This window comes from Paenarthrobacter sp. A20 (genome assembly GCF_024168825.1).
Classification (GTDB): domain Bacteria; phylum Actinomycetota; class Actinomycetes; order Actinomycetales; family Micrococcaceae; genus Arthrobacter.
On record NZ_JALJWH010000001.1, the window covers coordinates 1075555 to 1133225 of the forward strand.

At 62.1% G+C, this 57671-nt stretch carries 48 protein-coding genes, 6 rRNA genes and 1 pseudogene; 40 read left to right on the forward strand and 15 right to left on the reverse strand.

Translation table 11 applies throughout. The annotated features are described in order from the left end of the window. Positions 1–6: 6 nt before the first annotated feature. From J3D46_RS05160 to J3D46_RS05170, 3 genes and pseudogenes are all read left to right on the forward strand, one after another. Complete coding sequence (locus J3D46_RS05160; protein ID WP_253465485.1) at positions 7–348, forward strand: hypothetical protein; 342 nt, start codon at positions 7–9, stop codon at positions 346–348. Beyond that, on the forward strand, positions 324–725 hold the full coding sequence (locus J3D46_RS05165; RefSeq protein ID WP_256492032.1) for a phage holin family protein: 402 nt from the start codon (positions 324–326) through the stop codon (positions 723–725). Before J3D46_RS05160 ends, J3D46_RS05165 begins: the two co-directional genes overlap by 25 nt. Before the next feature lie 9 nt (positions 726–734). Further along, positions 735–1309: pseudogene (locus J3D46_RS05170) on the forward strand (DUF3618 domain-containing protein). Between the two features lie 70 nt (positions 1310–1379). Here the strand turns inward: J3D46_RS05170 and J3D46_RS05175 are convergent. The 7 genes from J3D46_RS05175 to J3D46_RS05205 all read right to left on the reverse strand — a co-directional run bounded on the left by J3D46_RS05175 (position 1380) and on the right by J3D46_RS05205 (position 6273). Further along, the gene (locus J3D46_RS05175) at positions 1380–1850 is read right to left on the reverse strand and encodes a phage tail protein (RefSeq protein ID WP_231341162.1); all 471 of its coding nucleotides are present in this window, start codon (positions 1848–1850) and stop codon (positions 1380–1382) included. A 39-nt stretch (positions 1851–1889) separates the two neighbouring features. Beyond that, positions 1890–2489, reverse strand: a complete 600-nt coding sequence (locus J3D46_RS05180; protein WP_231341161.1) for a hypothetical protein — start codon at positions 2487–2489, stop codon at positions 1890–1892. A gap of 71 nt (positions 2490–2560) precedes the next feature. Then, entirely contained in the window at positions 2561–3196 is a 636-nt protein-coding gene (locus J3D46_RS05185) for a hypothetical protein (RefSeq protein WP_253465491.1), read from the reverse strand. After that, positions 3183–3818, reverse strand: a complete 636-nt coding sequence (locus tag J3D46_RS05190) for an RDD family protein (RefSeq protein WP_253465494.1) — start codon at positions 3816–3818, stop codon at positions 3183–3185. Before J3D46_RS05190 ends, J3D46_RS05185 begins: the two co-directional genes overlap by 14 nt. Positions 3819–3865: 47 nt before the next feature. Beyond that, complete coding sequence (locus J3D46_RS05195) at positions 3866–4642, reverse strand: hypothetical protein (RefSeq protein ID WP_253465497.1); 777 nt, start codon at positions 4640–4642, stop codon at positions 3866–3868. Continuing rightward, complete coding sequence (locus J3D46_RS05200; RefSeq protein WP_231341157.1) at positions 4639–5619, reverse strand: hypothetical protein; 981 nt, start codon at positions 5617–5619, stop codon at positions 4639–4641. Before J3D46_RS05200 ends, J3D46_RS05195 begins: the two co-directional genes overlap by 4 nt. 165 nt (positions 5620–5784) lie before the next feature. After that, on the reverse strand, positions 5785–6273 hold the full coding sequence (locus J3D46_RS05205; RefSeq protein WP_024818962.1) for an inorganic diphosphatase: 489 nt from the start codon (positions 6271–6273) through the stop codon (positions 5785–5787). A gap of 208 nt (positions 6274–6481) precedes the next feature. Between J3D46_RS05205 and dacB the strand changes: the two genes are divergently transcribed. The 19 genes from dacB to rrf (J3D46_RS05300) all read left to right on the forward strand — a co-directional run bounded on the left by dacB (position 6482) and on the right by rrf (J3D46_RS05300) (position 28891). Continuing rightward, a complete protein-coding gene (gene dacB, locus J3D46_RS05210) occupies positions 6482–7927 on the forward strand; it encodes a D-alanyl-D-alanine carboxypeptidase/D-alanyl-D-alanine-endopeptidase (RefSeq protein ID WP_253465500.1) in 1446 nt (481 codons plus the stop codon). A gap of 61 nt (positions 7928–7988) precedes the next feature. Next, entirely contained in the window at positions 7989–9110 is a 1122-nt protein-coding gene (locus J3D46_RS05215; RefSeq protein WP_231341186.1) for a zinc-dependent metalloprotease, read from the forward strand. Positions 9111–9226: 116 nt separating this feature from the next. Beyond that, positions 9227–10297, forward strand: coding sequence for a tRNA lysidine(34) synthetase TilS (gene tilS / locus J3D46_RS05220; RefSeq protein ID WP_253469153.1), 1071 nt, complete (start codon positions 9227–9229; stop codon positions 10295–10297). 31 nt (positions 10298–10328) lie between these two features. Then, on the forward strand, positions 10329–10880 hold the full coding sequence (gene hpt, locus J3D46_RS05225) for a hypoxanthine phosphoribosyltransferase (protein ID WP_026540856.1): 552 nt from the start codon (positions 10329–10331) through the stop codon (positions 10878–10880). A gap of 196 nt (positions 10881–11076) precedes the next feature. After that, positions 11077–11895: a hypothetical protein gene (locus J3D46_RS05230; RefSeq protein ID WP_253465502.1), complete on the forward strand. Its 819-nt coding sequence runs from the start codon at positions 11077–11079 to the stop codon at positions 11893–11895. A gap of 197 nt (positions 11896–12092) precedes the next feature. Beyond that, positions 12093–14162 (forward strand): ATP-dependent zinc metalloprotease FtsH, encoded by a 2070-nt coding sequence (gene ftsH / locus J3D46_RS05235; RefSeq protein ID WP_231341154.1) that lies wholly within the window; start codon positions 12093–12095, stop codon positions 14160–14162. Positions 14163–14172: 10 nt separating this feature from the next. After that, positions 14173–14805 (forward strand): GTP cyclohydrolase I FolE, encoded by a 633-nt coding sequence (folE, locus tag J3D46_RS05240; protein WP_253465505.1) that lies wholly within the window; start codon positions 14173–14175, stop codon positions 14803–14805. Positions 14806–14810: 5 nt separating this feature from the next. Further along, positions 14811–15716 carry a dihydropteroate synthase gene (folP, locus tag J3D46_RS05245; RefSeq protein WP_253465508.1) on the forward strand — a complete coding sequence of 302 codons (906 nt, stop codon included), beginning with the start codon at positions 14811–14813 and terminating at the stop codon, positions 15714–15716. A gap of 12 nt (positions 15717–15728) precedes the next feature. Further along, a complete protein-coding gene (folB, locus tag J3D46_RS05250) occupies positions 15729–16088 on the forward strand; it encodes a dihydroneopterin aldolase (RefSeq protein ID WP_253465511.1) in 360 nt (119 codons plus the stop codon). Next, positions 16085–16630: a 2-amino-4-hydroxy-6-hydroxymethyldihydropteridine diphosphokinase gene (gene folK, locus J3D46_RS05255; protein WP_253465514.1), complete on the forward strand. Its 546-nt coding sequence runs from the start codon at positions 16085–16087 to the stop codon at positions 16628–16630. Before folB ends, folK begins: the two co-directional genes overlap by 4 nt. Beyond that, positions 16627–17148, forward strand: a complete 522-nt coding sequence (locus J3D46_RS05260; protein WP_231341150.1) for a DUF3180 domain-containing protein — start codon at positions 16627–16629, stop codon at positions 17146–17148. The genes folK and J3D46_RS05260 overlap by 4 nt, the downstream gene beginning before the upstream one ends. Next, positions 17129–17641 carry a PH domain-containing protein gene (locus tag J3D46_RS05265; RefSeq protein ID WP_231341149.1) on the forward strand — a complete coding sequence of 171 codons (513 nt, stop codon included), beginning with the start codon at positions 17129–17131 and terminating at the stop codon, positions 17639–17641. Before J3D46_RS05260 ends, J3D46_RS05265 begins: the two co-directional genes overlap by 20 nt. A 20-nt stretch (positions 17642–17661) precedes the next feature. Then, positions 17662–19239 (forward strand): PH domain-containing protein, encoded by a 1578-nt coding sequence (locus J3D46_RS05270; RefSeq protein WP_253465517.1) that lies wholly within the window; start codon positions 17662–17664, stop codon positions 19237–19239. Continuing rightward, positions 19232–20140, forward strand: coding sequence for a Rossmann-like and DUF2520 domain-containing protein (locus J3D46_RS05275; RefSeq protein WP_231341147.1), 909 nt, complete (start codon positions 19232–19234; stop codon positions 20138–20140). The genes J3D46_RS05270 and J3D46_RS05275 overlap by 8 nt, the downstream gene beginning before the upstream one ends. 5 nt (positions 20141–20145) lie before the next feature. After that, positions 20146–21048, forward strand: a complete 903-nt coding sequence (gene panC, locus J3D46_RS05280) for a pantoate--beta-alanine ligase (RefSeq protein WP_231341146.1) — start codon at positions 20146–20148, stop codon at positions 21046–21048. A gap of 105 nt (positions 21049–21153) precedes the next feature. After that, positions 21154–22647, forward strand: a complete 1494-nt coding sequence (locus J3D46_RS05285) for a DHA2 family efflux MFS transporter permease subunit (RefSeq protein ID WP_253465519.1) — start codon at positions 21154–21156, stop codon at positions 22645–22647. 767 nt (positions 22648–23414) lie between these two features. Next, positions 23415–24934: ribosomal RNA gene (locus tag J3D46_RS05290) — 16S ribosomal RNA — on the forward strand. 550 nt (positions 24935–25484) lie between these two features. Then, positions 25485–28629 (forward strand): 23S ribosomal RNA (locus tag J3D46_RS05295). A gap of 145 nt (positions 28630–28774) precedes the next feature. Then, a 5S ribosomal RNA gene (gene rrf, locus J3D46_RS05300) occupies positions 28775–28891 on the forward strand. The 16S, 23S and 5S rRNA genes sit together here, the layout of an rRNA operon. 392 nt (positions 28892–29283) lie before the next feature. Here the strand turns inward: rrf (J3D46_RS05300) and J3D46_RS05305 are convergent. Together J3D46_RS05305 and J3D46_RS05310 are read right to left on the reverse strand one after the other, a co-directional pair. Next, entirely contained in the window at positions 29284–30672 is a 1389-nt protein-coding gene (locus tag J3D46_RS05305) for an HNH endonuclease (RefSeq protein ID WP_374110764.1), read from the reverse strand. A gap of 189 nt (positions 30673–30861) precedes the next feature. Then, a complete protein-coding gene (locus J3D46_RS05310) occupies positions 30862–31446 on the reverse strand; it encodes an HhH-GPD-type base excision DNA repair protein (RefSeq protein ID WP_253465522.1) in 585 nt (194 codons plus the stop codon). A gap of 526 nt (positions 31447–31972) precedes the next feature. Here J3D46_RS05310 and J3D46_RS05315 point away from each other — a divergent pair. The 3 genes from J3D46_RS05315 to rrf (J3D46_RS05325) all read left to right on the forward strand — a co-directional run bounded on the left by J3D46_RS05315 (position 31973) and on the right by rrf (J3D46_RS05325) (position 37447). Continuing rightward, a 16S ribosomal RNA gene (locus J3D46_RS05315) occupies positions 31973–33492 on the forward strand. Positions 33493–34042: 550 nt separating this feature from the next. Further along, positions 34043–37187: ribosomal RNA gene (locus tag J3D46_RS05320) — 23S ribosomal RNA — on the forward strand. 143 nt (positions 37188–37330) lie between these two features. Then, positions 37331–37447: ribosomal RNA gene (gene rrf, locus J3D46_RS05325) — 5S ribosomal RNA — on the forward strand. Between the two features lie 46 nt (positions 37448–37493). Here rrf (J3D46_RS05325) and J3D46_RS05330 read toward each other — a convergent pair. Then, the gene (locus tag J3D46_RS05330) at positions 37494–38357 is read right to left on the reverse strand and encodes a LysR substrate-binding domain-containing protein (RefSeq protein ID WP_231339713.1); all 864 of its coding nucleotides are present in this window, start codon (positions 38355–38357) and stop codon (positions 37494–37496) included. A 71-nt stretch (positions 38358–38428) separates the two neighbouring features. On the opposite strand from J3D46_RS05330, the gene J3D46_RS05335 reads away from it, so the two are divergent. Together J3D46_RS05335 and J3D46_RS05340 are read left to right on the forward strand one after the other, a co-directional pair. Further along, positions 38429–39313 (forward strand): alkaline phosphatase family protein, encoded by an 885-nt coding sequence (locus J3D46_RS05335; protein WP_253465525.1) that lies wholly within the window; start codon positions 38429–38431, stop codon positions 39311–39313. Further along, a complete protein-coding gene (locus J3D46_RS05340) occupies positions 39310–40161 on the forward strand; it encodes an EamA family transporter (protein ID WP_253465529.1) in 852 nt (283 codons plus the stop codon). The genes J3D46_RS05335 and J3D46_RS05340 overlap by 4 nt, the downstream gene beginning before the upstream one ends. On the opposite strand, the gene J3D46_RS05345 is transcribed toward J3D46_RS05340, so the two are convergent. From J3D46_RS05345 to J3D46_RS05355, 3 genes are all read right to left on the reverse strand, one after another. Further along, on the reverse strand, positions 40158–40991 hold the full coding sequence (locus J3D46_RS05345) for an alpha/beta fold hydrolase (protein ID WP_231339710.1): 834 nt from the start codon (positions 40989–40991) through the stop codon (positions 40158–40160). The two genes, J3D46_RS05340 and J3D46_RS05345, sit on opposite strands and share 4 nt — an antisense overlap. Positions 40992–41053: 62 nt before the next feature. Continuing rightward, positions 41054–41908 (reverse strand): alpha/beta fold hydrolase, encoded by an 855-nt coding sequence (locus tag J3D46_RS05350; protein ID WP_231339709.1) that lies wholly within the window; start codon positions 41906–41908, stop codon positions 41054–41056. A gap of 9 nt (positions 41909–41917) precedes the next feature. Continuing rightward, complete coding sequence (locus J3D46_RS05355) at positions 41918–42814, reverse strand: alpha/beta fold hydrolase (protein ID WP_231339708.1); 897 nt, start codon at positions 42812–42814, stop codon at positions 41918–41920. Positions 42815–42890: 76 nt separating this feature from the next. Here J3D46_RS05355 and lysS point away from each other — a divergent pair, with 76 nt between their 5' ends. The 4 genes from lysS (at position 42891) to J3D46_RS05375 (ending at position 47906) form a co-directional block, all read left to right on the forward strand. Next, positions 42891–44420: a lysine--tRNA ligase gene (lysS, locus tag J3D46_RS05360; RefSeq protein ID WP_253465532.1), complete on the forward strand. Its 1530-nt coding sequence runs from the start codon at positions 42891–42893 to the stop codon at positions 44418–44420. A 2-nt stretch (positions 44421–44422) separates the two neighbouring features. Next, positions 44423–44596 carry a hypothetical protein gene (locus tag J3D46_RS05365; RefSeq protein ID WP_200846829.1) on the forward strand — a complete coding sequence of 58 codons (174 nt, stop codon included), beginning with the start codon at positions 44423–44425 and terminating at the stop codon, positions 44594–44596. A 129-nt stretch (positions 44597–44725) separates the two neighbouring features. After that, positions 44726–45052, forward strand: coding sequence for an Lsr2 family protein (locus J3D46_RS05370; RefSeq protein ID WP_211711044.1), 327 nt, complete (start codon positions 44726–44728; stop codon positions 45050–45052). Between the two features lie 361 nt (positions 45053–45413). Further along, complete coding sequence (locus tag J3D46_RS05375) at positions 45414–47906, forward strand: ATP-dependent Clp protease ATP-binding subunit (protein ID WP_231339706.1); 2493 nt, start codon at positions 45414–45416, stop codon at positions 47904–47906. An 88-nt stretch (positions 47907–47994) separates the two neighbouring features. Here the strand turns inward: J3D46_RS05375 and J3D46_RS05380 are convergent, their stop codons facing one another. Next, positions 47995–48681: a TetR/AcrR family transcriptional regulator gene (locus J3D46_RS05380; protein ID WP_253465535.1), complete on the reverse strand. Its 687-nt coding sequence runs from the start codon at positions 48679–48681 to the stop codon at positions 47995–47997. A 109-nt stretch (positions 48682–48790) separates the two neighbouring features. Here J3D46_RS05380 and J3D46_RS05385 point away from each other — a divergent pair, with 109 nt between their 5' ends. Next, positions 48791–50008 carry a glycosyltransferase gene (locus J3D46_RS05385; protein ID WP_253465539.1) on the forward strand — a complete coding sequence of 406 codons (1218 nt, stop codon included), beginning with the start codon at positions 48791–48793 and terminating at the stop codon, positions 50006–50008. A gap of 132 nt (positions 50009–50140) precedes the next feature. Further along, a complete protein-coding gene (locus tag J3D46_RS05390) occupies positions 50141–52243 on the forward strand; it encodes an alpha/beta fold hydrolase (RefSeq protein WP_253465542.1) in 2103 nt (700 codons plus the stop codon). A gap of 10 nt (positions 52244–52253) precedes the next feature. Here the strand turns inward: J3D46_RS05390 and J3D46_RS05395 are convergent, their stop codons facing one another. After that, on the reverse strand, positions 52254–52406 hold the full coding sequence (locus J3D46_RS05395; protein ID WP_231339702.1) for a hypothetical protein: 153 nt from the start codon (positions 52404–52406) through the stop codon (positions 52254–52256). A gap of 143 nt (positions 52407–52549) precedes the next feature. On the opposite strand from J3D46_RS05395, the gene J3D46_RS05400 reads away from it, so the two are divergent. The 7 genes from J3D46_RS05400 (at position 52550) to J3D46_RS05430 (ending at position 57634) form a co-directional block, all read left to right on the forward strand. Then, positions 52550–53059 (forward strand): amino-acid N-acetyltransferase, encoded by a 510-nt coding sequence (locus J3D46_RS05400; protein ID WP_231339701.1) that lies wholly within the window; start codon positions 52550–52552, stop codon positions 53057–53059. A gap of 170 nt (positions 53060–53229) precedes the next feature. Then, on the forward strand, positions 53230–54678 hold the full coding sequence (locus J3D46_RS05405; protein ID WP_253465545.1) for an FAD-binding oxidoreductase: 1449 nt from the start codon (positions 53230–53232) through the stop codon (positions 54676–54678). A gap of 24 nt (positions 54679–54702) precedes the next feature. After that, on the forward strand, positions 54703–54879 hold the full coding sequence (locus tag J3D46_RS05410; protein WP_253465548.1) for a hypothetical protein: 177 nt from the start codon (positions 54703–54705) through the stop codon (positions 54877–54879). Positions 54880–55033: 154 nt separating this feature from the next. Beyond that, on the forward strand, positions 55034–56035 hold the full coding sequence (dhaK, locus tag J3D46_RS05415; RefSeq protein WP_231339698.1) for a dihydroxyacetone kinase subunit DhaK: 1002 nt from the start codon (positions 55034–55036) through the stop codon (positions 56033–56035). Between the two features lie 2 nt (positions 56036–56037). Further along, the gene (gene dhaL, locus J3D46_RS05420) at positions 56038–56694 is read left to right on the forward strand and encodes a dihydroxyacetone kinase subunit DhaL (RefSeq protein WP_231339697.1); all 657 of its coding nucleotides are present in this window, start codon (positions 56038–56040) and stop codon (positions 56692–56694) included. Next, entirely contained in the window at positions 56691–57368 is a 678-nt protein-coding gene (dhaM, locus tag J3D46_RS05425) for a dihydroxyacetone kinase phosphoryl donor subunit DhaM (RefSeq protein ID WP_253465551.1), read from the forward strand. Before dhaL ends, dhaM begins: the two co-directional genes overlap by 4 nt. Positions 57369–57457: 89 nt before the next feature. Continuing rightward, positions 57458–57634: a CsbD family protein gene (locus J3D46_RS05430; RefSeq protein WP_144653226.1), complete on the forward strand. Its 177-nt coding sequence runs from the start codon at positions 57458–57460 to the stop codon at positions 57632–57634. The last annotated feature ends 37 nt before the right edge of the window (positions 57635–57671 follow it).

Sequence of the window (57671 nt, forward strand, 5' to 3'; positions counted from 1 at the left end):
GCGACAATGGCTGAGAGCCAATCTCCGCAGGACGGAAGCTTCGCAGCGCCAAGGGGTGGGGCCCACGCCGGGACCCGGCCCTTCACCGGAAGCTACCTGGACTCGCCGGACGTTGAAACTGGTCATGTGGCCCACGAGGTCAAGGTGAACGCCCGCCAGCTGCTCACTCAAACCAAAGGCGAGCTGTCCGAGCAAGCCCAAGCCCAGCAGCAAAGGGTTGCCGAGGGCTTGCGGTCAATCTCTGATGAGCTGTCCACCATGGCCAATTCAACGGAGGACGGCGGCGTCGCAACGGACTTGGTCCAGCAGGCAGTCACGCCAATCTGCCACCCACAGAGGCCCATGTGAAGGCGGAAACCCTTCCCCTCGGCGAGCTGTTGGGCGACCTGACGCGGGACGTTTCAACGTTGATGCGCCAGGAAGTGGAGCTGGCCAAGGTCGAACTCAAGGAGTCTGCCACCAAAGCAGGCAAAGGCGCGGGAATGCTGGGCGGAGCGGCCTATGCGGGCCACATCACCGTGCTGTTCCTGTCCATCGCCCTTTGGTGGGCCTTGGGCCAGCTCGTTGGCCTTGGGTGGTCCGCCGTCATTGTTGGGGTCATCTGGGGAATCATCGCTGCGGTCCTGGCCACGCTGGGCCGCAAGGAACTGAACACCATCAAGGGCATGCCCCGGACCGCCCAGACGGTCAAGGAAATACCCCCGGCATTGAAAACCGAACATTGAGGAGTCACGGTGACGCAGAACCCCGACGCCCTGCGCGCCGACATCGAAGAAACACGCCGGCGGCTGAGCACCAACGTTGATGCGGTGGCTGACAAGGTCACGCCGTCGCACATCGTCAACCGCCGTGTGGACAAGGTCAAGACTGCAGTCTTCGGCGCTCGCGATGACGTGCAGGACAGGGCCGGCGACGCCGCGCGCCAAGCACATGATGCCGTTTCCGGGGTTGTTTCCGACATTGGCGACGCACCGCAGGCAATCACCCGCAAGGCACAAGGCAGCCCGATCGCAGCTGGCCTGATCGCGTTCGGAGCGGGCTTGTTGGTGGCCTCCCTGTTCCCGGCCTCAGAGAAGGAACGCGAAGCTGCCCAAGCAGTTAAGGACGCTGCCCAGCCGCTGACCGATGAGCTGAGCCACGCTGCCCAGGAAGTTGCCGAGCACCTGCGCGAGCCCGCGCAGGATGCGACGCAGAACGTCAAAGACAGCGCCACGGACGCCGCAGCCACGTCAAGGACGAGGGCCAGGCAGCAGCCGCCGACGTCCAGGACCGCGCGCAGACGGCTAGGGACAACGTCAGCAACCAGTAGAGTGTCCCGCTGACCCAGCTGAGTCGCAGCAGATGCCCTTTTGAGCCCTTAAAGCGGCATTAACTGCGACTCAGTTGGGCGGGTACTCGCCCTTGATCAGGAAGAAGGAGCCGCGGATAACCCCGGCCAGCTTGGATTTCTGTCGGGCAAACTTGAACTTGGCTTCCAACTCGGCCGGGATGTCCATCCCCTCGGCCAACTTCAGACCAACGGCCCGCTTCCCGTCGTCGAGGCTGTACATCACGTTGATCGACAGCCCTGATTCGTAGAACACGTAAGCCATGTGCAGGTCTTCGACCTGGAAAGCGGTGGCTTCCAGCGGACGGGACTCAATGACGATGTCGCGCTCTTCCCGAAGGATCCGGCTTACGCGCTCCACCACCGCGGGGACTTCCTCCGCGGGGCTTACCGTGAAGATGTGCTTGTACTTGGTCCGGAAATAGCGGGCTTCGTTGGCGCGCAGTCCTGCGGCGGTCTCCGCCACAGGGGACGATTCCAAACCGACGGTCGAAACTGCCTCGAAGTCAACGGTGTACGGCATAAGCCCTCCTGGTGGGGTGCGGTCAGGCACGGAAATGATTCAGCGTACTTCGAGGATCAGCTGCAGGAGGCGCGCTGCGGCCGGACGGGCGGCGTGTTCTTCCGCCCACTGAGCCCGTGCCAGCGCCTTGCTGACGGCCTGGGTGGTGATGCCGAGCTCCTGCGCCACCGTCTTTTGCTGGCCCCGGACCCCGGGTGTGAGCAGGTCGAGGACCCGCCATTCCGCCGCGCTGCGGTGTTGGACAATGTGTCCCAGGAGCCGCAGTACAGCCTCGGCTTCCGAAGCCAACGCGGACAACGGCCCGTCCACGGCAACGGGGATCCGCTCTTTGCCGTTGCGCAGCCTGTCGACGGCCCGGCGCGCGTACACCAAGCCGTGGCCCGAGGCATCCTTGACCAGGTTGGGCAGCGGCTCATTGATGGGTCCCACGCCGATTCCCACGTACCACTGGCTGGACCTGAGGGCGATCAACGCAGTCTCCACGGCCTGGTGGCCGGACTCTACGATTCCCTGCACCTCATCCTCAACGGAGCGGTCAAAGTCGAGCCGGGCAGGAATATGCCGCAGGTCCTTGAGCAGCTGCGGCACAAGATCGCCGTCGCGGCGACTGTCGCGTTGGTTGATGGTGAGAGTGAACATAGTGGATCACATGCTACCGGCTGGTAGACGGTCTGCAAGGGCCAAATTTGCCCTTTGCCGGGCAAAGCTGGTCAGTCGAGCGTCATTCGCCCGGTCAGTACGACGGCGGGCAGCGCACCTGCCGCTGCCTGCGCGGCGCCCGGTGTTCCGGCGTCGTTCATGGCCCCGTGGATGGCTGTGACCAAAGGGGCGGGATCCTGGTTTGACGCGAATATCCAGAAAGTGTCGCGGGCCTGGAAAACCACTGCGTAACTGCCTCCGGCACCCAAGGAAACTTTTCGACGTGCCACCAGCCGGCGCTCGGGATCGGTGCCGTCGGCAGTGGTCACGGCTTTGAGGGTCCCGGGGACAATCTCGGCCCAGAGGATTACCAAACGGGTGTGTTTCTGCGAGTACTTGGCCACGATTCCGCCATCGAGGACCAAGAGTTTCCGGAAGCTGCCCAGGAAGGTCATTGCCCACAGTACGAGGCCCGTCAGCAGGCTGGTGATCACAAAGAAAGCGGGATCGTTGAAGTGTCCGGCTTCCCTGGTGGAACGGATGGGGCTGACAAACTCTGCAATGGCCCCGAAGGCGAAGCCGATTAGCAAGCAGGGGGCCAGGACGTTCCAATAGATGCGCCGGGAAAATGCTACATAGCGGAGCTGCCCCAGCTGGGGACCCAACTCGCGCTCAACGCGGCGAACCAGCCAATTACGGCCGCGCATCCGGACGCCGGCCATAGAGGTTGGGCAGGTCCTGACGCTCCCCGGCCGCGGCGTTTTCAGCTGCCACAACTTTGGGATCGGGAACCGGCTGCTGGCCGCGGGCAATGCCTGAACGACGATCAATGGCAGCAAACTTCGGGTCCCAGGTGTCGCCGCCCCCACCGCTGAGCGCTGAGGCGATGACCATCACCACGAAGAACGGGAAGAAGGACCAGCAGATGGCGCGCCATCCGCCCAACCAGGCTCCCGCCGTCGTGCCGTCCTTGATCCGCACGGAGCGCATGCCCGCGGCCGCGTCTCCAACGCTGCCGGCGGTGCCCCAGATCATGCCGTAGACCAACAGGCCCGCAAACCACAGGACAATGTAGAGGGTCAGCCAGAAACCGTCGTTGTATCCCAGCAGGGATCCGTTGGTCATCATCGACTCACGCACCACTGCGGCGATCGCAGCCAGGATGACGTAGCCCACCAGGAACACCACTGCATCCAATACGCGGCCCCAGAAGTGGGCGGTTCCGGATGCCTTGACGAAGTACGCGCCGGTGTCGGTGTGGCGGCGAACAGCGCGTCCGGTGACTGGATCGACCAAGCCGGTGGAGGTTGTGGATTTAGGAGTGCTCATGAGTGGCTTTCAGCTCGACGGCGATGGGGGGGCTTTGCGAGCGGACGTCAGCCCAGTCCGGCCAACCCGCCCAGGATCCGGGCCAAGGAAGCTGCGGAGGTTTCCTGGAGCTCAAACGACACGGAATCGCCGGCTACCTGAGGCGTCAGCACGCTAACGCCGGACGGGCCGGTGTAAACGGTGACCGTCGGGAATTCATCGGTGTCGGAGTTGAAAGCCACCACGTTGCTGGCGGCCTGGGTGTCGGCAAGTGCTGTGGCGGCGTGTGCCTCGAATTGGGCCTCTGTGTAGAGTGCGGGGTCGGTGTCCTTGGCGGCAGCCTTCTCAGGATCTACGAAGTCGGCCAGGCGGGGAACCAGCTGATCCCGGGTGACCACGGTGAAGCCGTGCAGGCCGCCTTCGTCCACTTCCTCCAAAAGAACACCGTCGTCGTGGACGTAGCCGTAGAGCCAGCGCTTGCCAGTGGAGACTGTGCGTTCCACGGAAACAACGCTGCTTCCGCTGCGGCGCAGGGTGAGCGCACCGGTTATTTCTTCGGTGGCGTGCAGACGGGAAGGTTCGGTTTCACCCTCGAAAACCACCGGATACACCAGCTCTTTGGCGAGTAGTCCGCGCAAGGCGACGGCGCACATCAGTTCCTTGCTTCCGTCCTGGGCCGAAAGCCAAGGCAGGGCCACCAACTGTTCGTGCTGGACGCCGTCCAGCGCCACCACTTCTTCATCAGTCAGCGTGGGCAGCGCGGCCCCTGTTGCGCTGGCTGATGCCAGGACCTTGGCCGCGGCCTCGATGTCCCGCTGGGTCCATTTCATGGTGCTGGTGGTCATCCGAATATCCCTCCGACAAAGTTTCCGACTGACTTGGCGGCGTCACTGACCCCGTCTGCCACCTTACTGCCTACGTCCTTGGCGAAGCCCGCCACCTCCTTGGCGCCATCGGCGATGTAGCTGCCCGGGTTGCGGGCGAAGTTGCTGATGGAGTCCCAGTTATCGGCCACGAGGTTGCCCAAGGCCCAAGCCCCGGCAACCAGTCCGGCGCCGATGACGATCGGCGCCCCAATGGGTCCAAGCAGCGCGGCGCCACCGGCTGTCATGAGCATGATGCTGCCCACGCCACCCACCACGGACAACCCACCGGCAACGCGGTCGCCGGTGCCGCGCCAGCCGTCGTGCTCGGGGTTGATCATGTCGCTGATGCCACCAACAATGTTCAAGGGAGCGGCCACGGCTCCGGCAATGCGCAGTCCCTTGGAGAATTTGCTGGCATCCTGGAATGCCTGGCTGTAGGGGATATTGGCCTTGAGGTCTGTGATGACGTCGGTGACCTTCTCGCCGTTGCGGAGCGCGGTCAGGGCATCGCGGACCACGGTGCCGCCGGCGCGCCAGTTGGTGAGCACCTCACGGGTCTTGACCCATTCCGCATGGCCGAGCTTGCCGTACTTGTAAGCGGTCCATAGCTGGGCGCCGAGTTCCTTGACGCCCATTCCGGTGTCGTAGACGTCCTTCAGGACGCCCACCGACGTCCCCGAGCCGTCATTGTGGCTGGCGAACTCCTGCTGGTTGGCGTGCTTCTTCAGTTGGCTCGCGTTTTCGCGCAACATGTTGGCGGCCTTCACCAGGCTTTGCCGGTGCTGTGAATTCCAATCGCCCTTGAACACAGTGGCGTCCCTGCCCTGCCACGCCGTCGTCGAATTAATGGCGTTGGACAGCTGCGAACTCTCCAGATTGATGGCATCGGCAGCCTTGCCCATCACGCCGGCCAGACTGCGAAGCTGCGCGATGTCTGCGCCGTAGAACCCAGCCATGTGGAACCCCCTGTGTACAAGCGTCGAAAAGTCTCGTCCCAGCCTAGGCCGACCTGCAAGCTGCCGCGATGGGGAGACATGCCCATGTGCACAAAATCAGGACGTTAAAGCACGACGGCGGCTGGTGCGGTTCGCAGTGAACCGCACCAGCCGCCGTCGGGCGGACTAGTGTGCTGCCGGAACGTAGCGCTTGATGGAAGCTTCCAGCTCTGCTTCGGCGGCGGCGCGGTCGCCCCAGCCTTCGGCCTTGACCCACTTGCCGGGCTCCAGGTCCTTGTAGCGAGTGAAGAAGTGCTCGATTTCCTTGATCAGGAATTCGCTGACGTCGCTGACTTCCTGGATGTGGTCGAAGCGGGCGTCAACGGGGACGCAGAGGACCTTGGCATCCCCGCCGCCGTCGTCGGTCATGTTGAAGACGCCGATGGGGCGGGATTCAACAATGACGCCCGGGTGGAGGTCGAAATCCTGCAGGAGCACCAGTGCGTCCAGCGGGTCGCCGTCCTCGCCCAGGGTGTTCTCGAAGAAACCGTAGTGCGTGGGGTACTGCATGGAGGTGAACAGGACGCGGTCCAGGCGGACACGGCCGGTTTCGTGGTCAACTTCGTACTTGACGCGCGATCCCTTGGGGATCTCGATGGTCACGTCGTGCTTCATGGAATGCTCCTTGACGGGTGTGGGTGGGGCGTCGCCCCGCCGAAGCGGCCGTCACGGGTGACGGTGCCTCAGGCAGGCTGCTAAACCCGGGGCTGGCGGCAGGCAAAAGGACAGCCGGTGCCGCCGACTACTATTGAGGATATAGCGAGAGGCCCGGGTTTCTTGAACCGGCGGGGACATTTCAGGACTGACAGGACCAAGCAACTGCATGAAGGGCGTTAAAAACGGGGGTGCCCGCTGGGTATCTTCGGCGTGGGGGCGCTTGAAATGGCCGGTGCTGTTGGCCACGGTCCTGCTGTGCCTCGGTGCGGTGGCGGTGGTTGGCATGGTGCCGGGCCTGCTCGCCGCGCCCAAGCCGTCACCTTCGGTCCCATCATGGCAGCAGGAGCCTGACCGCCTGGCCGACGCCAGCGGTGTGCTTCCCTTGAACGCTGACGCCCCTGTTCCGGTGCCCGCTGAAGTTGCCCGCTTGCTGGACGCCACGCTGAAACCCGCTGGCGGCGGCAGCATCAGCGGTGTGGTGATGGACGCCTCCACCGGCCAGGTCCTTTTCGACCGCGACGCCGACGCCAACCGGATTCCGGCCTCCAACATGAAGTTGCTGACCGCCGTCGCTGCTTTGAAGGCGCTCGGTCCGGAATCCCGCTTCACCACGCGCGTGCTCGCCGGTGAGGATCCCTCAACAGTGGTGCTGACCGGGGGAGGGGACGTCCTGCTGGGTGCCTCCGCGTCCGATCCGTCTGCAGTCATGGGCCGCGCCGGCTTGGCTTCCCTGGCCGCCGATACCGCCGCTGCCTTGGCTGAAGCCGGAGTCAAGGGCCCTGTTACTGTCCAGATGGACGACTCCCTCTTCACCGGTGCGCCCCTCAACCCGGCCTGGAGCCTGGATGACGTGGCCGCCGGCGAGACCGCTCCGTTGTTCTCCCTTGCGTTGAACTCGGGGCGCTACTCGGCCGATGTCCTGACGGGGCCGAGGCCCCAGGATTCCACCGCCACTACGGCCCAGGCCTTCGCCGAGCAGTTGGCGGCGGCCGGCGTGGCGGTAAGTCCCGGCGTCGAACGCGGCAAAGGCATCCCCGCCAAGGTGCTGGCGGCCGCGGAATCGGCCACAGTCAGCGAGCAGGTGGACCTCATGCTTGAGTCCTCGGACAACTTCCTGGCCGAGGCATTGGGACGGATGACTGCCTTGGCCTCCGGTCAAAAGGCCACGTACGACGGCGCCACCGCAGCCGTGCGGCAACGGCTGGGGGAGTTGGGGATCACCACGGATTCGATGCAGTTGGCCGATGTTTCCGGGCTTGCCTTGGAAAACCAGGTCAGCGCCCGCCAGTTTGCCGAGGTCGTCCGAGCCATCACCAGCGGACCGGACCTGGCGCTTCGGACGGCGCTCGATGGCTTCCCGGTAGCCGGGCTGACCGGCACCTTGGATGACAGGTACGTGGACGCCAGCACCGCCGAGGGAGCCGGACTGGTCCGGGCCAAGACCGGAACGCTGAATACGGTGATCGCATTGAGTGGCTACGTTGTGGACGCCGACGGACGGCTGTTGGTGTTCTCCTTCATCGGCAACGGCCTTGAACCCGGTGCGGCCGCAAACAAGGTGGCAATGGACCGTTCAGCGTCGGTGCTGGCATCATGCGGATGCCAGGGCTAGGTGCTCCGCGTGGAGCGAACTTAAGAGCCCACTGTCAGTCTGGTGTGGTGTGATGGTCCGTATGGTGTCATCTGCCCGCGATTCGTCAGCAGGGGCCCCGTCCCTGATCAATTGGGACCTGGCCGCCTCTACGGCTGCCCGGCTTGCCCCTCCCGGTCCGGAGCTTAGTGCCGGGGAGATCGGCAAGGCGGTGGAGAACCTGCGCTTCAACGCGGATATCTCCGTCCCGCACGTCCACGACATCACCGGCCTGGACGCTGCCCGGGACCTGCGGGATTCGCACGTCCTGGTGGTGGACCGTGCCTCGTGGTCCAAGGCAAATACGCAGAGCTTCTCGGTGATGCTCCAACCCGCGCTGAAGAAGATGCTGGAGAGCCGCAGCGGCGTGGCCATGACCCCTGCCGCGGCCGCCGCCAGCGGTGCCATCACGGGGACGCAGCTCGGCGCTGTTCTCGCGTTCCTTTCCAGCAAAGTCCTTGGCCAGTACGACCCCTTTGCTGCCCTGGCCCCAGACTCCAACGTTCCACCGGGCGGCAGGCTGCTGCTCGTGGCCCCCAACATCATGTCCGTGGAGCGCGAACTCAACGTCCACCCGGACGACTTCCGCCTCTGGGTCTGCCTGCACGAGCAAACGCACCGGGTGCAGTTCGCCGCCGCGCCATGGCTCAGGCACCACATGCTGGATGAAATCGAGAAGCTCAGCGGCAACCTCCTGGGCAATATGGATTCCTTGGTGGAACGCGCCGGCGCGGTGGCCAAGTCCCTGCGCGACCGCAACCCCTCCGAGAAAGCCCCAGGCCGCGGCGCCATCCTGGATCTCCTGCAGAACCCCGAAGAAAAGGCATCGCTGTCCCACATCACAGCGGTCATGAGCCTCCTTGAGGGCCACGCCAACGTGGTCATGGACGCCGTGGATGCCAGCATCGTCCCTTCGGTAAGGACCATCCGCCAGCGCTTCAACGAGCGCGGCAAGGACCGCGGCGTGGTGGAGAAGTTCATCCGCAACCTCCTGGGCCTCGATGCCAAGATGCGCCAGTACACCGATGGCGCCAAATTCGTGCGCGAAGTGGTTGCCGTAGCGGGCATGGAGGGCTTCAACAAGGTTTGGGAGGCCGCCGAATACCTCCCCACCGAAGAAGAGATCCACAACTCCAAGCTGTGGCTTGAGCGGATGGGGCTTTGAGCGTTCCCTCGGGTTCCGCTGCCGGGTCCGGCGTCGGTTCCGCTGCCGGTCCCGACGGTAAGGGTCGACGGCGGCCCGGGCGTTTGGCTCCTGTCGTAGGCAAGGCGCGGAAGCAGTTGCAGAACGCATTGGCCGCCGCGGGCTACCCGCAGCGTGTGCTTGTCGCCTGCAGTGGAGGGCCGGATTCCTTGGCGCTCGCAGCCATTGCAGCTTACTTTGGCAGGCGCGGGCACGTTGATGGACATCCAGTAACCGTTGCCGCCGTGGTGGTGGATCACCAGCTGCAGCCCGGCTCCGCGGAGGTCGCAGCCAGGACTGCCGCCGTTCTGCGTGAGCTGGGACTGTCGCCGGTGCAAGTGCGCGCCGTGGAGGTTGCGGCCACAGGGTTTGGCCCCGAAGCCGCTGCAAGGGACGCCCGCCATTCCGCGTTGGAGTCCGCTGCAGATGACCTCGACTGTGAGGCGATCCTGCTGGGACACACGTTGGACGATCAGGCCGAACAGGTCCTCCTCGGCCTGGCCCGCGGCTCCGGAACACGGTCCTTGGCTGGAATGAGGCCTGCCCGCGGACGCCTGCTCCGCCCTTTCCTGGGCCTGCGCCGCGACGAGACCCACGAAATCTGCGAGGTTGAGGAACTGGATCCTTGGCACGACCCGAGTAACGCCGATCCTGCTTTCGCGAGATCCCGGACCCGTGTGGAAGTCATGCCCGTCCTGGAAGAAAAGCTCGGCCCGGGTGTCGCTGAATCCCTCGCCCGGACCGCCGCAATCCTGCAGCAGGACGCCGATTTCCTTGAGGACTTGGCCAACGAGACCTATCTCTCACTTGTCCAGCGGGAAGACGGCGATGCGTGGCTTCCTGAAGATGCCGTCCGTGAGTTGCCCGCAGCGCTCAGGTTTCGCGTGATCGCCAAGGCAGCGGCCGACGTCGGGGGTCAACAACCCGGCTACGGCCGCCTCCAAGCCGCGGAAGCGTTGCTCCGGCGCCAGGGTTCGGCGGGACCCGTGGAGCTTCCCGGTCACGTCAGTGTGTACCGTTTGTCCCTCAGCGATTTGGAGCAGGAACGGGCTGCTCTCACGCATGCTTCGACCACCGGTGCGGCGGGTGACCCTGCCGACGCCGGTCCCCGCGAAGCCGCGCGCTGTGGGAAGCTAGTATTCCGGCATCAGAAACCGTCCCAACAGTAGCCGCACCCGAGCATCAAAACAGGAGCCATTGGTGGATTCAAACGACGTCCAGGCAGATCTCAAGCACGTTCTTTACACCAAAGAGCAGATCCAAACGCGTATCGCAGAACTCGCGGCGCAGATCGACAAGGACTACGAGGGCCGCGATATCTTGGTCGTCGGCGTCCTCAAGGGCGCCGTCATGGTCATGGCGGACCTTGCCCGTGCGCTGCACAGCCACGTGAGCATGGACTGGATGGCCGTCTCGTCCTATGGCTCGGGTACCCAGTCCTCCGGCGTTGTCCGGATCCTCAAGGACCTCGATACCGACCTCATGGGCAAAGACGTGCTCATTGTTGAGGACATCATCGATTCCGGGCTGACCCTTTCCTGGCTTAAGTCCAACCTCGAGTCCCGCGGCACGGCCAGCGTCGAGATCTGCACGGCCTTCCGCAAGCCGACCGCTGCCAAGGTGGAAATCGACGTCAAGTACGTCGGCTATGACATCCCCAACGAATTCGTGGTTGGCTATGGCCTCGACTACGCCGAGAAGTACCGCAACCTGGACTTCGTGGGCACCCTTGCCCCGCACGTCTACGAGTAAGCGCCCTTCTTAACTCCACGCCGCCGCGCCCTTTTCCGCCGTTCGCGCCCGTAACCTCAGGTGCGTGTGGCGGGTGTGGGTGCGGCGTTTGTGTATAACGCGGTGTTGGTGCTTAAGGGGTGCGATGGGCGGTCGTGGGTGCAGATATCGGGCCCTGAACCTGCCGCCGCGCCAAACCCTCGCGCTAAACTGGACCATGACCGGTGCTCCTGCCCGTCTTCTGGCGTGGCTCGCCGTTATGGCGACCCTTCTCACGGCCTGCACTCCTGCGGTCGATCCCACTGAGCCCGGTTCCGGTCAACCAATGGCGTCCGCATCTGCTGCGCCAGCGACGGGTGACCTTGAAGCGGTTCCGTCCCCGAACGCCACGCATGCTCCCGTGCCACCGCAGCCCGCACCTCTGCCCGCTGTGCGTCAGGCTTTCGCCCTGAACCTCTACCAAGACGGGGACTTCGTCCCCCAGTACACCTTTGACTGGTGTGTGGCCGCGAGCATCCAAATGGCACACAACCTCATCGATGACACCGGAGGCGGAACCTGGGCATCCTCCGCACAGCAAAGCGAGCTGTGGGAGATGGCCCGTGCGCGGTCATCGAATTCATTCAACGGTGCCAACCCCCGGGGCTGGGCGCAGGTGCTGACCGAGGTTGGAATGGGCCCATACGCGGTAGTCAGCGTCGCAAACTACGAGGACACGCTGCAGACGGCGGCGCGTGCCATCGCCGAGACCGGCCGGCCGGTGGGGTTGGTTATGTGGAGCGGACGACATGCCTGGGTCATGAGCGGCTTTGAATCCGTGGGTGATCCCGCCCAGTTCCAGGAGTTCCAGGTAACGGGGGTTCGCGTTCTGGATCCGCTCTATCCTCACGGCAGCGGGCAGTGGGGTCCCTCGCCGGAGCCCAACAGCCTGCTTACTCCCGAGCAGTTGGCCACGCAGTTCGTGGTCCGTGAGCCCCGGCGTTGGAGCACGGACCTGCCCACCGGTTACTTGCTGGTGCTCCCGGTCGCGGCCTGACGCACCGCAAGAGCAATAAACCCTGTTCCAGCGCTCCCGACGCGAGTATCCTGTGTACGCCCAGAGGGAACTTTTGGACTTTCCGATGCGTGAATTACTGGGAACGGTGTATAGCTTGAAACTGAAGCAGCACCACTCGCGCGCAGAAGTTGCGCCTTGCAGCACTACCAGGAGGGACGGGGCAAAACCCCGATCAGATGAAAGCTAAGAGTTTCTTCAAGGGCCCGGGCATCTGGATTGTTGTCGTCGTTGGCTTGCTCCTGGTGGCATTCGCAACACTGGCTCCGGGCGGTTCAACGCGCATTGACACCAAGGATGGCCTCGAACTCCTTTCCCAGAGCGGGAAGGTTGAGCAGGCCAAGATTTTCGACGCCGAGAATCGCGTTGACCTGGTGCTCAAGGACAACCTGAACCTGGACGGCCAGGACAAAGGCAAGAACGTTCAGTTCTTCTACGTCACGGACCGCGGTCCGGATGTAGTTAAGGCTGTCACCAACGCCAACCCGGACAAGGGCTTCACTGACCAGCCGGTCGAGAACAACTGGTTCTCCGGCCTGTTCTCGCTGCTTATCCCGGTACTGCTCCTCGGTGTCCTGTTCTGGTTCCTGCTTTCCCGCATGCAGGGCGGCGGTTCCAAGGTGATGCAGTTCGGCAAGTCCAAGGCCAAGCTGGTCAACAAGGACATGCCGCAGGTGACCTTCTCCGATGTCGCCGGTGCGGACGAAGCTGTGGAAGAGCTCCAGGAAATCAAGGAATTCCTCCAGGAACCCGCAAAGTTCCAGGCCGTCGGTGCCAAGATCCCCAAGGGCGTGCTGCTTTACGGCCCTCCAGGTACCGGTAAGACGCTGCTTGCCCGTGCTGTTGCCGGTGAAGCCGGCGTCCCCTTCTTCTCCATCTCCGGCTCGGACTTCGTTGAAATGTTCGTCGGTGTTGGTGCTTCCCGTGTCCGCGACCTTTTCGAACAGGCCAAGGCAAGTTCCCCGGCCATCATTTTCGTGGATGAAATCGACGCCGTGGGCCGTCACCGTGGCGCCGGCATCGGCGGCGGTAATGACGAGCGCGAGCAGACTTTGAACCAGCTCCTCGTGGAGATGGACGGCTTCGACGTCAAGACCAACGTCATCCTGATCGCCGCAACCAACCGCCCGGACGTCCTGGATCCCGCCCTGCTGCGCCCGGGACGTTTCGACCGCCAGATCACCGTGGAAGCCCCGGACATGATCGGCCGCGAACAGATCCTGAACGTCCACGCCAAAGGCAAGCCGATGGCCCAGGGCATCGACCTCAAGGCCGTGGCCAAGAAGACGCCAGGTTACACGGGTGCCGACCTGGCAAACGTCCTGAACGAAGCCGCGCTGCTGACCGCTCGTTCCAACGCCAACCTCATTGACGACCGTGCTCTGGACGAGGCAATCGACCGTGTCATGGCCGGCCCGCAGAAGCGCAGCCGTGTCATGAAGGAACTTGAGCGCAAAATCACCGCGTACCACGAAGGCGGCCACGCATTGGTTGCCGCTGCCCTACGCAACTCGGCACCGGTCACCAAGATCACCATCCTGCCCCGCGGCCGTGCCCTCGGCTACACCATGGTGATTCCCGAGGACGACAAGTACTCGGTCACCCGCAACGAACTGCTGGACCAGATGGCCTACGCCATGGGCGGCCGCGTGGCGGAGGAAATCGTGTTCCACGACCCCTCCACCGGCGCTTCCAATGACATCGAGAAGGCCACCTCCACGGCCCGCAAGATGGTCACGCAGTACGGCATGAGCGAACGCGTCGGCGCTGTGAAGCTGGGCCAGGGTGGCGGCGAGCCGTTCCTCGGCCGCGACGCCGCGCAGGAGCGCAACTTCTCTGACCAGATTGCTTACGTCGTGGACGAGGAAGTACGCCGCCTGATCGATCAGGCACATGACGAGGCCTACGCCATCCTTACGGAAAACCGCGACGTCCTGGATCGACTGGCGCTGGAACTGCTGGAACGGGAAACCCTGAACCAGGCCGAGATCGCCGAGATTTTCCATGACATCCGGAAGCGCGATTTCCGCGAGATCTGGCTGTCCAAGGAATCGCGTCCGGTCCAGTCGATTCCGCCTGTGGAGAGCCGCGCCGAAAAGGCTGAGCGCCAGGCCCAGGAAGAGGCCAAGAAGGCCCGTTTGGACGAGCCGCTGGACGTCGTAGCCCCGCATGCCCAAGGAGTAAGCAGCCAGGATTCGTTCCAGGCCCCGCGACCTGACGGCGGCAACGACCACCCGCATCACGGCTAAGCTATCTGCCGTGACTCATTTCGACGACGACGACCTCGCCGCCGCCCACGGTTCCGCCGCGGGCTCCAAGCACGGCCATAAAGTGGATCGCCCGCGTATTGAAGCGGCCGTCCGTGAGATCCTCCTGGCTATCGGTGAGGACCCTGACCGTGGCGGCCTCCTGGACACGCCCAAGCGCGTGGCCAAGGCCTACGCCGAGGTTTTTGCGGGACTTCACCAGCACCCGGCAGACGTCCTGTCCACTACGTTCGACCTCGACCATGAAGAGCTTGTCCTCGTGAAGGACATCCCCTTCTACTCAACGTGCGAACACCATTTGGTGCCGTTCCACGGCGTCGCGCATGTCGGTTACATTCCGTCACATGACGGCAAGGTGACCGGGCTCAGCAAGCTGGCCAGGTTGGTGGATATCTATGCGCGGCGGCCCCAGGTGCAGGAACGCCTCACCACCCAGATCGTGGAGGCGCTCGTGAAGCACCTCAACCCGCGTGGGGCGATTGTCGTCGTCGAATGTGAACACATGTGTATGTCCATGCGTGGCATCCGCAAGCCCGGCGCGAAGACCGTCACCAGTGCGGTGCGCGGTCAACTCCATGACCCGGCCACCCGCGCCGAGGCCATGAGCCTCATACTCGGAAGGTAAGCATTATGGACTCCCTCGCTGCAGCACCCGGAACCGGCCCGGCCACAAGCCCGCTGCCGGTTCTCCGCAAGCCGCGGCCCGCGGCCAGGTTCGAGGACCTGCCAACGGACCGCACGCTGGTCATGGGAATCCTCAACGTCACCCCGGATTCCTTCAGCGACGGCGGCACCCACCGTACGCCGGACACAGCAATCGCGCTTGGCCTGCGTATGTTCTACGCCGGCGCGGACATCATCGACGTCGGAGGCGAATCCACGCGCTCAGGTGCCGAACCGGTTTCCCCCGAGGAAGAACAGCGCCGGGTCATTCCGGTGATCCAGGCACTGGTCAAAGCCGGTGCGCTGGTCAGCATCGACACTATGCACACGTCCACAGCCGCCGCAGCGGTAGAGACCGGGGCAGCCATCATCAACGATGTGTCCGGCCTGACCATCGAGCCGGACATGCCCGAGCTCGTAGCCCGCACCAAGGTCCCGTACATCCTCACGCACCGCCGCGGGGACGCCCTGACCATGGACAGCCTCACGGACTACACGAATGTCACTGAGGACGTCGTGGCTGAGCTCAGCGGAGTCCGCGACAAGCTCTACGCAGCGGGCGTGGCTCCTGAGCAGATCATCATCGATCCCGGCGTGGGGTTCTCCAAGAACGAGGACCAGAACTGGGAGATCCTCAAGAACCTGGACCAGCTCTTCACGCTGGGCCACAAGGTGATGGTGGCTGCTTCCCGCAAGAGGTTCCTCGGCTCGCTCCTGACCGTGTCCGGGAAGTCGGCCGCGCCTTTGGAACGCGATGCCGCTACTGCAGCCATCACCGCTTTGAGCGCCACCAAGGGCGCCTGGGCTGTTCGCGTCCACGACGTCGGACCCAGCCTTGACGCCGTCAAGGTCGCCGCCCGTATCGCCCGCTGATAGGAAAACGCTGTGGACAGGATCACGCTGACCGGCGTCACCGCCGTCGGTTATCACGGAGTGTTCGATTTCGAGCGCCGTGACGGCCAGCCTTTTGTGGTGGACGCCGTGCTGCACACGGATTTCACCAAGGCTGCCGAGACCGATGACCTGCAGTACACAGCGCATTACGGCGAAGTCGCTGAACTGATCACCAAGCACATCGAGGGTGAGCCCTTGAACCTCATCGAGGCCCTGGCTGTCAGGATTGCCGAGGGCATCCTGGCGAACTACGGCGTTGCCGCCGTCGATGTCACCATCCACAAGCCCAAGGCTCCTATCGAGGTACCGTTCGGCGACGTCACGGTCAGCGTCCACCGGGAGCGATCATGACGTCCGGCTATACCAAAGCCATCCTGGCGCTTGGCAGCAACCTGGGCGAACGCAACGACACACTTTCCACGGCCGTGGCCGCCCTGGTGGACCCTCCCGAGGTTCGGCTCCTGGGCGTCTCGCCTGTGGTGCAAACGAAGGCAGTCGGCGGTCCGGAAGGACAGCCGGACTTCCTGAACATGGTCATGGCCATCGAAACCACGTTGTCGCCGTTGGAGCTCTTGAAGCATTGCCACGAGGTTGAACAGCAACACCACCGCACCCGTGAGGTGCGCTGGGGGCCCAGGACTCTGGACGTTGACGTTATTGTGTTTGGCGACACCGTCAGTGACGATCCCATCCTCACCATTCCGCACCCCCGGGCTGCTGAGCGGGCTTTTGTGCTTTACCCGTGGTCCCTGCTGGAACCGCACGCGCAGTTGAACGGGCAGAGCGTTGCCGATCTGGCTGCCGTCGCCGCTGATATGCCGGACATCCGGCGTTTCGACGGCTACGGCGACGTCGCCGGAGTGCCCGCGACAGGGGCAGTGGAGCAACCATGAAAGCAATGCGCCCCGTGGTTCTGGTGCTCATCGCAGTCATCGCTGCCATCATCGGTTGGTTGGCCACTGCCACCACCAACCGCTTCAGTATGCCGACGCCTGTTTTGCCGGTGTCTGCGCTGGTGACCATGGGCGTCATCGTCGGGCTCACACTCGTCATGGGCGTGCGCGTCCTGCGCTGGCGCAATGGCAAGAAGAAGAACATGCTCAACCCCATCCTGGCGGCAAGGACCCTGATCCTGGCCCAGGCCTGCGCCTACGCAGGGACACTGCTCCTTGGCTGGCATGCCGGAATCTCGGTTGACCTCCTCCGCATCGGCAGCTTGCGGAGCGGCGAAGGAATCCTGTGGAACGCCCTGCTGATGGGCGGCGGTGGCGTGGTGATGGTGGTCGTCGGGCTCGTGGTTGAGCGCTTCTGCCGTATCCCACCCGAAGATCTTGAAGGTGGCACCGCCGGACCGGAAACCCGCCGCGGCGAAACTAAAGGTGAAGGCGAATATGCGTACCGAGGCGATTGATCCTCCCGGCGTTCAGTGGCTGCGGGTTTCCCCGAAATACGTCACGGTCCGCTTGGTGGAGTGGGCAATCGGCAACGTCTTGATGCTGGTGGTCCTGAGTTTGCCGCTCATTTTCGTGCTTCTGGGTTGGTGGCGTTGGCCGCCGTTGTGGCTTGCCATCACCGTTCCCGCAGTGATGTTCGTCCTTGCACTATGGCGGCTGGTGCTGATCCCGCGGCAGGTACGCGCCATCGGATACGCAGAACGCGACGACGACCTCCTCATCCGCCGCGGCATCTTCTTCCAGCGCACCATGGTGGTTCCGTACGGCCGCATGCAGTACGTGGACGTTGCCGTTGGGCCCGTAGAACGTGGCCTGGGACTTTGCACCTTGAAACTGCACACGGCGTCCGCCGGAACCAACGCGCACCTCCCAGGACTTCCCGCCGAGGAAGGCGCACGGTTGCGCGAACAACTGTCGGCCCGTGGAGAAGCCAGGCTGGCCGGGCTGTGAGCCCGGCGGATAGTGCTGCGGTGAGCCTGCCGGACAAACCCGAAGCATCGGTGGACAGCGAATGGAAGCGTGTCCATCCAGCGACACCGTTCGTTCGCGGCTGGGTGGCGCTTGCCGCCGTCGGATTCTTCTTTGGCCGCGACGCTTTCGAGCGGATGCTGCAGGGCCGGGATTTCCTGGACGCAAACCTCAACGGCAGGGTGCTGTGGCTTTTGGCCGGCGGTGCCGTGGTGCTGCTTCTGACCGTCGGCGGGTTCATCCTCAGCTGGTACTTCACGCGCTACCAAGTTGCTGAGGGGTATGTCCGCGTCAACACCGGATTCCTGTTCAAGCAGCAACGGCAGGCACGTTTGGACCGCGTTCAGGCCATCGACATTGTGCAGCCGCTGTTGGCCCGGATTTTCGGGCTTGCTGAACTCAAGTTTGAAGTGGCCGACGCCGGAGAGTCGGCAGTGCGGTTGGCTTACCTTCCGCTCGGCCAAGCCAAGCAGCTGCGGGCCACCATCCTGGCGCGGGCGGCCGGGGTGGTCAGCGAGTCCGGGACGACAGAAGATATTCCAGAGGCTCCGGAGCATGTGGTGCTGTCCGTGCCCCCGGCGCGGCTCATCGGTTCGCTGCTGCTGAGCGAGCAAACCATCGGAATTCTGATCGGTGCTGCAGTAGTTGTCGCCACCTCCGTCATCTTCGAAAACAATGCGATCTTCCTGGCCCTGATCCCCGGCATCCTGGGTATTGGCGCCGCTTATTGGAGTTCGTTCAACAAGGGCTACAACTTCACCGCTGCCATCTCCCCGGATGGCATCCGCCTTCGCTATGGCCTTCTGGATACCCAGGCCCAGACGGTGCCGCCGGGACGTATCCAGGCCCTCATGGTCACCCAGCCGCCCCTGTGGAGGATCTTCGGTTGGTACCGGATGCACGTCAATGTCGCAGGCTACGGTGTTTCTGCGAGCTCTGAGGGTGCTGCCCGCACCATGCTTCTTCCCGTTGGGTTGAAATCGGATGTCATGCGGATGATGTCATTGGTACTGCCCGATCCGGGAACTGAGGATCCGGAGCGGGTATTCACGGCGGGGCTGGACGGGTTGGCGCCGGCCGGGCCTGAATCCGCCCCGGACGATGGCTTCATCACCACTCCCCGCCGCGCACGGCTGCTGGCGCCGCTTGGCCGGAGGCGCAACGGATTCTTCGCCACCCGCACTGCTTTGCTGATCCGATCAGGCCGGTGGTGGCACACGCTGGTCCTCGTTCCGCACCAGCGGACGCAATCCATGGCCCTCCACCAGGGTCCGTTGGCCAGGCGTTTCGGCGTGGCTGATCTGGTCCTCCACACCACGGCCGGACCGGTTTCGCCCCGGGTGTTCCAAGCGGGAGTGGAGCAGGCAGTGGAGCTCTTCGACCAGCAGGCAGCCCGTGCCCGGGAAGCAAGGAAGAGGCAAACCAGCGAGCAATGGCTGGCACAGGTAGCCCCGCAGGCTCCGGAACCCGCGGCCGGGGCCAGCCCGGAAGAAGCAACTCCGGCGGTAGGACCAACCCCGCCGGAACGGCCGGAACAACCCCAAACTTCACCACAACAGGAGGACCGCCACGATGGCTAGGCCAGGACGACTCGGAGTCGGGATCATCGGCGCCGGCAAGGTGGGTGCCGTGCTGGGTGCCGCATTGCGTGCGGCCGAGCACGCCGTCGTCGGGGTTTCTGCTGTGTCCGAGGCCAGCCGTGAGCGGGCCGGGACCCTGCTGCCCGGTGTTCCCATCCTTGAAATCCAGGACATCGTGGAGCGCTCGGAATTGGTGCTGTTGGCAGTTCCCGACGACGCCCTTGGCGAGCTCGTTGCGGGACTAGCCAAGCTGGGAGCCTGGCAGCCCGGCCAATTGGTGGCGCATACGTCAGGCCGGTTCGGCGTCGGAATCCTCAATCCGGTCCGCGCGGCTGGGGCGATCCCGCTGGCACTGCACCCGGCCATGACCTTCACCGGCATGAGCCTGGACCTGACCCGGCTCATGGACTGCACGTTCGGGGTCACAGCCGATGCTGCGATGCTGCCGATCGCCCAAGCGTTGGTGGTGGAGATGGGCGCCGAACCGGTGGCTATTGCCGAAGCCGACCGCACGCTTTATCACGCTTCCCTCGCGCACAGCTCGAACCACATGGTGACCTTGGTGGCGCAGGCGTCGCAGATGCTGCGGGAGATCGGCGTCGAAACCCCGGAGTCCATGCTCGGTCCGCTGCTGCGCGCAACGCTTGAAAACGCCCTCGCCTCCGGCGAATCGGCGTTGACGGGTCCCGTGGCGCGCGGGGATGTAGGCACCGTTTCTGCCCACGCCCAGGCGCTGGCGGAATACGACGGCGGTGCGGGCGGCGATGTCCTCGCGGCCTACCGGGCCATGGCGCAGGCAACTGCCCGCCGGGCGGTAAACCGCGGACTGCTGCGCCCGGAACAACTGAACGAGATTGACGAGGCTTTGGGCGCCGAGCCCAAGGCGCCGGAAGGAAACTGAACAGCATGGCCATCAAACTCGTGACCACTGCGGCGGACCTGCGCGCCGAAAGCGCCCGGCTCCTGGCCATGAAAGGCGGACACTCCCAAGGCTTGGTGCCCACCATGGGCGCGCTGCACTCGGGCCACGCCGCACTGGCCCGGACTGCCGTGGCCGGGAACGACGTCGTTGTGGCCACCATCTTCGTGAACCCGCTGCAGTTCGGCGATGCTGTGGACCTCGACCGCTACCCACGCACGCTCGACGCGGACATGGCCTTGCTTGATGCCGAAGGCGTCGACCTGGTTTTCGCCCCGTCCGTGGAAGAGGTATATCCCGGCGGCCAGCCCTTGGTGCGGGTGACATCCGGCGCGCTTGGCGAGAAGTGGGAAGGCGCCTCGCGCCCTGGCCACTTCGATGGCGCCCTCACCGTAGTGGCCAAGCTGTTGCACTACGGACTCCCCGGAGGTGCTGCAGCGGACGGCACGACCGCAACCTACCGTGCTTACTTCGGCCAGAAAGATGCGCAGCAGTTGGCCTTGGTGAAGCGGATGGTCTCGGACCTGAACTTCCCCGTGGAGATTGTTCCAGTGACCACCGTCCGCAGTGAGGACGGCCTGGCACTCTCGAGCCGCAACCGCTTCCTTTCCGATGAGGAACGCGAAGCGGCGTTGGTGCTGTCGCGGGCTTTGCGCCTTATTGAGTCCCGCGCAAACGCGAACGAACCGCTCGACCTTGATTCCGCCGTCGCGCTTGTCGAATCCCAGCCGCTGGTGGAGCTGGACTATTTCGACGTCGTGGATCCCGCCACGCTGGAGCCGCTGGCGGAGAACTGCAAGGAGACGCCGTTCCGGGGCGAAGGGCTGGCGATCATCGCGGCCAAGGTGGGGCCGGTGCGCCTCATCGACAACGTTCCGTTGTTCTCCTAACGTTTGGAATTTTTCTGCTGACGGGAATTGGATGGGCGTTTAGACTGTTTTAGTCTTCACCGGCACAGCTCGCCGGACACCAAATCCAAACCTTGGGGAACCCTCATGTCTACCGACGTCACGTCCGACGCCAACGGCAAGCCCGAATCCGGCGCTTCCGGCACTGCCGCCTCCACAGAGGCGTCACCGCGGGTGCACCAGACGCCTGTGTCCGGGAAGATGTCACGTGAATCCGTGACTGTCATTGTCACGTTGCTGGTGGCCACGTTCGTGGTGATCCTGAACGAAACCATCATGAACGTCGCCCTGCAGCGGCTCATGACGGATCTTCAGGTGAGTGCTTCCACTGTGCAGTGGCTGGCCACTGGATTCATGTTGACCATGGCTGTCGTCATCCCTACCACCGGTTTCATCCTGCAGAGGATGAGCACGCGCGGGGCCTTCATGCTTGCGATGGGACTCTTCAGCGGCGGAACGTTGCTGGCCGCACTGGCGCCAGGGTTCCTGGTGCTGCTGCTGGCACGAATCGTCCAAGCTGGTGGTACCGCCATCATGCTGCCGCTGCTGATGACCACCATCCTTACGCTGGTGCCGATGTCCAAGCGCGGGGCCGTCATGGGCAACGTCAGCATTGCAATTTCCGTTGCACCTGCCATGGGACCCACCGTTTCCGGCATCATCCTTGACAACTTCTCGTGGCGCTTCATGTTCGTGTTCGTCCTGCCGGTAGCCTTGGCAGCCTTCGCGATTGGTGCGAAGTACCTGACCAACGTGGGGGAGCGCGAGAAGACTACCCTTGATGTCGCATCCGTGATCCTCACGGTGCCCGCCTTCGGTGGCCTGGTATACGGCCTGAGCCAGATTGGTGGCGCCGACGCCGGAGTTGTTCCAGTGATCGCCCTGGTTGTTGGTCTCGTCAGCCTGGCATTATTCGTTTTCCGGCAGCTGAAGCTCCAGAAATCCGACTCCCCGTTGCTGGACCTGCGTGCCTTCAAGTTCCGCATGTTCACGGTGTCCACGCTGCTGATGGTCGTCGCCATGATGGCCCTGTTCGGTGGCGTGATCCTGTTGCCTCTGTACCTGCAGAACACCCTGCACCTGCAGCCGCTGGAAACCGGGTTGGCGTTGTTGCCCGGTGGTTTGGCCATGGGTTTGTTGGGTCCGGTTATCGGCAGGATCTTCGACAAGGTGGGTCCCCTGCCGCTGACCGTGTCCGGCTCGGTGCTCATGGTCCTGACCCTCTGGCAGTTCTCACGGCTTGACGAGGCCAGTGCGCTTGGATGGGTGATCGCGCTTCACGTCACCCTGAGCCTCGGCTTGGCGCTGTTGTTCACCCCCGCCTTCACCACGGGCCTGAACCCGCTGCCGCCGCACCTCTACTCACATGGCTCGGCGATCATCAGCACCGCGCAGCAGGTTTCAGGTGCAGCCGGCACAGCGCTGCTCGTGTCCATTTACGCGGTGGTCTCTGCCTCGTCCGGCCTGGTGGCCGGTATGCAGGCTGCGTTCCTGGCTGCGACTGTCATTGCGGTTGCCGCGGTTGTCCTCGGCGCCATGATGCGCAAGACCGACGGCGCCGGAGGCCACGGAGGTCACTGAGCTTCTGTTGGTTGGCTTTAGTCACCCGCCTCCTCCTTCCGACGCTCTCTCACCTTTTCGCCGTTTTCAAGCACCGTTCTCTCACCTATCCGCTGGATATGAACAACGCTCTCTCACTTTGCTGGGGGAGCGTTGTTGTTTAACGGCTGAGTGCCGGCTGCCTAGTTCGGTTGAGGGCCCGACGGCGGTGGTTGGCGTTTGGGGTTGGGCTTGGATTGGGGGCTGCTGGCCGGGATTCGCAGGTGTGACGGGCTTCACCTGGTCGGTTTTTGGGCTGGTTGGCGTCTTTTTGGGGTTGTTTTCCTTGTGTTTGCGGGGTTTTTGGGTGGTGTTGGGGTGGATTTGGTGTGGGGGTGGGGCGCGTGTAAAGTTATTCGAGTCGCCGCCGCTGTTGCGGATTGATGGTGACAATCTCCCTTCAAATTGCCGGTTTCGGTGGTGCTTTGGTGCGCTGCTGGTTGGTGTGGGAGGCCCGGGTTCTGGTTTGCTTTGTGCGGCTGGTTCGGGTAAGTTTGAAAAGTTGCTCCGGAGCGATCCTGGACCCTGTGGGGTGTGGGTGGTGCCGGTTGTGTCTGTTGTTTGAGAACTCAATAGTGTGCCAAGTTTGTTGATACCGATTGTTTTATTGATTGGTTGAAATTTATGCCAGTTCTGTCATGCACCCCCGTGTGTGGTGGGCTGGTTTTCAGCTGGTTTCGAATTTTGTGCAGCCGCGTTCTACCGTTATTTCCGGTGGGTGTGGTTGTGTCTGTTTGATTTGTTTTACTTCAACGGAGAGTTTGATCCTGGCTCAGGATGAACGCTGGCGGCGTGCTTAACACATGCAAGTCGAACGATGATCCCAGCTTGCTGGGGGATTAGTGGCGAACGGGTGAGTAACACGTGAGTAACCTGCCCTTGACTCTGGGATAAGCCTGGGAAACTGGGTCTAATACCGGATATGACTCCTCATCGCATGGTGGGGGGTGGAAAGCTTTTGTGGTTTTGGATGGACTCGCGGCCTATCAGCTTGTTGGTGGGGTAATGGCCTACCAAGGCGACGACGGGTAGCCGGCCTGAGAGGGTGACCGGCCACACTGGGACTGAGACACGGCCCAGACTCCTACGGGAGGCAGCAGTGGGGAATATTGCACAATGGGCGCAAGCCTGATGCAGCGACGCCGCGTGAGGGATGACGGCCTTCGGGTTGTAAACCTCTTTCAGTAGGGAAGAAGCGAAAGTGACGGTACCTGCAGAAGAAGCGCCGGCTAACTACGTGCCAGCAGCCGCGGTAATACGTAGGGCGCAAGCGTTATCCGGAATTATTGGGCGTAAAGAGCTCGTAGGCGGTTTGTCGCGTCTGCTGTGAAAGACCGGGGCTCAACTCCGGTTCTGCAGTGGGTACGGGCAGACTAGAGTGATGTAGGGGAGACTGGAATTCCTGGTGTAGCGGTGAAATGCGCAGATATCAGGAGGAACACCGATGGCGAAGGCAGGTCTCTGGGCATTAACTGACGCTGAGGAGCGAAAGCATGGGGAGCGAACAGGATTAGATACCCTGGTAGTCCATGCCGTAAACGTTGGGCACTAGGTGTGGGGGACATTCCACGTTTTCCGCGCCGTAGCTAACGCATTAAGTGCCCCGCCTGGGGAGTACGGCCGCAAGGCTAAAACTCAAAGGAATTGACGGGGGCCCGCACAAGCGGCGGAGCATGCGGATTAATTCGATGCAACGCGAAGAACCTTACCAAGGCTTGACATGAACCGGTAATACCTGGAAACAGGTGCCCCGCTTGCGGTCGGTTTACAGGTGGTGCATGGTTGTCGTCAGCTCGTGTCGTGAGATGTTGGGTTAAGTCCCGCAACGAGCGCAACCCTCGTTCTATGTTGCCAGCGCGTTATGGCGGGGACTCATAGGAGACTGCCGGGGTCAACTCGGAGGAAGGTGGGGACGACGTCAAATCATCATGCCCCTTATGTCTTGGGCTTCACGCATGCTACAATGGCCGGTACAAAGGGTTGCGATACTGTGAGGTGGAGCTAATCCCAAAAAGCCGGTCTCAGTTCGGATTGGGGTCTGCAACTCGACCCCATGAAGTCGGAGTCGCTAGTAATCGCAGATCAGCAACGCTGCGGTGAATACGTTCCCGGGCCTTGTACACACCGCCCGTCAAGTCACGAAAGTTGGTAACACCCGAAGCCGGTGGCCTAACCCTTGTGGGGGGAGCCGTCGAAGGTGGGACCGGCGATTGGGACTAAGTCGTAACAAGGTAGCCGTACCGGAAGGTGCGGCTGGATCACCTCCTTTCTAAGGAGCTGCTAGCAACTGGTTGCTGCGCCTGCATGGGTGTGGTGGTGGTTGTCAGTGTTGCCCATTGCGCAGGCGTCTGTTCTGCGGTGGGTGCTCATGGGTGGAATATCAACGAATCAAACTTGTTTGGCATGGCCTTTACCGGTTGTGTCCTGGTGCCAGTACGGCGACCTGTGCCTCTTTGGGGTGTGGTGTTGTTTGGAACGTGGCCGGGGCGTGCGGTTTGTGGGGGTTGTGTTTGGCGCACTGTTGGGTCCTGAGGCAACAGGACCTTTTTGCAGCAATGCAGGGGGGCACTTCTGGTGTTTCTTTTGTTCCTGCTTCCGGTACTGCTGGTCACTGTTTTCAGCCCTGTGTGGGTTGTGGTGGGTGGTGGTCTGGTTGATGGGGTTGTTGTTTGAGAACTACATAGTGGACGCGAGCATCTAGAGCACGCACGTGGCTGATCCTTTTGGGGGTTGGTGTGTGTGTTCTTACAGCAATTTCTTATGAATGAACCTGGCCCTTGTGGTCGTGGTTCTCTCGAGTAAGTTTTTGATCTTTGTGTGGTCAAGTTTTTAAGGGCACACGGTGGATGCCTTGGCATTAGGAGCCGAAGAAGGACGTAGGAATCTGCGATAAGCCTGGGGGAGTTGATAACCGAGCGTTGATCCCAGGATGTCCGAATGGGGAAACCCCGCACAACGCTGTCATGGTGATTGTGTGACCCGCATCTGAACACATAGGGTGCGTGGGGGGAACGCGGGGAAGTGAAACATCTCAGTACCCGCAGGAAGAGAAAACAAGAGTGATTCCGTTAGTAGTGGCGAGCGAACGCGGATGAGGCTAAACCGTTCCATGTGTGATAGCCGGCGGGCGTTGCATGGGCGGGGTTGTGGGACTTTCCGTTTTGGTTCTGCCGGACCAATGGGGTGAGAGCATGAGCATAGGTGAACGGTCTTGAAAGGCCGGCCAGAGAGGGTGTGAGCCCCGTAACCGTAATGTTGTGTGCCGCCTGGAGAGGATCCCAAGTAGCACGGGGCCCGAGAAATCCCGTGCGAATCTGTCAGGACCACCTGATAAGCCTAAATACTTCCTAATGACCGATAGCGGACCAGTACCGTGAGGGAAAGGTGAAAAGTACCCCGGGAGGGGAGTGAAACAGTACCTGAAACCGTGTGCTTACAATCCGTCGGAGCCAGTCTGATTCTGGTGACGGCGTGCCTTTTGAAGAATGAGCCTGCGAGTTAGTGTTACGTCGCGAGGTTAACCCGTGTGGGGTAGCCGTAGCGAAAGCGAGTCTGAATAGGGCGAGTGTAGTGGCGTGATCTAGACCCGAAGCGGAGTGATCTACCCATGGCCAGGTTGAAGCGACGGTAAGACGTCGTGGAGGACCGAACCCACTTCAGTTGAAAATGGAGGGGATGAGCTGTGGGTAGGGGTGAAAGGCCAATCAAACTCCGTGATAGCTGGTTCTCCCCGAAATGCATTTAGGTGCAGCGTTGCGTGTTTCTTGCCGGAGGTAGAGCTACTGGATGGCCGATGGGCCCTACAAGGTTACTGACGTCAGCCAAACTCCGAATGCCGGTAAGTGAGAGCGCAGCAGTGAGACTGTGGGGGATAAGCTTCATAGTCGAGAGGGAAACAGCCCAGACCACCAACTAAGGCCCCTAAGCGTGTGCTAAGTGGGAAAGGATGTGGAGTTGCGAAGACAACCAGGAGGTTGGCTTAGAAGCAGCCATCCTTGAAAGAGTGCGTAATAGCTCACTGGTCAAGTGATTCCGCGCCGACAATGTAGCGGGGCTCAAGTACACCGCCGAAGTTGTGGATTTCACACATTGCCCTAGCCTTCGTGGTTCAGGGGTGTGGAGTGGTAGGGGAGCGTCGTGTGGGCAGTGAAGTCGCGGTGGAAACCAGCGGTGGAGCCTACACGAGTGAGAATGCAGGCATGAGTAGCGAAAGACGGGTGAGAAACCCGTCCGCCGAATGATCAAGGGTTCCAGGGTCAAGCTAATCTGCCCTGGGTAAGTCGGGACCTAAGGCGAGGCCGACAGGCGTAGTCGATGGACAACGGGTTGATATTCCCGTACCGGCGAAAAACCGCCCATGCCAAGCGGGGGATACTAACCGCCCGGAGCCTGCCCGCTCACCCTTGTGGTGTTGTGGGTTTTGGCCGAGCGCGGGACCTGATCCCGGGAGGTAAGCGTATTAACAGGTGTGACGCAGGAAGGTAGCCGGGCCGGGCGATGGTTGCCCCGGTCTAAGGATGTAGGGTCAGGGATAGGCAAATCCGTTCCTGTGTGTTTCGAGCACAATCCTGAGATCTGATGGGACTCCCGTTTGGGGGGATCCGGTGATCCTATGCTGCCAAGAAAAGCATCGACGCGAGGTTTTAGCCGCCCGTACCCCAAACCGACACAGGTGATCAGGTAGAGAATACCAAGGCGATCGAGAGAATTATGGTTAAGGAACTCGGCAAAATGCCCCCGTAACTTCGGGAGAAGGGGGGCCTGCCCCGTGATGGAGACTTGCTCTCCGTGAGCGGGTGTGGGCCGCAGAGACCAGGGGGAAGCGACTGTTTACTAAAAACACAGGTCCGTGCGAAGTCGCAAGACGATGTATACGGACTGACTCCTGCCCGGTGCTGGAAGGTTAAGAGGACCGGTTAGCCACTTGTGGCGAAGCTGAGAATTTAAGCCCCAGTAAACGGCGGTGGTAACTATAACCATCCTAAGGTAGCGAAATTCCTTGTCGGGTAAGTTCCGACCTGCACGAATGGAGTAACGACTTCCCCGCTGTCTCAACCATAAACTCGGCGAAATTGCAGTACGAGTAAAGATGCTCGTTACGCGCAGCAGGACGGAAAGACCCCGAGACCTTTACTATAGTTTGGTATTGGTGTTCGGAGTGGCTTGTGTAGGATAGGTGGGAGACGTTGAAACCCGGACGCCAGTTCGGGTGGAGTCATCGTTGAAATACCACTCTGGTCACTTTGGACATCTAACTTCGGCCCGTGATCCGGGTCAGGGACAGTGCCTGATGGGTAGTTTAACTGGGGCGGTTGCCTCCTAAAAAGTAACGGAGGCGCCCAAAGGTTCCCTCAGCCTGGTTGGCAATCAGGTGTCGAGTGTAAGTGCACAAGGGAGCTTGACTGTGAGAGAGACATCTCAAGCAGGGACGAAAGTCGGGACTAGTGATCCGGCGGTACATTGTGGAATGGCCGTCGCTCAACGGATAAAAGGTACCTCGGGGATAACAGGCTGATCTTGCCCAAGAGTCCATATCGACGGCATGGTTTGGCACCTCGATGTCGGCTCGTCGCATCCTGGGGCTGGAGTAGGTCCCAAGGGTTGGGCTGTTCGCCCATTAAAGCGGTACGCGAGCTGGGTTTAGAACGTCGTGAGACAGTTCGGTCCCTATCCGCTGCGCGCGCAGGAAATTTGAGAAGGGCTGTCCTTAGTACGAGAGGACCGGGACGGACGAACCTCTGGTGTGTCAGTTGTACTGCCAAGTGCATCGCTGATTAGCTACGTTCGGATGGGATAACCGCTGAAAGCATCTAAGCGGGAAGCTCGCTTCAAGATGAGATTTCCATACACATTTATGTGTGAGAGGCCCCCAGCCAGACCACTGGGTTGATAGGCCGGATGTGGAAGCGAGGACTAAAGACTCGTGAAGCTGACCGGTACTAATAGGCCAACAACTTACACCACACAACACACTGCACGCGTCCACTATGTGGTTCCCGAACAACAACCCGCTTGTTCCAGGAACAAAAACACAACAAAATAACAACACCACAGTTGTAACCACGCTTCCCACCCACCCCACCACCGGGGCGCGGACGGGTAACAAAGTTACGGCGGTCATAGCGTGGGGGAAACGCCCGGTCCCATTCCGAACCCGGAAGCTAAGACCCACAGCGCCGATGGTACTGCACCCGGGAGGGTGTGGGAGAGTAGGACACCGCCGGACAACCATTAAGAAGAGCCCCGACCACGACGGTCGGGGCTCTTCACATTTAACCACCCACACACCCCGTTGGCAGCGATAGTGCTTCCGTGCAGGTGTCTGTCTATCCGACGTCGGCATTTCGTCGCCAGCAAAGGGCCTTCACTAAGTGGAGGCCCTTTTGTCGTTAACCGCGAATTCTGGTCAACCGCGAACGGCGCCTGGCGCCCTGTCCAGCGGAACCCGTGGCTGCCCAAGTATCCCTCCGCGGCATTACCATTTCGCTCGTCGCCGGAACCTTCGTCTGGTGCGTACCAGCGGGTTGGGCCGCCTCGGGGTCCCGGGAAGGGCACGCTCACGGTTTCCGCCGGAGGTTCCGGAGGGGATGGTGCCAACAGGGCCGGTATAGCTATCTATCAGCCCGGCAGAACAGGGGCTTTGGAGCGGTAGGCGTGTCCCGTAGGCGTGCGTATTTCCAGGGTGTGTCTTTCCCCGGGCCTGGTGTTGGCGCTCCAGCCCGGGTTTTCTTTGGTGTGGTTGCAGGCTTCGCAGAGTCCGGCCCCGTTGGCCAGGGTGGTGGTGCCTCCGGCGTGCCAGGGCACGATGTGGTCGATGTGCCGGATGGGCGCGTCGCAGTAGGGTGTGCGGCAGGTGTCATCGCGGGTTTCAATGAAGCGTCTGAGCCGCGGTGGAAAGAGCCTGGCTTTGGAATCCGTTGTCAGGAGATCTCCTGTGGCCGGTGCAGTGTAGAGCCGGCGGACCCAGACGTGGAGCTCGGGATCCCGCGGAGGACCGGAGTCGCTGCCAGCCGAGGGATCCTGGACGACTGGAATCTCCCTGCCTGCACCGCCTGCACCGACCAGTTTCCGGGCCCACCCTGCTGGGACGATTCCGTAGCCCTTCACGCGTGCGGGTTCGGCATCGCCCTGGAAGAGGGTCCGGTCGGTCATGACGAGGTCCAGGTTGATCCCTGAGATCCCGCACGGCGTACCGGTGACCCGCTCAACGAGGGTGTCGGCCATGACCTGGCCCCGGTTCCGGGGATCACCGGCCGAACGGGCAGAATCAGCATGCCGGGTCAGTGCCGCATAGACAGCCACTCCCTGAGCGACCGGCAGCAGCGCGGTCAGGTACGTCATGGTGTCCGGCGCCGGACGCAGGCTCACGGTCCGTTCGGTGGCGGCGTGGCTGGCACGCTTCACCACCGACCGCGGATCGCGCCGGTACGCGGCCGCTTTCGCTGCGGCAATGATCGCTTGATCTCCGGCGCCGTCGAAGGTTCCGGTATCCGCTGCGAGTTCCTCGTCCACGGCACACCTGTCCTCCACGGACAAGCACGCTGTTTCCTTCACCAGCAGCGTCGCACGCCACTCATTCAACTGGCCCGTGTTCAACGCGGCCAAGGTTCGTGGCATCTCCATGACCAAGGCTTTGGCCATCCCCAACAACCGGGACCCACGGTTCGGGGACTCCCGCCGAGCCAACGCCACCTGCGCCCCAACACCCTTACCCCGCTCGGACACGGGCACACCAGCCTCGGCCTGCTCCTGCCGCTGTGCCAGATCCAACGCCACCGCGATCCTCGCCTGCAAAGCAACGATCGCCGACTTTAGGTCTTCCAGATCACGTAACTGGTCAATCAGCCCGTTGCTGTCCCAGGCGGGCTGGAGGGAGGTCACGGCGGTTTTGAGATCCTTCACCAAGCCACCGCGGGGCTGTGGGCGGCGACCGGATGCGACACGTGTAGCAGCGGTGGGCGCGGCTGTGACCGCACTGTTCCCGCGCCTTTCCCGAATCCGCTCCATGAACCTACTCTTCCCCTCAGGCTGCGGAGCCCATAAGGCCCCAACCTCCGTATGTGGAAACCAGGCTCTATGTGGAAATCAGGCAAGCTTCGGCAAGCGGTCGCCTTCTGCCAGGTTCGCCCTTTGGCATGAGGAGGTCACCCGCTCTACGTACCGCGAGGGCACTCGGGAATGAAGCGCTTGGCGGAACTAGGCGCTTGGCGACTTTGCAGCTTTGGCGGCCGCCTTGGCCGCCTGCTTGCTGGCGCGTACCTTGACCAGGGAATCCGCGTCCACAATATCGGCGACAGATAGGTAGGAGCCCTCAACGCCGTAATGCCCGGCGGCTTCCCGCCATCCCTGCGCTTGCAGGTTGCACTGTTTCCCCAAGAGGGCCAGGAAGATCTTGGCTTTCTGTTCGCCGAAGCCAGGCAGGGACTTGAGCCGACGCAGCACCTCTGGGCCGTCGGGGGTTCCATTGGTCCAGATGGCAGCAGCGTCTCCATCCCAATCATTGTGGACCGTCTCCGCGAGGGCTTGGACTCTACCGGCCATGGAACCCGGGAATCGGTGGACCGCCGGCCGCTCCTTGAAGACTTCCACGAAGCTGGCGGGATCTTGTTCTGCGATCATGCCCGGATCCAGGGAACCAAGACGGGTGCGGATCTTCTCCGGACCGGCAAAGGCCGACTCCATGGTGACTTGTTGGTCGAGCAGCATGCCCGTCAACAACGCAAAGGCGTCGTCGCTGAGCAGCTGGTCCGCGGCGGCATCTCCTGTGATGTGCAGTTCCATGAGTCCAATCCTCCCACCCTGCCGCTCCCTCGTCATTCGGTAACGCCCCCGGCCACTTCATTCAGTACCTGCTGTGCTGGCTTCACGATCACGTACGACGGCGTGCTGTCGCTTGGTTTTGGGGTGGGGTGTGGGTGGTGTGGGGTGGGGGTTTGGGGTGGATTTGCGTTGGGGGTTGGGGGCGTGTATTGTTTTCTGAGTCGCCGGGTGCGAAACGGAAAGCCGGAAGGTGTGTACGGTTCGGTAGGCGGCCAAAAATAACTCTTCTTTTCCAATGGCCTTTGTTGGTGTGCTGCTTTTGTGGTGTGCTGCGGGGTGATGTTTTGGGGGGTCTGTTGTTTGAGAACTCAATAGTGTGCCAAGTTTGTTGATACCGATTGTTTTATTGATTGGTTGAAATTTATGCCAGTTCTGTCATGCACCCCCGTGTGTGGTGGGCTGGTTTTCAGCTGGTTTCGAATTTTGTGCAGCCGTGTTCGCCGTTATTTCCGGTGGGTGTGGTTGTGTCTGTTTGATTTGTTTTACTTCAACGGAGAGTTTGATCCTGGCTCAGGATGAACGCTGGCGGCGTGCTTAACACATGCAAGTCGAACGATGATCCCAGCTTGCTGGGGGATTAGTGGCGAACGGGTGAGTAACACGTGAGTAACCTGCCCTTGACTCTGGGATAAGCCTGGGAAACTGGGTCTAATACCGGATATGACTCCTCATCGCATGGTGGGGGGTGGAAAGCTTTTGTGGTTTTGGATGGACTCGCGGCCTATCAGCTTGTTGGTGGGGTAATGGCCTACCAAGGCGACGACGGGTAGCCGGCCTGAGAGGGTGACCGGCCACACTGGGACTGAGACACGGCCCAGACTCCTACGGGAGGCAGCAGTGGGGAATATTGCACAATGGGCGCAAGCCTGATGCAGCGACGCCGCGTGAGGGATGACGGCCTTCGGGTTGTAAACCTCTTTCAGTAGGGAAGAAGCGAAAGTGACGGTACCTGCAGAAGAAGCGCCGGCTAACTACGTGCCAGCAGCCGCGGTAATACGTAGGGCGCAAGCGTTATCCGGAATTATTGGGCGTAAAGAGCTCGTAGGCGGTTTGTCGCGTCTGCTGTGAAAGACCGGGGCTCAACTCCGGTTCTGCAGTGGGTACGGGCAGACTAGAGTGATGTAGGGGAGACTGGAATTCCTGGTGTAGCGGTGAAATGCGCAGATATCAGGAGGAACACCGATGGCGAAGGCAGGTCTCTGGGCATTAACTGACGCTGAGGAGCGAAAGCATGGGGAGCGAACAGGATTAGATACCCTGGTAGTCCATGCCGTAAACGTTGGGCACTAGGTGTGGGGGACATTCCACGTTTTCCGCGCCGTAGCTAACGCATTAAGTGCCCCGCCTGGGGAGTACGGCCGCAAGGCTAAAACTCAAAGGAATTGACGGGGGCCCGCACAAGCGGCGGAGCATGCGGATTAATTCGATGCAACGCGAAGAACCTTACCAAGGCTTGACATGAACCGGTAATACCTGGAAACAGGTGCCCCGCTTGCGGTCGGTTTACAGGTGGTGCATGGTTGTCGTCAGCTCGTGTCGTGAGATGTTGGGTTAAGTCCCGCAACGAGCGCAACCCTCGTTCTATGTTGCCAGCGCGTTATGGCGGGGACTCATAGGAGACTGCCGGGGTCAACTCGGAGGAAGGTGGGGACGACGTCAAATCATCATGCCCCTTATGTCTTGGGCTTCACGCATGCTACAATGGCCGGTACAAAGGGTTGCGATACTGTGAGGTGGAGCTAATCCCAAAAAGCCGGTCTCAGTTCGGATTGGGGTCTGCAACTCGACCCCATGAAGTCGGAGTCGCTAGTAATCGCAGATCAGCAACGCTGCGGTGAATACGTTCCCGGGCCTTGTACACACCGCCCGTCAAGTCACGAAAGTTGGTAACACCCGAAGCCGGTGGCCTAACCCTTGTGGGGGGAGCCGTCGAAGGTGGGACCGGCGATTGGGACTAAGTCGTAACAAGGTAGCCGTACCGGAAGGTGCGGCTGGATCACCTCCTTTCTAAGGAGCTGCTAGCAACTGGTTGCTGCGCCTGCATGGGTGTGGTGGTGGTTGTCAGTGTTGCCCATTGCGCAGGCGTCTGTTCTGCGGTGGGTGCTCATGGGTGGAATATCAACGAATCAAACTTGTTTGGCATGGCCTTTACCGGTTGTGTCCTGGTGCCAGTACGGCGACCTGTGCCTCTTTGGGGTGTGGTGTTGTTTGGAACGTGGCCGGGGCGTGCGGTTTGTGGGGGTTGTGTTTGGCGCACTGTTGGGTCCTGAGGCAACAGGACCTTTTTGCAGCAATGCAGGGGGGCACTTCTGGTGTTTCTTTTGTTCCTGCTTCCGGTACTGCTGGTCACTGTTTTCAGCCCTGTGTGGGTTGTGGTGGGTGGTGGTCTGGTTGATGGGGTTGTTGTTTGAGAACTACATAGTGGACGCGAGCATCTAGAGCACGCACGTGGCTGATCCTTTTGGGGGTTGGTGTGTGTGTTCTTACAGCAATTTCTTATGAATGAACCTGGCCCTTGTGGTCGTGGTTCTCTCGAGTAAGTTTTTGATCTTTGTGTGGTCAAGTTTTTAAGGGCACACGGTGGATGCCTTGGCATTAGGAGCCGAAGAAGGACGTAGGAATCTGCGATAAGCCTGGGGGAGTTGATAACCGAGCGTTGATCCCAGGATGTCCGAATGGGGAAACCCCGCACAACGCTGTCATGGTGATTGTGTGACCCGCATCTGAACACATAGGGTGCGTGGGGGGAACGCGGGGAAGTGAAACATCTCAGTACCCGCAGGAAGAGAAAACAAGAGTGATTCCGTTAGTAGTGGCGAGCGAACGCGGATGAGGCTAAACCGTTCCATGTGTGATAGCCGGCGGGCGTTGCATGGGCGGGGTTGTGGGACTTTCCGTTTTGGTTCTGCCGGACCAATGGGGTGAGAGCATGAGCATAGGTGAACGGTCTTGAAAGGCCGGCCAGAGAGGGTGTGAGCCCCGTAACCGTAATGTTGTGTGCCGCCTGGAGAGGATCCCAAGTAGCACGGGGCCCGAGAAATCCCGTGCGAATCTGTCAGGACCACCTGATAAGCCTAAATACTTCCTAATGACCGATAGCGGACCAGTACCGTGAGGGAAAGGTGAAAAGTACCCCGGGAGGGGAGTGAAACAGTACCTGAAACCGTGTGCTTACAATCCGTCGGAGCCAGTCTGATTCTGGTGACGGCGTGCCTTTTGAAGAATGAGCCTGCGAGTTAGTGTTACGTCGCGAGGTTAACCCGTGTGGGGTAGCCGTAGCGAAAGCGAGTCTGAATAGGGCGAGTGTAGTGGCGTGATCTAGACCCGAAGCGGAGTGATCTACCCATGGCCAGGTTGAAGCGACGGTAAGACGTCGTGGAGGACCGAACCCACTTCAGTTGAAAATGGAGGGGATGAGCTGTGGGTAGGGGTGAAAGGCCAATCAAACTCCGTGATAGCTGGTTCTCCCCGAAATGCATTTAGGTGCAGCGTTGCGTGTTTCTTGCCGGAGGTAGAGCTACTGGATGGCCGATGGGCCCTACAAGGTTACTGACGTCAGCCAAACTCCGAATGCCGGTAAGTGAGAGCGCAGCAGTGAGACTGTGGGGGATAAGCTTCATAGTCGAGAGGGAAACAGCCCAGACCACCAACTAAGGCCCCTAAGCGTGTGCTAAGTGGGAAAGGATGTGGAGTTGCGAAGACAACCAGGAGGTTGGCTTAGAAGCAGCCATCCTTGAAAGAGTGCGTAATAGCTCACTGGTCAAGTGATTCCGCGCCGACAATGTAGCGGGGCTCAAGTACACCGCCGAAGTTGTGGATTTCACACATTGCCCTAGCCTTCGTGGTTCAGGGGTGTGGAGTGGTAGGGGAGCGTCGTGTGGGCAGTGAAGTCGCGGTGGAAACCAGCGGTGGAGCCTACACGAGTGAGAATGCAGGCATGAGTAGCGAAAGACGGGTGAGAAACCCGTCCGCCGAATGATCAAGGGTTCCAGGGTCAAGCTAATCTGCCCTGGGTAAGTCGGGACCTAAGGCGAGGCCGACAGGCGTAGTCGATGGACAACGGGTTGATATTCCCGTACCGGCGAAAAACCGCCCATGCCAAGCGGGGGATACTAACCGCCCGGAGCCTGCCCGCTCACCCTTGTGGTGTTGTGGGTTTTGGCCGAGCGCGGGACCTGATCCCGGGAGGTAAGCGTATTAACAGGTGTGACGCAGGAAGGTAGCCGGGCCGGGCGATGGTTGCCCCGGTCTAAGGATGTAGGGTCAGGGATAGGCAAATCCGTTCCTGTGTGTTTCGAGCACAATCCTGAGATCTGATGGGACTCCCGTTTGGGGGGATCCGGTGATCCTATGCTGCCAAGAAAAGCATCGACGCGAGGTTTTAGCCGCCCGTACCCCAAACCGACACAGGTGATCAGGTAGAGAATACCAAGGCGATCGAGAGAATTATGGTTAAGGAACTCGGCAAAATGCCCCCGTAACTTCGGGAGAAGGGGGGCCTGCCCCGTGATGGAGACTTGCTCTCCGTGAGCGGGTGTGGGCCGCAGAGACCAGGGGGAAGCGACTGTTTACTAAAAACACAGGTCCGTGCGAAGTCGCAAGACGATGTATACGGACTGACTCCTGCCCGGTGCTGGAAGGTTAAGAGGACCGGTTAGCCACTTGTGGCGAAGCTGAGAATTTAAGCCCCAGTAAACGGCGGTGGTAACTATAACCATCCTAAGGTAGCGAAATTCCTTGTCGGGTAAGTTCCGACCTGCACGAATGGAGTAACGACTTCCCCGCTGTCTCAACCATAAACTCGGCGAAATTGCAGTACGAGTAAAGATGCTCGTTACGCGCAGCAGGACGGAAAGACCCCGAGACCTTTACTATAGTTTGGTATTGGTGTTCGGAGTGGCTTGTGTAGGATAGGTGGGAGACGTTGAAACCCGGACGCCAGTTCGGGTGGAGTCATCGTTGAAATACCACTCTGGTCACTTTGGACATCTAACTTCGGCCCGTGATCCGGGTCAGGGACAGTGCCTGATGGGTAGTTTAACTGGGGCGGTTGCCTCCTAAAAAGTAACGGAGGCGCCCAAAGGTTCCCTCAGCCTGGTTGGCAATCAGGTGTCGAGTGTAAGTGCACAAGGGAGCTTGACTGTGAGAGAGACATCTCAAGCAGGGACGAAAGTCGGGACTAGTGATCCGGCGGTACATTGTGGAATGGCCGTCGCTCAACGGATAAAAGGTACCTCGGGGATAACAGGCTGATCTTGCCCAAGAGTCCATATCGACGGCATGGTTTGGCACCTCGATGTCGGCTCGTCGCATCCTGGGGCTGGAGTAGGTCCCAAGGGTTGGGCTGTTCGCCCATTAAAGCGGTACGCGAGCTGGGTTTAGAACGTCGTGAGACAGTTCGGTCCCTATCCGCTGCGCGCGCAGGAAATTTGAGAAGGGCTGTCCTTAGTACGAGAGGACCGGGACGGACGAACCTCTGGTGTGTCAGTTGTACTGCCAAGTGCATCGCTGATTAGCTACGTTCGGATGGGATAACCGCTGAAAGCATCTAAGCGGGAAGCTCGCTTCAAGATGAGATTTCCATACACATTTATGTGTGAGAGGCCCCCAGCCAGACCACTGGGTTGATAGGCCGGATGTGGAAGCGAGGACTAAAGACTCGTGAAGCTGACCGGTACTAATAGGCCAACAACTTACACCACACAACACACTGCACGCGTCCACTATGTGGTTCCCGAACAACAACCCGCTTGTTCCAGGAACAAAAACACAACAAAATAACAACACCACAGTTGTAACCACACTTCCCACCCACCCCACCCGGGGCGCGGACGGGTAACAAAGTTACGGCGGTCATAGCGTGGGGGAAACGCCCGGTCCCATTCCGAACCCGGAAGCTAAGACCCACAGCGCCGATGGTACTGCACCCGGGAGGGTGTGGGAGAGTAGGACACCGCCGGACAACCATTAAGAAGAGCCCCGACCACGACGGTCGGGGCTCTTCACATTTAACCACCCACACACCCCAACACAGCGTCCACTACATGGCTTCGTTGATTATCTGCCCGATAGACCAGATACTCCGTGATGGGCGGTATCCGGTCGCCGAAGTCGAGCAGGACCAGGCGGGGATCATCGTTGAATTCGTCCTCGGCGATCACGCCAACGCCGAGGCCGGCGATCACCGCAGCATGGACTGCTTCCCTGCTGTCCGTTTCAAGGAGCTCGGTGGGCTTGAGGTGAGCTGCCTGGAGCGCGGTCTCGATGGACCTCCGGGTGATCGAGCCGGGCTCGCGGATGATCAACGGGTGATGTACCAAATCACGGAGCTTGATCACTTTGGCGCCAGCCAGGGCATGGTCGTGCCGTACGAACGCTACAAGGTCCTGGGTGCCCAAGGTGCGGCCGATCAGGTCCGGGTGGGGTGTTTCGTCCGCGATGATGCCGACGTCCACCGTGCCGGCCAATACTCGTTTGCGTATCTCTGCGGAGTTGCCGCTGACGAGTTGGATGCTGACGCCGGGATTCCGGCGTCGGAACGCGCTGAGGACACCTACTGCGTTGATAGGTGCATCGGTGCCGAACCGCAGTTCTCCTTGCATCACCTGACGAGCTTTGGCCAGTACCGCTTCGGCTTCCATTTCCGCTGCAAACAGCTTGGACGTGACTGCGAACAGTTTTTGCCCCAACACTGTCAGTTCCACGGAACGTCCGGCCCGCTGCAACAGACGTACCTCGTGCTGCCCCTCCAAGAGGCGGACCTGCTCTGAAAGGGTCGGTTGGCTCACGCCTGCCGACGCGGCCGCTGCCACATAACTTCCATGTGTAGCGACGTAGTGGAACGCCCGGAGATGTGTCAGATTCATAGGCATGACCTAAGTCTGCTATAGATCTCAACGGTCGTTTCAATACGTAGCTGGCTAATCCACGTACCGTCGTGGGTGTGAAGAATGAACCCCACATCTTGGTAGTAGGCATCGACGGCGTCCGCTACGACTCGCTCAGGTCCGCGGCCACTCCCGCGTTGGACCGGATTGCCGATCAAGGATTTCTGGTCCCTGTGCGCGTCCACCACAAGAATGCCACCATTTCCGGTCCGGTGTGGGCCACAGTTGCAACGGGTGTCTACGCGGATCGGCACAAGGTGACAGGCAATAGCCACCACCCGGCCGAGCTCGACTCCCTCCCGGACTTCACGGCGGCACTTCGCGCCGCCCGTCCGGAATTGCAAACGATGATCGCCGTCAGTTGGCATCCGCTGGCGATTCGAAGCGAATGTGGACCTATCTTCACCTCCCGGGGCTGGGTGCCGACGCCCGACCCTGAAGAAGCGAACGACGCCGACAGTTGGACAAGTGCCGATGACGCCGTTGCAGAGTACGCGTCGGCGCGCATAAGGCACGAGGACCTCGCGGCATCCTTCGTATATTTTGGCGAGGCCGACGTCGAGGCCCACAACCACGGAACGGGCGATGGATACCTTGCAGCCATTCAACGCTGCGATGCTCGCCTTAACACCCTGCTCGACGCGATTGCGGCGAGGCCCAACCGGGCAGGCGAAGACTGGACGGTCATTGTCGTTACCGACCACGGCCACCTCGACGCCGGCGGCCATGGCGGAGAAACCGAAGCAGAGCGCACCGCCTGGATCGGGGCTGACGGCGCAGCCCTGCCCCGGCATGTCACAACCGTGGATCACGCGGACATCTTTCCCCAGGTCCTTGCCACTTTCGGCGTGGCCGCAGATGACACTGAAGGCGTCATCTTCGGTGCCCGACAGGAGACTCCGCCCGGGGCGATGGTCCCGGTTACGGCAGCTCACCGTTGACCCTCACGGTGACGGCGGCCGTCCTCCTGGCAGCGGTCCTGCACAGTGTCTGGAATGCGCTGGCCAAGGCCATCCCGGACCGCCTTGCATCGTCCACCATGATTGCCCTGGCCTACTTAGTGTCAGGCATCGCGGGGGCAGCGATCTTCGGAGTTCCCCTGCAACAGTCGTGGCCCTTCGTCCTCGCTTCGGCGGCCCTGCAGACCTGTTACCTCATCCTCTTGACCACGTCCTACAGGCACGGCGACTTCTCCAAGGTCTATCCATTGGCGCGTGGCCTCGCCGTCCTTCTGGTGACGGCAGTCGCCACCACTTTCCTGGCGGAGCACCTGAGCCTGTGGCAGCTGGCCGGAGTGGCAGTCGTCGCGGGTTCGCTGCTGGGCTTGGCTGTCACCGGCCACGGCAAGGAGGCCACCACACACCGCAAGGGCACCCTTTTCGCTGTGCTCACGGGCGCTGCCATAGCGGCCTATACATTGGTGGATGGCGTCGGAGTCCGCCAGTCCGGTGACCCGATGGCCTATATCTCGTGGCTGTTCCTGTTGCAGGGTTTGCTGATCCCCGTGGTCTGTTGGCGCATGGCGTCGGACCGCCGTTCATTCCCGCGACGAGTGGCCCGGTACTGGAAGCCGGGATTCATTGGCGGGCTGGTGTCCATGCTGGCCTACGGGATCGTGGTGTGGGCGCAGAGCCTGGCACCCCTGGCCTTGGTGTCGGCTTTACGCGAGACCAGCGTGCTGTTGGCAGGGGTTATTGGAGCGGTGTTCTTCAACGAAAGATTCAGCCGGCTCAGGCTGGGCCTGACGGTCGTTGCTGTGGCCGGTATCGCGGCCATTCAACTCGGCTAGCCCGAGAAGAACTCCGACAACTCCGAGACCAGCTTGTCCGGCGCCTTGATCGGGCCATCGTGCCCGAAGCCGGGGAGAATGCTGTAGCTGGAACCGGACAGGACGTCGTGGATCTGGCCGCACGCGACTCCGAAATAAGAGGGGCTCTTTTCGCCTACCACGATCAGCGTTTCCAGCGGCAGGTCCAGGAAGGGCTCGGCGGGCATGTCGGCTGCGATGACCGCCTTTATTTCACGCACACCGCAGGTCATCAGCTCCCGCATCTGCTTGCCCAGGGGCGTACCGGCCGCCAGTTTGTTCGCCAGGGTCAACATGGACAACGGCATGCGCGCGAAGGCGCCGCCGGTTTCCACTCCCTTGATCAGGACGGCGAGGGCGCGATCGTAGTCTCCCGCCGCCGTCGCGCGTTCGTAATCGGGCGTCCAGTCGGCCTTGACGCTGTGGTTGACGGAAACGGCGGGGTCGTAGACGGCCAATCGCTCCACCGGGAGGGTCCGCGCCGCGTGCAGTGCCACAGCGCCGCCGAAGCTATGCCCAAAGACGTCCGTGCTGGACGTGTGCTTCATGACGGCGTCGAGGTCGCGGATGTCCGCTTCCAGCGTGTAATCCTCCGCCTGGGGGGAAGAATCGCCGCGCCCGCGTCGGTTGAAGGTATGGACTGGACGGCCAAGGGCTTCGCTCAGTTTCTGGGCGAAACGCGTGTAATCGGAGGCCGTCACCATGGAGGCAGGAACGACGACGACGCCGGAACCTGCCGCTGCCAGCCCACCACCGGTGGTGAGTACTTCGAGGTGTCCGCCGTCGGCTGTGATGATGATGTCGCGCGTCATGACTCGAGCCTAACCGAGCGACCTGAATGCGGGCAGCATGCCGTCCCTGATGTGGACAGCAGTCAGCCCTTGAAGTAGTCCGAGATATCAGAGACGAGCTCATTGACGGCCGCGGGAATGGAGCCATGGAACCCTTTCGGAGAGACCTCCAAAGTGCTGCCATGGACGGCCCTGTTCAGCCGCGCGGCGGTGACTTTGTAGAACTGCGGGCTCTTCTTACCCACCATGAAATGCGTGCTGGAGGGGAGGCCGGAGAAGTCCCGGGGTGTTTCGGCTTCTTCAAAAGCAGCCTTGAGCTCGCCGACTCCGGAGGGCATGAGTTCCCGGAAGAGCTTGTTGACTTTGGTCCGCGAAACCACTGCCATGAGGCCCACCAGGATGGGCTCCGGGACCCGGGCAAGGGCAGTTCCGGGATGCATGCCCCGTTTCATCCGGGCCATTGCGCGGTTGATGTCGCCCTTGTTGACGGAATCCGCGAATCCGGCCAGCCAGTCCGTATCCATGCTTCCGTCGATATTCACGGCGGCGTCGTAAACAGCGAGCTTGTCCGGCTGGTGGTGCGTTCCGGCGAAGGCCTGGGCCGCGTTCAAGGCAACTGATCCCCCCAGGCTGTGGCCGAAGATATTCCGGGCCCCGGTGGCGTCCATGATGGTCCGGACGTCCGCGATCTCCGTAGCCATGGAGTAGTTGTGCGGCTGATCGGTGGACTTGCCCCGGCCCCGGCGGTCGTAGACGTCAACGGCCCAGCCATCACCCAGGCCTTTTGCCAACGCTATGGAGAACGGCCGATAAATGAGCGCCGTGAGGAACGCGCCGCCGATGAGCACCACCCGACGCTCCCCGGGTGCGTCTTCCGTGCCGTAGCTGTACAAGGCGAGCCTGCCGCCGTCGTGCGTCTTGATATCGCGTTCCCTCACCGGAACATCCTAGGCGGCCCCGGCTGGTTCCCCGTGGAGTTGGTTCCCGGAAAGGAATCTGGCGATGCGGGCCGCGAGCCGCCTGCCGGGCCGCAACGGACCTTCGTGGAACTGCAACGGCACAACGGCGAAGTCAATCGCGGGCACGGCTCCGGCCAGGGTGCGCCCGGTCTCTGCGAAGTACGAAGGACTCCAACCGCCGCTGAGCATCAGCGTGGGGGTAGAGAGTTTCAAAAAGTCGTGAAGGTTCGCATCGGCGTCGAGGACCGCCCGCATCTCGGTGACGGCGGTGGGAAGCAGCGAACGCATCTCCAAGCCCAGCCGGGTCCTGGCGGAGAGGACGCTGAGCGTGCGCAGCGCGCCCATGGGCAGGTAGGAAATCGGCCCCGCGGTTCCCAAGCCCTGGACCAGGTGCGCCCACGCATGATCCAGTTGTCCGGCCGTTACAGCTTCTTCGAGCTCGGGCCGCCAGCGGCTGCTGAGGTTGCCGGACAGTGACACCGCGGCGTCGTAGGTCACCAGCTTGCTGATCCTGGCCTGCCTCGCAGCTTGCAGCGCCACGAATCCGCCGTAGCTGTGCGCCACAACATCGGTTGAGCCACTCTTCTCCATCACCGCGTGGAGGTCCGCGATCTCGGTTTCAACCGAATAGCCGGGCGGCTGCGGCGCGGACTGTCCCCGGCCGCGTCGGTTGTAGCTGTGAACCGGCCGGTCCAGCAGGACGCCCAACGTCCGCGCGAACGGCCAGTACAAGGAATCGGTCACCAAGGTGCCGTGGACAAGCACGACGCCGGGCCGTTCGGCGGGTGCCTTCGAGCCGGGAATGGAAGCAGCCGACGCCGGCCGGAACGTGTGCACCTCAAGCTGGCCGCCGCCGTCGTCCGTTTCCACCGTCCATGTCTCCACAGCCCCGAGTCTATGCGTTTGCTTGATCCGGAGGCCCGGAAGTAAAGGCCCGTAATCACCGGTAAACTTAAGGACTGTGACTTCCGCAAACACCTCAGCCCTGAACACCTCCGCAGAGCCCATCGACGCCAGCGAGCAAATGCGCATCCGTATGGAGAAGCGCGCCAAGCTGATCGAGCGCGGCACTGAGGCGTATCCGGTGGGTGTTGAACGGACCCATTCCCTCAGCGAAATCCGCGGGAAGTACGCGCACCTGGAAGCCGATGAGACCACCGGCGATATCGTGGGCGTCACCGGCCGCGTGGTGTTCGTCCGCAACACCGGCAAGCTGTGCTTCGCCACCCTCCAGGAGGGCGGCGTGGACGGCAAGGGCGTACGCCTTCAGGCAATGCTGAGCCTCGCGAACGTCGGTGAGGAAGCACTCGCCGAGTGGAAGGCCCTGGTTGACCTGGGCGACCACGTGTTCATCAAGGGCGAGGTCATCTCTTCCCGCCGCGGTGAGCTGTCCGTCATGGCCGATTCGTGGTCCATGGCCTCCAAAGCCCTCCGTCCCCTCCCGGTCCTGCACGCGGAACTGAACGAGGAAACCCGCGTTCGCCAACGTTACGTGGACCTTATGGTCCGCGACGAAGCCCGCGAAATGGTCTACAAGCGCGCTGCCATCACCCGCTCTGTGCGCGACACCCTGGACCGCCACGGCTACGTGGAGGTCGAAACCCCCATCCTGCAGCTGGTCCATGGCGGTGCCACGGCCCGCCCGTTCGAAACGCATATGAATGCCTTCGACCAGAAGATGACGCTGCGCATCGCTACCGAACTCTTCCTCAAGCGCGCCGTCGTTGGTGGCATTGACCGCGTGTATGACATGGGCAGGGTCTTCCGCAACGAAGGCGTGGACTCCACGCACAGCCCCGAATTCACCACCCTTGAATGCTACGAAGCGTGGGCGGACCAGTTCGTCATGGCTGAGCGCATGAAGGAAATCATCTTGAATGTGGCCGACGTGGTTGGCACGCGCACTATTCAGACTGACGCCGGCGAGATCAACCTCGACGGCGAATGGGCCTGGGTTTCGGTGTACCCGGGTATTTCCGAAGCAGTAGGCGTGGAAATTACTCCCGACACCACGGTGGAGGAACTGCTGGCCATTGCCGCCAAGCATGAGGTCAAAGTGGACCCCAAGTGGGATGCCGAGAAGATCGTGGTTGAGCTGTTCGGCGAGATCGTGGAACCCACCCTCCTGAACCCCACGTTCGTCTATGACTACCCGCCCTCTGCCCAGCCGCTGGCCCGCCCGCACCGTGAAGACGGCCGGCTCATCGAAGCCTGGGACCTGATCATTGGTGGGATGGAGCGCGGCACCGCTTTCTCGGAACTCATTGACCCCGTGATCCAGCGTGAGCGCCTCACGGAGCAGTCCCGCCGCTCCGCCGCAGGGGATGAGGAAGCCATGCAGCTGGACGAGGACTTCCTCCGCGCCCTCGAATACGGTGCGCCGCCCATGGGTGGCATCGGGCTCGGCATAGACCGCTTGGTCATGTTGTTCACGGGTGCCGGCATCCGCGAAACCATCCTCTTCCCCTTGCTGAAGCCTGAAGGACACTGACCATGGAGTACATCGCAGTCCTTGCGCCGTCAATCGTTGTGGGATTGATCTTCTGGTTTGCCATGAAGTCGATCTTCAATGCGGACAAATCGGAACGCCAGGCGGAAGCCCGCGCCCAGGCCGAAGCGAATTCGAAAAATTCCGGTCCGGCATCCGAAGGACCAGCCACTAAATAGGCTCCTAAATGGGCCCCACTTACAGGGGAATCCATTTGTGCTTTGACGTGCATGCTTGCCGTGAACGATAATCAACAAAGGAATCCGGGGAATTTCTGATTATCCAACCCTCCAAAAGAGAGGCAACTCATGGCACAGAAAGTAAAAATCATCCTCGTCGATGACCTGGATGAAGGGGCTGCGGACGAGACTGTCCGCTTCGGCCTGGATGGCGTGAGCTACGAGATGGACTTGTCCACCGCCAACGCAGCTTCGCTTCGGAAGGCCCTGGAACCGTACGTTGCCAAGGCCCGGAAGACTTCTTCCGGCCGAGCCACACGGGGTCGGGCGACAGCTGCCCGAAGCCAGGATTCCGCACAGATACGGCAGTGGGCCCGCGACAACGGGTACACAGTCAACAGCCGCGGACGTATTCAGGCTGAAATTCAGGAAGCCTACCAAAAGGCCAATTCCTGATTCACCGCTTCAATGCCCCGGCAGTCGCTGCCGGGGCATTGGTTGTTTAACGGATGTGGTTTGTTGGGGTTCCGGCGTCGTCCGCGGGGTGGGATATTCCGGGAATCACGCGCTCCTCGACCGCCCGAATACCAGCCCTATTGGGGTTATCGCAAAGCCATGCCGCGAAATAGTCCTGCACCGATACTCCTGGAAGTGGCCAAGCGGCGGTTGGCAGCATGTCACCGTCGTCCGGCGGGGTCAAGGGGGAGCGTCCGATTTATTCCACCGCAGCGTCATGTTTCCCCTGTGGCGAACACGCTCCAAAAGTGTTGCTCCGGCACGTAGCATCAAAGTACGTCGTAGCTAGGAGTGTGGCGAAATGTTTGAGAGATTTACGGACCGTGCCCGTCGCGTGGTCGTCCTTGCCCAAGAAGAGGCACGGATGCTCAACCACAATTACATCGGTACCGAGCACATCCTCTTGGGTCTGATCCACGAGGGTGAAGGCGTTGCTGCCAAGGCGCTCGAGTCCCTGAGCATTTCGCTCGATGGCGTTCGCGAGCAGGTACAGGAGATCATCGGCCAGGGCCAGCAAGCCCCGTCCGGTCACATCCCCTTTACTCCGCGCGCCAAGAAGGTGCTTGAGCTTTCCCTTCGCGAAGCACTGCAGCTCGGCCACAACTACATCGGTACTGAGCACATCCTGCTCGGCCTCATTCGCGAAGGCGAAGGCGTGGCCGCCCAGGTGCTGGTCAAGCTTGGCGCAGACCTTAACCGGGTCCGCCAGCAGGTCATCCAGCTGCTCTCCGGTTACCAGGGCAAGGAGACCGCTGGCAGCGGCTCCGGCCAGGGCCAGCCGGAAGGTACTCCTGCCGGTTCGGTGGTGCTTGACCAGTTCGGACGCAACCTCACCCAGGCTGCCCGCGAGAACAAGCTGGATCCTGTAATCGGCCGCGAGCAGGAGATGGAACGCGTCATGCAGGTCCTCTCCCGCCGTACCAAGAACAACCCCGTACTGATCGGTGAGCCTGGCGTCGGTAAGACTGCCGTCGTCGAAGGCCTCGCCCAGGCGATTGTGCGCGGCGATGTCCCGGAGACCATCAAGGACAAGCAGCTGTACACGCTTGACCTTGGTTCCCTGGTGGCTGGTTCCCGCTACCGCGGCGATTTTGAAGAGCGCCTGAAGAAGGTCCTCAAGGAAATCCGCACGCGCGGCGACATCATCCTCTTCATCGACGAGATCCACACCCTCGTTGGTGCGGGTGCTGCCGAAGGTGCCATTGATGCTGCGTCCATCCTGAAGCCGATGCTCGCCCGTGGTGAACTCCAGACCATTGGTGCCACCACGCTGGATGAGTACCGCAAGCACATTGAGAAGGACGCTGCTCTTGAGCGCCGCTTCCAGCCGATCCAGGTCAAGGAACCCTCTGTCGCGCACGCGATCGAGATCCTCAAGGGCCTCCGGGACCGTTACGAGGCACACCACCGCGTCACGATTACCGACGGCGCCCTCGCCTCGGCTGCGCAGCTGGCCGAACGCTACATCTCGGACCGCTTCCTGCCGGACAAGGCGATCGACCTCATCGATGAAGCCGGTGCACGCCTGCGCATCCGTCGCATGACCGCTCCGCCGGAGCTCAAGGCCATGGATGAGCGTATTGCCGACGTGAAGATGGAGAAGGAATCCGCCATCGACGCCCAGGACTTTGAGGGTGCTGCCTCTCTGCGTGACAAGGAGCAGAAGCTCATTGCCGAACGCGCGGAGAAGGAACGCAACTGGAAGTCCGGCGGCATGGACGACATCTCCGAGGTTGACGAAGACCTGATTGCCGAAGTTCTTGCGAACTCCACCGGCATCCCGGTCTTCAAGCTCACCGAGGAAGAGTCCTCGCGCTTGCTCAAGATGGAAGACGAACTGCACAAGCGCGTCGTAGGCCAGAACGAGGCCATCAAGGCCCTGTCGCAGGCCATCCGCCGCACCCGTGCAGGCCTGAAGGACCCCAAGCGCCCCGGTGGCTCGTTCATCTTCGCCGGCCCAACTGGCGTCGGCAAGACCGAGCTTGCCAAGGCCCTCGCCGAGTTCCTGTTCGGTGAAGAGGACGCCCTCATCACGCTGGACATGTCCGAGTACTCCGAGAAGCACACTGTTTCACGTCTCTTCGGTGCACCTCCGGGCTATGTTGGCTACGAAGAAGGCGGCCAGCTGACCGAGAAGGTCCGTCGTCGTCCGTTCTCCGTGGTCCTGTTCGACGAAGTGGAAAAAGCCCACGCGGACCTGTTCAACTCCCTGCTGCAGATTCTGGAAGACGGTCGCCTGACCGACTCCCAGGGCCGCGTGGTGGACTTCAAGAACACCGTGATCATCATGACCACCAACCTTGGTACCCGCGACATCTCCAAGAGCGTGGCCACGGGCTTCCAGTCCGGCACGGACACCCAGACCGGCTACAACCGCATGCGGGCACGGGTCACGGAGGAGCTCAAGCAGCACTTCCGCCCCGAGTTCCTCAACCGTGTTGACGACGTCGTGGTGTTCCCGCAGCTGACGCAGGACGAGATCATCGAGATCGTGGACCTGTTCGTGACCCGCCTCGAGCGCCGCCTCAAGGACAAGGACATGGGCATCGAGCTCACCCCCGCAGCCAAGGTCCTCCTGGCCACGCGTGGTTACGATCCCGCCATGGGTGCCCGGCCGCTGCGCCGCACCATCCAGCGCGAGATCGAGGACCAGCTGTCCGAGAAGATCTTGTTCGGCGAACTCCACTCCGGCGACATCGTTGTGGTGGACGTTGACGGCGAAGGTGACGAGGCCAAGTTCACGTTCGAAGGCAACGCCAAGCCGCGCATCCCGGAGATTGCTCCCACCGCGTAAGTTGCACGCTTTATCGCAAAAAGCCCCATCCGCTCCGCAAGGAGTTGGTGGGGCTTTTGTGTTGCGGTGGGTCCAGGCGGGCGGCACGCTAAGCCGGGATGCCTGCGCCTGCCAGATAGTTGGAGAGGACAGCTGCGAATTGCTCGTCAGGGTGGCCGGGTTTGACCCGCTCAGTCATGGCTTCAGCCAAGTGCGGGTAGTCCCCGGTATTCAGGGCCTCCACGAGGTACAGGACACGACCGGCTGCGGTGCTAACGCGGCCGGGGCCGGACGCGAGCTCGTTCTGCACAAAGGCTGAGGTGAGGGCGGACATCATGGCCACCGTCTGCAGTTTGGCTGGACCAGGGAGATCCACCGTCGCCAAAGCGGATACTGCAGCTTCCAGGTACCGCAATGAGTTGGGGCCCATCGACGGCCGCGTCAACAGCAAAGGTGCCAGCCACGGGTGGCGGTGCATGATGTCGCGTCCTTGGTGGGCAAGGTCCAGCAATTGGCCACGGGCGTGCCCGCTGTTGCCTGTAAGCCGGTACTCTCCGGCCACCGTGTCCATCATGAGCTCCACAAGTTCATCGTGTGATTTCACGTACCGGTAGAGGGACGCGGCGCCGGCGCCGATACCGGCGGCAACGCGTCGAATGGACACCGCCGTCAGGCCTTCTTCGTCCGCGATGCTGACGGCCGCCGTCGCTATTCCGTTCCGCGAATGCTCCGGCTTGGGTCCGACGGTTGAACGTTCCGGGCGCCGCCAGACGTCCGTGGGATCGTGATCAGGCAATCCAGCACCGCCTTTCATCCGGTTGGAGTGATTTGTTCCTGGTCCCATTCCACTATATTCTTAATTGCGAACGGTGATCGCAATTTACGAAGTTTGGGAAAGGGATGGCATGCGGGTACTCATGGTGGCTCCGGGGACACGAGGGGACGTGGCGCCCATGGCCGGGTTGGGAAGCCGCCTGCAGGACCTGGGGTACGAGGTCGCCATTGCCGCCAACCCCGCCTACATGCCTCTAGTTGTTGAGTCCGGCTGTGAGTTCAGGCTGCTGCCCGGGGACCTGACGGAGCTGATCAAGCAGCCGGCTCCCGGCGCGAAGGCCTCGCCCGGGAGCCTGCGTGGCTTTTGGCGGAAGCTCAGTGCTTACATGGACGACGCCGCCACGGGGACCCTGGCTGCTGCGGAGGCCGGCGCGGACGTGATCCTGGCCAATTCGGTGGCGCCCTATGCCTATGACATCGCCGAGGCCTTCGGTATCCCGGCCATGGGGGCCCACCTTCAGCCGACGGAACCGAGTGCGGCATATCCGCCGGTATTGATGAATTCGGCCCGAAGCCTGGGGGCGTGGGGAAACAAGATCATAGGTGAGCGCGCAGCTGCTGGTCCGGCTCCCTACGACGCCCCCAGCGCGCGCCTCCGCAAGTCGCTGGGGCTGGGCAAGGAAAGCCGGGCAGCCGGTGAGCGCCGTCGTCGCAAAGCGCAGGCGACTATTCTCCACGGCATCAGTCCCTCTGTTCTGCCCAGGCCCGCTGATTGGCATGCGGGATTGGTGATGGCCGGATATTGGTGGCCGCCGGAGCGTTCAGGCTGGGAGCCCTCCGCGGACCTGGTGGACTTTCTCGCAGACGGTCCAGCACCCGTCTTCGTTGGTTTCGGCAGCAGTGCGCACATTGATCCCGGTTTCATCCTCGAGGCCACGCGTCGTGCCGGAGTTCGGGCTGTTGTGCAGGGCGCGGATGGCATGTTGGGCGATGATGCCATGGGCGTTGGAACTCTCCCGCACGAGTGGCTGTTCCCCCGCATGGCTGCTGTTGTTCACCACGCCGGCGCTGGAACCACCGCCGCCGGCCTGCGTGCGGGCGTGCCGTCGGTAGGCGTTCCCGTGTATACGGACCAGCCGCTCTGGGCCTCGCGGATCGCGACCCTGGGCGCCGGTCCCCAGCCGCTTCCGTACAAGAAGCTGACCCCGGAGCGCCTTGGTGACGCCATCGCCGAAGCCGTGACAACGCCGTCGTACGCGCAGCGGGCAGCTGAAGTGGCGTCCTCCATTGCGCTGGAGGATGGAACCGTGCCGGTGGTCGAAGCCCTGCGGACACTCCCATCCAAGTAGCAGTACAGTGCGTCTTGAGCGCTCATAAGGGACTGTGCTGAGACTTAGTTGGGTGCGGGATATGTGAAAGTACTGTTTCACTGTGAGTGAACCACTCTGTGATCGGCAGCACAATGCGTGTTGAATCGGATGATGGACTCTGCTGACACTCACGCCCAGGGCGAACAGCCCGAAACTCCCTTTCACGATCTTGACCACTACCTCGCCATCCCGCGGGTTGGCGGACTCACCCTCAGCCCCGATGGCAAGCGACTGGTCACCACCGTGACCACGCTGAACGGCAAGGGAACCGAGTTTGCCGCTGCGCTCTGGGAGCTGGACCCCAGCGGCCGGAACCACGCACGCCGTATCACCCGCAGTTCCAAGGGCGAGGCCGGCGCCGTCTTTGCTGCCAACGGCGACCTCTACTTCACCTCCGCGAGACCCGATCCGGACAGCCCCGACGCCGACCCCGTGAACGCGCTGTGGCTGCTGCCCGCCGATGGGGGAGAAGCCCGAGTGGTGCACTCCCGGGCCGGCGGCATCGGTTCCGTCATGGCTGCGAAGGATGCCGACGCGACGTTTATCAACGCCGAGGTCCTGGCGGGATCCGCGGACGAAGAAAACGACGAGGAACGCCGCAAGGCCCGCAAGGACAACAAGGTCTCGGCCATCCTGCACAGCGGCTACCCGGTCCGGTACTGGGATGCCGACCTTGGCCCCGCTGAACCGCGGCTCTTCGCCGTGGAGCAGGGCGAAGAGAAGGACCCTGGGAAGCCTTCCACCGTTGACGCCGCGGCACCGCTCCAGCTGCGGAACCTGACGCCGGGCGTCGGCAGTTCCCTGCGCGAGGCCAAAACAGTGGTGAGCCCGGACGGCAAAACCATCTACACCAGCATGACCAAAGCGCTCGCGAAAGCCGACAGCCGCGAGGTGCTCGCCGCCGTCGACGTGGCCACCGGCAACGTCAAGGTGCTGCTGGACCACGAGGGCATGAGCTATTTCCCGGGGCCCGTCAGCCCGGATAACAGCACGCTGGTTGTTGAAAGCGAAAGCGATACGACGCCCACCCAGGCTCCTGAAGTAAAGCTCCATCTCCTCAATGTCGCCGGCGGCGAGACCGCGGACCTGGAGCCGTTGGCACATCAGTGGGACCGCTGGGCTACCGTGCTCGCCTGGCTTCCTGACGGCAGTGCGGTTCTGGCGAAAGCGGACGACGACGGCGCGTCGCCGGTTTTCCGGATAAACGTCGCGGATGGCGCGGTCACGCGGGTGACGCAGGACGCCTCCGCCTATTCCGACGTCGTGGTTTCTCCTGACGGAACCACCGCGTACGCGCTGCGAAGCTCGTACGAGTTCCCTGCCGAAGCCGTGCGAATCGACCTCTTCAGCGGTGAAGTCCTCCGCTTGCAGGCGCCAACGGAGCGGCCCGCATACAAGGGCCGGTTGGAGCGGGTGGAGACCACTGCGGAGGACGGCTCGCGGGTGCCCGCATACCTCGCCCTCCCGGAAGGCGCGTCCGCAGAGGCCCCTGCTCCGCTCCTGCTGTGGATCCACGGTGGACCGCTGGGCTCGTGGAATGCGTGGACGTGGCGTTGGAACCCCTGGCTGCTGGTGGCTAAGGGTTACGCCGTGCTCCTGCCCGATCCCGCGCTTTCCACCGGCTACGGCCAGGAGTTTATCCAGCGCGGATGGGGTGAGTGGGGCAAGAAGCCGTACACGGACCTCATGGCCATCACTGATGCAGTGGTGGACCGGGCGGACATTGACCAGACCCGGACCGCGGCCATGGGTGGGTCCTTCGGCGGCTACATGGCCAACTGGGTTGCCGGGCAAACCGACCGCTTCAAGGCCATCGTCACCCATGCCAGCCTGTGGGCGTTGGACCAGTTCGGCCCCACCACGGACGCGGCCCAGTACTGGCTCAAGGAAATGACTGCCGAGATGGCGATGGCGAACTCGCCGCACCTGAACGTGGGCAACATCAAGACGCCAATGCTGGTGATCCACGGCGACAAGGATTACCGGGTGCCGATCGGCGAAGGCCTGCGTCTTTGGTATGAACTACTCTCCTCATCGCAGCTGCCAGCTGACGAGAATGGCCAGAGTCCGCACCGTTTCCTCTACTTCCCGGACGAGAACCACTGGATCCTGCAACCGCAGCATGCCAAGGTTTGGTACGGCGTGGTGGAGCACTTCCTGGCGAAGCAGGTGCTCGGCGAGGACCTGCCGGTTCCTGAGGAGCTGGGGCTGTAGAAGGCCTTCGTCAGCCCGCCGGCATCCGGTGGATTGCGGCGGCGTAGGCGTCGAGGACTTCGAAGATGCCGCGGTGCTGCCACACGCGGTTACGGCCGCGGCCTGACGATTCGGTCAGTACGCCGCGGTCCGTGAGGGCATCGAGTGCACGCAGTGCCGCCATCTCACCGAGCCCGGCCTTACCAACATTTACTGGGATAAGTGTTGGTAAGGATGACGATGTGCATGACGTCGCGAACTGCCGGGCTATGGTCACGCAGCAGAGCTGATGGCTCCGACGCGTGGCTGCCTCGTTAGGATGGGGGAGTGAATTCGACCTTTAGCCTCCGCCCTGCCCGCACCAGCGATGTGGCGGCTATCAAGAGGCTTGTGGCGCCCTTGGCCGAGGAGCGGATCCTCATGGCCAAGGAGACTGTGGCGTATTACGAGAGTCTCCAGGAATTCAGGATCGCCGAGTCTGATGCCGGTGAGGTCATTGGCTGTGGAGCCCTGCATGTGATGTGGGAGGATCTTGCGGAAATCCGTACCCTCGCTGCCGCGGACTCCTGGCGTGGGCGGGGCGTGGGGCACGTCCTTGTGGAGAACCTGCTGGAAGAGGCGCGGTTGCTTGGCGTGAGCCGTGTGTTCTGCCTGACGTTTGAAGTGGACTTCTTCAAGCGCCACGGATTCGAGGTCATGGCGGACCAGTCGGCTGTGGACCCGCAGGTGTACTCCGAGCTGCTGCGCTCGCATGACGAGGGTGTGGCCGAGTTCCTGGATCTTGCCCGGGTGAAGCCGAATACCCTGGGCAACACCCGCATGATCAAGCAGCTCTAACGCCCTCATTCCGCACTCCCGGTAGCTGATTTCCCGCTGGAATGGCGTGTTGATCAACCCTGCCCGATTATGAGTGATTTAATACCTCTTTTCTTATCTAAAGTTGATGGATAAACTGGTCAAGGCTTGCTGGGGAAGCTTCCACCACATCGGTCAATTGAGAGAAGATCATGCAGTCCCACGCGTCCTTTTCAGATGTTTCAGAACTCCAACTCAGCGTGCGCGGTCCAGTGTTCACGCCTGCCGATCCCGGCTTCGCCGCCGAAGTAGCGGCATTCAATTTGTCCACTCAGCACCAGCCGGACCTCGCCTTCGGCGCCCTCGACGCAGAGGATGTCTCGGCGGCCGTTCGCTGGGCAGCCGAACGCGGTTTGCCCGTGTCCGTGCAGTCCACCGGGCACGGTGCCACCAACGCTATTGAAGGCGGCCTGCTGATCAGCACCCGCCGCATGCTCGAGCTCAGTATCGATCCCCTGGAGAAGACGGCCCGCGTGGGTGCGGGCGTGCGCTGGAAGGCTGTGGTGGAACTCGCCGGGACCTTCGGCCTGATGGGGCTTTGCGGTTCAACCACTGATGTTGGCGTGGTGGGATACACCCTGGGCGGCGGATTGCCCATACTGGGCCGTAAATACGGCTTCGCCTCGGATCACGTGATCGCGTTCGAGATCGTCACGGCGGACGGCGCCCAGCGCCGGGTGACCAAGGACGAGAATTCGGAGCTGTTCTCCCTCCTGCGCGGCGGCAAGGGAAACCTTGGCATCGTCACCGCCATGGAATTCCACTTGTTCCCGGCGGCTGATCTCTACGCCGGTGGGATGTACTTCGACGGCGGGTACGCCCCGGAAGTCCTGCGCGCATTCAGGGATTGGGTGCCGTCGCTGCCAGTGGAAGCATCGGCGTCCATGGCGTTCCTTCGACTTCCGGACATGGACATGATTCCGGAGCCGTTGCGCGGAAAATTCGTCATCCATCTCCGCTACGCCTACCAGGGCGACCTGGCAACGGCAGCGGAAGTCCTTGACCCCATGCGTCATTGTGCCCCGTTCATGATGGACGCCACAGGGCCCCTGGACGCCACCCAATTCGACACGATCCACCAGGATCCGGATCAGCCGGTTCCGGTGCGGGAGCACGGTTTCCTGCTGGATCGGCTGGACGACCAAGCCGCAGACACCTTGTTGCGGCACTTTGGCCCCGGCGTCGAAAGTCCTGTGTTGCTGGCAGAACTCCGTCTCCTGGGTGGTGCGCTGGCCAGGAGCGGAGACGGGGAGGACATCGTGGGTGGGCGCGACGCAGCGTTCAGCTTCTTCATGGGTGCGATCGCCGTTCCGCCGGTTATTGACATACTGCCGTCAGTCTTCAATGCCGTCCATGAAGACCTTCGACCCGCTGCGAACGCGGGGACCTTCGTGAACCTGCATGGCCACTTTGTGGACGCCGAAGACAGGGAGCGGCCGTGGCTGCCCAGCGCGCGGGAGCGGCTCCGCAAGGCAAAGGCTGAGCTGGATCCGAAGAACATGTTCAGCTTCGGACACGTGGTGGGGCTTCCGGTGATCGACCAGACGGTGCTGCTTGAAGACGTAGTGACTGCCGGTGGCGACGCCGTCCTGAACAGCTAAGCGGTGTAGACAATGAACAACCGCGTGACGTTCCCCGACTTCTCCGCTTTTCAGATCGACATCCCGCATGGTTCATGGCCGCATGAGGCATCGTGGACGGGCGACCGCCATTCCGACCCCGACCTGTACTCGGCCTTTTGGTCCGAATTCCATGCGAGGCAGGAAACGGAGGCGGTGACCGCGCCACGGGCCGAGGAGTAGGACCGTGACCGGGAACTAGGAAGGACGGAAGGGGTGGCTCCTGGAAGCTGCCCCTTCCGCTATTTAAGCCCTGCGACCGCCTCAGGGCCTACCGTGGCCCGGGCCGCCGGTAGTAGGGTCAGAGCACCAGCCACAGCACGCCCAGGAGCATCCCATGAAAAAGCTCATCAATGATCCACGCGCAGTGGTGGACGAATCCGTCGAAGGCTTCGGCATGGCACATGCCGACATCGTGGACGTCCATCCCGAGCCCAAATACGTCATTCGCAAAGGTGCGCCGATAGCGGGCAAGGTCGCCTTGGTATCCGGTGGGGGCAGTGGTCACGAGCCGCTGCACGCAGGTTTCGTTGGGCTCGGAATGCTCGACGCCGCTGTCCCCGGCGCTGTTTTCACCTCGCCCACACCCGACCAGATCATTCCGGCGACCGTCGCGGTGGACTCAGGTGCCGGCGTCGTCCATATCGTGAAGAACTACACCGGCGACGTCCTGAACTTCGAAACCGCTGCCGAGATGGCGCAAGCCGAAGGGGTGCACGTGCGTTCGGTCCTGGTGAACGACGACGTCGCGGTGGAAGATTCGCTGTACACGGCGGGCAGGCGAGGGGTTGGCGGAACTGTCATGGTCGAGAAGATCGCCGGTGCCTCCGCCCAGCGCGGCGACGACCTTGATACGGTCACCGCCATTGCCGAGCGAGTGGTGGCAAACGTTCGGACCATGGGCGTCGCCCTGTCCGGATGCACGGTGCCGCACGCCGGGACGCCGAGCTTTGAGCTTGCGGACGACGAGATCGAGATTGGCATTGGCATTCACGGCGAACCGGGCCGGCACAAGATCGCGATGGAAAGCGCAGATGCCATCACGGACCGGCTGCTGGAGCCCGTCCTGGAGGACCTCGCCTTGGCCTCCGGGGAGAAGGTTCTGCTGTTCGTCAACGGCATGGGCGGAACACCACAAAGCGAGCTGTACATCGTCTACCGACGCGCAGCCCAGGTCCTCGCCGAACGCGGCGCCATCGTGGAGCGTTCCTTGGTGGGTAACTACGTGACGTCCTTGGAGATGCAGGGCTGCTCCGTCTCCGTGCTCCGCCTCGACGACGAGCTCACCAGGCTGTGGGACGCCCCCGTCCACACCGCGGCGCTGCGGTGGGGAGCTTGAGCGTGGGCTTGAACGTTGATTGGGCACTTGACTGGTTGAAGCTCTCCGCCAAAGCGATGTCGGAGCACCGCATGGAGCTGATTGAACTGGATCGGGCCATCGGCGACTCGGACCATGGCGAGAACATGGACCGCGGGTTCCAGGCCGTCCTCCAAAAACTCGATGAGACCCCGCCGGAGACACCTGGAGCGGCGCTCAAGGTCGCGGCGATGGCTCTTATGTCCAAGGTTGGCGGAGCGGCAGGACCGCTCTACGGCACGGCGTACTTGAGGGCAGCCACCTCGCTGGGGGAAGCCGCCGATATTGGTGCCGAGGCTTTGGCGGAGGCCCTTGCCGCCGCGCGCGATGGCGTAGTGGCCCGGGGCAAAGCCGAGCTTGGCGACAAGACCATGATCGATGCGTGGACGCCCGCAGTTGAAGCGGCCCGGAAAGCCGTGGCAGGAGGTGCCGACCCGGTAGGCGTGCTGGAAGCGGCCGCAGAAGCTGCGGAGACCGGCGCCATGGCCACGGATCCCTTGGTGGCCCGCAAGGGCAGGGCCAGCTATTTGGGGGAGCGCAGTGCAGGTCATCGCGACCCTGGCGCCGCTTCGACGGCGCTGCTTCTTCGCGCTGCCGCCGCCGCGGCTGGTTCCAGCGATACAGGAACAGACGCCGTATGACCGTTGGGATTGTGGTGGTCTCGCACAGCAGCAAGATCGCCGAAGGCGCAGTGGAACTCGCCGCCCAGATGGCGCCCGACGTCGACCTCGTCGCCGCCGGGGGCACGGACGACGACCGGATCGGAACCAGCCTTGAGAAGGTGCTGGCCGCCGTCGAGCAGTCCCTGGTTGATTCCGGCGGCGACGGGGTGGTGGTGCTGACGGACCTGGGTTCCGCAGTGATGACGGCAGAGTCAGCCATGGAGTTCGCCAGTGAACCCGACTCCGTGCTGCTGGCCGATGCGCCCCTGGTGGAGGGACTCGTGGCCGCGGCCGTCGCAGCGCAGGGCGGTGCCGGCGTCGAGGATGTGCGAAAGGCGGCAGAGGCCGTGGGCTTCCGGGCCGCTGGGCCGGCTGAGGTCGCTGATGCGGGCAAGCCTGACGCGAGCGGCGGGTTCGAGCTCATCAACCCCCTTGGCATGCACGCGCGGCCGGCCGCGAAGATCGCCGGTGGCCTGTCCGGACTGGATGCGGAGGTGACGGTCAACGGCGTCGACGGCATGTCCATTATGGCGCTCATGGCGCTCGCCGCGGGCAAGGGCTCCACTCTCAGGGTCGAAGCTCGTGGCAAGGACGCGGTGAAGGCTGTTGACTATGTTGGGCGGCTGGTGGCGGAAGGGTTCGGCGAGCTCTAGACGCGCCGATTTTCTGCCAAATATTGCTAAGTATGCTGATTAGTGGTGTTGTAGAGGTACAAGGTTCCTACTACGAAAGAGGTGCGACCATGGGTGCCGACGACAAGATGGAGAATGCCGGCGAGAAGCTTGGCGGCAAGGCCAAGGAAGCTGCAGGCAAGCTGACGGACGACAAGGGCCTCGAAGCAGAAGGCAAGGGTGACCAGGTCAAAGCAGACCTCAAGGGCGCCGGCGAGAAGCTGAAGGACGCGTTCAAGAAGGACTAGGAATGTGGACAGGGCCGCTGCGGTTGCAGTGGCCCTG

Excerpts from the sequence above, each read along its gene's own strand:
- J3D46_RS05160 (WP_253465485.1), top strand. The coding sequence starts at position 7 with ATGGCTGAGAGCCAATCTCCGCAGGACGGAAGCTTCGCAGCGCCAAGG.
- J3D46_RS05175 (WP_231341162.1), bottom strand. The coding sequence starts at position 1,850 with ATGCCGTACACCGTTGACTTCGAGGCAGTTTCGACCGTCGGTTTGGAA.
- J3D46_RS05180 (WP_231341161.1), bottom strand. The coding sequence starts at position 2,489 with ATGTTCACTCTCACCATCAACCAACGCGACAGTCGCCGCGACGGCGAT.
- J3D46_RS05185 (WP_253465491.1), bottom strand. The coding sequence starts at position 3,196 with ATGCGCGGCCGTAATTGGCTGGTTCGCCGCGTTGAGCGCGAGTTGGGT.
- J3D46_RS05190 (WP_253465494.1), bottom strand. The coding sequence starts at position 3,818 with ATGAGCACTCCTAAATCCACAACCTCCACCGGCTTGGTCGATCCAGTC.
- J3D46_RS05195 (WP_253465497.1), bottom strand. The coding sequence starts at position 4,642 with ATGACCACCAGCACCATGAAATGGACCCAGCGGGACATCGAGGCCGCG.
- J3D46_RS05200 (WP_231341157.1), bottom strand. The coding sequence starts at position 5,619 with ATGGCTGGGTTCTACGGCGCAGACATCGCGCAGCTTCGCAGTCTGGCC.
- J3D46_RS05205 (WP_024818962.1), bottom strand. The coding sequence starts at position 6,273 with ATGAAGCACGACGTGACCATCGAGATCCCCAAGGGATCGCGCGTCAAG.
- dacB (WP_253465500.1), top strand. The coding sequence starts at position 6,482 with ATGAAGGGCGTTAAAAACGGGGGTGCCCGCTGGGTATCTTCGGCGTGG.
- J3D46_RS05215 (WP_231341186.1), top strand. The coding sequence starts at position 7,989 with ATGGTGTCATCTGCCCGCGATTCGTCAGCAGGGGCCCCGTCCCTGATC.
- J3D46_RS05230 (WP_253465502.1), top strand. The coding sequence starts at position 11,077 with ATGACCGGTGCTCCTGCCCGTCTTCTGGCGTGGCTCGCCGTTATGGCG.
- ftsH (WP_231341154.1), top strand. The coding sequence starts at position 12,093 with ATGAAAGCTAAGAGTTTCTTCAAGGGCCCGGGCATCTGGATTGTTGTC.
- folP (WP_253465508.1), top strand. The coding sequence starts at position 14,811 with ATGGACTCCCTCGCTGCAGCACCCGGAACCGGCCCGGCCACAAGCCCG.
- folK (WP_253465514.1), top strand. The coding sequence starts at position 16,085 with ATGACGTCCGGCTATACCAAAGCCATCCTGGCGCTTGGCAGCAACCTG.
- J3D46_RS05260 (WP_231341150.1), top strand. The coding sequence starts at position 16,627 with ATGAAAGCAATGCGCCCCGTGGTTCTGGTGCTCATCGCAGTCATCGCT.
- J3D46_RS05265 (WP_231341149.1), top strand. The coding sequence starts at position 17,129 with ATGCGTACCGAGGCGATTGATCCTCCCGGCGTTCAGTGGCTGCGGGTT.
- J3D46_RS05275 (WP_231341147.1), top strand. The coding sequence starts at position 19,232 with ATGGCTAGGCCAGGACGACTCGGAGTCGGGATCATCGGCGCCGGCAAG.
- panC (WP_231341146.1), top strand. The coding sequence starts at position 20,146 with ATGGCCATCAAACTCGTGACCACTGCGGCGGACCTGCGCGCCGAAAGC.
- J3D46_RS05285 (WP_253465519.1), top strand. The coding sequence starts at position 21,154 with ATGTCTACCGACGTCACGTCCGACGCCAACGGCAAGCCCGAATCCGGC.
- J3D46_RS05305 (WP_374110764.1), bottom strand. The coding sequence starts at position 30,672 with ATGGAGCGGATTCGGGAAAGGCGCGGGAACAGTGCGGTCACAGCCGCG.
- J3D46_RS05310 (WP_253465522.1), bottom strand. The coding sequence starts at position 31,446 with ATGGAACTGCACATCACAGGAGATGCCGCCGCGGACCAGCTGCTCAGC.
- J3D46_RS05330 (WP_231339713.1), bottom strand. The coding sequence starts at position 38,357 with ATGCCTATGAATCTGACACATCTCCGGGCGTTCCACTACGTCGCTACA.
- J3D46_RS05345 (WP_231339710.1), bottom strand. The coding sequence starts at position 40,991 with ATGACGCGCGACATCATCATCACAGCCGACGGCGGACACCTCGAAGTA.
- J3D46_RS05365 (WP_200846829.1), top strand. The coding sequence starts at position 44,423 with ATGGAGTACATCGCAGTCCTTGCGCCGTCAATCGTTGTGGGATTGATC.
- J3D46_RS05370 (WP_211711044.1), top strand. The coding sequence starts at position 44,726 with ATGGCACAGAAAGTAAAAATCATCCTCGTCGATGACCTGGATGAAGGG.
- J3D46_RS05375 (WP_231339706.1), top strand. The coding sequence starts at position 45,414 with ATGTTTGAGAGATTTACGGACCGTGCCCGTCGCGTGGTCGTCCTTGCC.
- J3D46_RS05385 (WP_253465539.1), top strand. The coding sequence starts at position 48,791 with ATGCGGGTACTCATGGTGGCTCCGGGGACACGAGGGGACGTGGCGCCC.
- J3D46_RS05390 (WP_253465542.1), top strand. The coding sequence starts at position 50,141 with ATGGACTCTGCTGACACTCACGCCCAGGGCGAACAGCCCGAAACTCCC.
- J3D46_RS05395 (WP_231339702.1), bottom strand. The coding sequence starts at position 52,406 with ATGGCGGCACTGCGTGCACTCGATGCCCTCACGGACCGCGGCGTACTG.
- J3D46_RS05405 (WP_253465545.1), top strand. The coding sequence starts at position 53,230 with ATGCAGTCCCACGCGTCCTTTTCAGATGTTTCAGAACTCCAACTCAGC.
- dhaK (WP_231339698.1), top strand. The coding sequence starts at position 55,034 with ATGAAAAAGCTCATCAATGATCCACGCGCAGTGGTGGACGAATCCGTC.
- dhaM (WP_253465551.1), top strand. The coding sequence starts at position 56,691 with ATGACCGTTGGGATTGTGGTGGTCTCGCACAGCAGCAAGATCGCCGAA.
- J3D46_RS05430 (WP_144653226.1), top strand. The coding sequence starts at position 57,458 with ATGGGTGCCGACGACAAGATGGAGAATGCCGGCGAGAAGCTTGGCGGC.